48 protein-coding genes (2 of these 48 cut by a window edge) are annotated in these 57,671 nt (G+C 45.2%); 17 read left to right on the forward strand and 31 right to left on the reverse strand.

Features of this window, described 5'->3' with window-relative positions; all coding sequences use genetic code 11:
- Together AC1DXC_RS20200 and AC1DXC_RS20205 are read left to right on the forward strand one after the other, a co-directional pair.
- Positions 1-522, forward strand: the 3' portion of a protein-coding gene (locus tag AC1DXC_RS20200) for a porin family protein (RefSeq protein ID WP_477460992.1). 78 nt of this gene lie to the left of the window's left edge; 522 of the gene's 600 nt are visible here — the last part of the coding sequence; its start codon lies beyond the left edge, outside the window; it ends in the stop codon at positions 520-522.
- Between the two features lie 368 nt (positions 523-890).
- On the forward strand, positions 891-2,648 hold the full coding sequence (locus AC1DXC_RS20205; RefSeq protein WP_477460993.1) for a glycoside hydrolase family 9 protein: 1,758 nt from the start codon (positions 891-893) through the stop codon (positions 2,646-2,648).
- A gap of 74 nt (positions 2,649-2,722) precedes the next feature.
- Here the strand turns inward: AC1DXC_RS20205 and AC1DXC_RS20210 are convergent, their stop codons facing one another.
- Positions 2,723-3,844, reverse strand: a complete 1,122-nt coding sequence (locus AC1DXC_RS20210) for a DUF3667 domain-containing protein (RefSeq protein WP_477460994.1) — start codon at positions 3,842-3,844, stop codon at positions 2,723-2,725.
- A gap of 84 nt (positions 3,845-3,928) precedes the next feature.
- On the reverse strand, positions 3,929-5,188 hold the full coding sequence (locus AC1DXC_RS20215; protein ID WP_477460995.1) for a nucleoside permease: 1,260 nt from the start codon (positions 5,186-5,188) through the stop codon (positions 3,929-3,931).
- A gap of 157 nt (positions 5,189-5,345) precedes the next feature.
- Here AC1DXC_RS20215 and AC1DXC_RS20220 point away from each other — a divergent pair, with 157 nt between their 5' ends.
- Positions 5,346-5,951, forward strand: a complete 606-nt coding sequence (locus tag AC1DXC_RS20220) for a porin family protein (protein WP_477460996.1) — start codon at positions 5,346-5,348, stop codon at positions 5,949-5,951.
- Between the two features lie 64 nt (positions 5,952-6,015).
- On the opposite strand, the gene AC1DXC_RS20225 is transcribed toward AC1DXC_RS20220, so the two are convergent.
- Genes AC1DXC_RS20225 through AC1DXC_RS20235 form a run of 3 tightly spaced genes read right to left on the reverse strand, consistent with a single transcriptional unit; the run spans position 6,016 to position 8,394 of the window.
- Positions 6,016-6,615 carry a bifunctional nuclease family protein gene (locus AC1DXC_RS20225; protein WP_477460997.1) on the reverse strand — a complete coding sequence of 200 codons (600 nt, stop codon included), beginning with the start codon at positions 6,613-6,615 and terminating at the stop codon, positions 6,016-6,018.
- Positions 6,616-6,643: 28 nt separating this feature from the next.
- Positions 6,644-7,621: an electron transfer flavoprotein subunit alpha/FixB family protein gene (locus tag AC1DXC_RS20230; RefSeq protein ID WP_477460998.1), complete on the reverse strand. Its 978-nt coding sequence runs from the start codon at positions 7,619-7,621 to the stop codon at positions 6,644-6,646.
- A 35-nt stretch (positions 7,622-7,656) separates the two neighbouring features.
- Entirely contained in the window at positions 7,657-8,394 is a 738-nt protein-coding gene (locus AC1DXC_RS20235) for an electron transfer flavoprotein subunit beta/FixA family protein (RefSeq protein ID WP_477461055.1), read from the reverse strand.
- A gap of 67 nt (positions 8,395-8,461) precedes the next feature.
- Here AC1DXC_RS20235 and AC1DXC_RS20240 point away from each other — a divergent pair, with 67 nt between their 5' ends.
- Complete coding sequence (locus AC1DXC_RS20240; RefSeq protein ID WP_477460999.1) at positions 8,462-8,806, forward strand: tetratricopeptide repeat protein; 345 nt, start codon at positions 8,462-8,464, stop codon at positions 8,804-8,806.
- An 11-nt stretch (positions 8,807-8,817) separates the two neighbouring features.
- Positions 8,818-10,044 (forward strand): chromate efflux transporter, encoded by a 1,227-nt coding sequence (chrA, locus tag AC1DXC_RS20245; RefSeq protein ID WP_477461000.1) that lies wholly within the window; start codon positions 8,818-8,820, stop codon positions 10,042-10,044.
- 358 nt (positions 10,045-10,402) lie between these two features.
- Here the strand turns inward: chrA and dnaB are convergent, their stop codons facing one another.
- Complete coding sequence (dnaB, locus tag AC1DXC_RS20250) at positions 10,403-11,956, reverse strand: replicative DNA helicase (protein ID WP_477461001.1); 1,554 nt, start codon at positions 11,954-11,956, stop codon at positions 10,403-10,405.
- A gap of 305 nt (positions 11,957-12,261) precedes the next feature.
- On the opposite strand from dnaB, the gene rlmB reads away from it, so the two are divergent.
- Positions 12,262-13,023 (forward strand): 23S rRNA (guanosine(2251)-2'-O)-methyltransferase RlmB, encoded by a 762-nt coding sequence (gene rlmB, locus AC1DXC_RS20255; protein ID WP_477461002.1) that lies wholly within the window; start codon positions 12,262-12,264, stop codon positions 13,021-13,023.
- A gap of 93 nt (positions 13,024-13,116) precedes the next feature.
- Here rlmB and AC1DXC_RS20260 read toward each other — a convergent pair whose 3' ends face one another.
- Entirely contained in the window at positions 13,117-14,202 is a 1,086-nt protein-coding gene (locus AC1DXC_RS20260) for a mannose-1-phosphate guanylyltransferase (RefSeq protein WP_477461003.1), read from the reverse strand.
- 245 nt (positions 14,203-14,447) lie between these two features.
- Between AC1DXC_RS20260 and recQ the strand changes: the two genes are divergently transcribed.
- Complete coding sequence (gene recQ / locus AC1DXC_RS20265) at positions 14,448-16,643, forward strand: DNA helicase RecQ (protein ID WP_477461056.1); 2,196 nt, start codon at positions 14,448-14,450, stop codon at positions 16,641-16,643.
- A 644-nt stretch (positions 16,644-17,287) separates the two neighbouring features.
- Here recQ and AC1DXC_RS20270 read toward each other — a convergent pair.
- Complete coding sequence (locus AC1DXC_RS20270) at positions 17,288-17,431, reverse strand: hypothetical protein (RefSeq protein ID WP_477461004.1); 144 nt, start codon at positions 17,429-17,431, stop codon at positions 17,288-17,290.
- Positions 17,432-17,563: 132 nt separating this feature from the next.
- Between AC1DXC_RS20270 and AC1DXC_RS20275 the strand changes: the two genes are divergently transcribed.
- The 4 genes from AC1DXC_RS20275 to AC1DXC_RS20290 all read left to right on the forward strand — a co-directional run bounded on the left by AC1DXC_RS20275 (position 17,564) and on the right by AC1DXC_RS20290 (position 24,796).
- Positions 17,564-18,304, forward strand: a complete 741-nt coding sequence (locus AC1DXC_RS20275) for a hypothetical protein (RefSeq protein ID WP_477461005.1) — start codon at positions 17,564-17,566, stop codon at positions 18,302-18,304.
- Between the two features lie 88 nt (positions 18,305-18,392).
- Positions 18,393-21,074 carry a TonB-dependent receptor gene (locus AC1DXC_RS20280; protein WP_477461006.1) on the forward strand — a complete coding sequence of 894 codons (2,682 nt, stop codon included), beginning with the start codon at positions 18,393-18,395 and terminating at the stop codon, positions 21,072-21,074.
- Positions 21,075-21,118: 44 nt separating this feature from the next.
- On the forward strand, positions 21,119-22,306 hold the full coding sequence (locus AC1DXC_RS20285; protein ID WP_477461007.1) for a DUF4249 domain-containing protein: 1,188 nt from the start codon (positions 21,119-21,121) through the stop codon (positions 22,304-22,306).
- A gap of 111 nt (positions 22,307-22,417) precedes the next feature.
- Complete coding sequence (locus AC1DXC_RS20290) at positions 22,418-24,796, forward strand: MG2 domain-containing protein (RefSeq protein ID WP_477461008.1); 2,379 nt, start codon at positions 22,418-22,420, stop codon at positions 24,794-24,796.
- Between the two features lie 29 nt (positions 24,797-24,825).
- On the opposite strand, the gene AC1DXC_RS20295 is transcribed toward AC1DXC_RS20290, so the two are convergent.
- Together AC1DXC_RS20295 and AC1DXC_RS20300 are read right to left on the reverse strand one after the other, a co-directional pair.
- A complete protein-coding gene (locus AC1DXC_RS20295; protein ID WP_477461009.1) occupies positions 24,826-26,730 on the reverse strand; it encodes an OmpA family protein in 1,905 nt (634 codons plus the stop codon).
- Between the two features lie 39 nt (positions 26,731-26,769).
- Entirely contained in the window at positions 26,770-27,393 is a 624-nt protein-coding gene (locus AC1DXC_RS20300; RefSeq protein WP_477461010.1) for a 7-carboxy-7-deazaguanine synthase QueE, read from the reverse strand.
- A gap of 171 nt (positions 27,394-27,564) precedes the next feature.
- On the opposite strand from AC1DXC_RS20300, the gene AC1DXC_RS20305 reads away from it, so the two are divergent.
- The 3 genes from AC1DXC_RS20305 to AC1DXC_RS20315 are packed head-to-tail and all read left to right on the forward strand — an operon-like array spanning position 27,565 to position 29,037.
- The gene (locus AC1DXC_RS20305) at positions 27,565-28,326 is read left to right on the forward strand and encodes a hypothetical protein (protein ID WP_477461011.1); all 762 of its coding nucleotides are present in this window, start codon (positions 27,565-27,567) and stop codon (positions 28,324-28,326) included.
- Positions 28,327-28,332: 6 nt separating this feature from the next.
- A complete protein-coding gene (locus AC1DXC_RS20310) occupies positions 28,333-28,671 on the forward strand; it encodes a Rieske (2Fe-2S) protein (protein WP_477461012.1) in 339 nt (112 codons plus the stop codon).
- Positions 28,672-29,037: a hypothetical protein gene (locus AC1DXC_RS20315; RefSeq protein WP_477461013.1), complete on the forward strand. Its 366-nt coding sequence runs from the start codon at positions 28,672-28,674 to the stop codon at positions 29,035-29,037.
- 136 nt (positions 29,038-29,173) lie between these two features.
- Here the strand turns inward: AC1DXC_RS20315 and AC1DXC_RS20320 are convergent, their stop codons facing one another.
- Both AC1DXC_RS20320 and lepA read right to left on the reverse strand, forming a co-directional pair.
- Positions 29,174-30,055 (reverse strand): bifunctional 5,10-methylenetetrahydrofolate dehydrogenase/5,10-methenyltetrahydrofolate cyclohydrolase, encoded by an 882-nt coding sequence (locus AC1DXC_RS20320; protein WP_477461014.1) that lies wholly within the window; start codon positions 30,053-30,055, stop codon positions 29,174-29,176.
- Positions 30,056-30,143: 88 nt separating this feature from the next.
- Positions 30,144-31,931 carry a translation elongation factor 4 gene (gene lepA, locus AC1DXC_RS20325; RefSeq protein ID WP_477461015.1) on the reverse strand — a complete coding sequence of 596 codons (1,788 nt, stop codon included), beginning with the start codon at positions 31,929-31,931 and terminating at the stop codon, positions 30,144-30,146.
- A gap of 86 nt (positions 31,932-32,017) precedes the next feature.
- Between lepA and AC1DXC_RS20330 the strand changes: the two genes are divergently transcribed.
- Positions 32,018-32,881 (forward strand): fructosamine kinase family protein, encoded by an 864-nt coding sequence (locus tag AC1DXC_RS20330; protein ID WP_477461016.1) that lies wholly within the window; start codon positions 32,018-32,020, stop codon positions 32,879-32,881.
- A gap of 4 nt (positions 32,882-32,885) precedes the next feature.
- Here the strand turns inward: AC1DXC_RS20330 and AC1DXC_RS20335 are convergent, their stop codons facing one another.
- The 13 genes from AC1DXC_RS20335 to AC1DXC_RS20395 all read right to left on the reverse strand — a co-directional run bounded on the left by AC1DXC_RS20335 (position 32,886) and on the right by AC1DXC_RS20395 (position 49,150).
- A complete protein-coding gene (locus AC1DXC_RS20335; protein WP_477461017.1) occupies positions 32,886-33,659 on the reverse strand; it encodes a lysostaphin resistance A-like protein in 774 nt (257 codons plus the stop codon).
- A gap of 2 nt (positions 33,660-33,661) precedes the next feature.
- The gene (locus AC1DXC_RS20340; protein ID WP_477461018.1) at positions 33,662-34,204 is read right to left on the reverse strand and encodes a hypothetical protein; all 543 of its coding nucleotides are present in this window, start codon (positions 34,202-34,204) and stop codon (positions 33,662-33,664) included.
- 89 nt (positions 34,205-34,293) lie between these two features.
- The gene (locus AC1DXC_RS20345) at positions 34,294-35,934 is read right to left on the reverse strand and encodes a hypothetical protein (protein ID WP_477461019.1); all 1,641 of its coding nucleotides are present in this window, start codon (positions 35,932-35,934) and stop codon (positions 34,294-34,296) included.
- Positions 35,935-35,994: 60 nt separating this feature from the next.
- Entirely contained in the window at positions 35,995-38,634 is a 2,640-nt protein-coding gene (locus AC1DXC_RS20350) for a non-ribosomal peptide synthetase (RefSeq protein ID WP_477461020.1), read from the reverse strand.
- Positions 38,635-38,720: 86 nt separating this feature from the next.
- A complete protein-coding gene (locus tag AC1DXC_RS20355; RefSeq protein ID WP_477461021.1) occupies positions 38,721-39,908 on the reverse strand; it encodes a glycosyltransferase family 2 protein in 1,188 nt (395 codons plus the stop codon).
- 20 nt (positions 39,909-39,928) lie between these two features.
- A complete protein-coding gene (locus AC1DXC_RS20360) occupies positions 39,929-41,158 on the reverse strand; it encodes a glycosyltransferase (protein WP_477461022.1) in 1,230 nt (409 codons plus the stop codon).
- Positions 41,155-42,498, reverse strand: coding sequence for a lipopolysaccharide biosynthesis protein (locus tag AC1DXC_RS20365; RefSeq protein ID WP_477461023.1), 1,344 nt, complete (start codon positions 42,496-42,498; stop codon positions 41,155-41,157). Before AC1DXC_RS20365 ends, AC1DXC_RS20360 begins: the two co-directional genes overlap by 4 nt.
- Positions 42,499-42,512: 14 nt before the next feature.
- On the reverse strand, positions 42,513-43,127 hold the full coding sequence (locus AC1DXC_RS20370; protein ID WP_477461024.1) for an acyltransferase: 615 nt from the start codon (positions 43,125-43,127) through the stop codon (positions 42,513-42,515).
- A gap of 10 nt (positions 43,128-43,137) precedes the next feature.
- Positions 43,138-44,646 carry an O-antigen ligase family protein gene (locus AC1DXC_RS20375; protein ID WP_477461025.1) on the reverse strand — a complete coding sequence of 503 codons (1,509 nt, stop codon included), beginning with the start codon at positions 44,644-44,646 and terminating at the stop codon, positions 43,138-43,140.
- Between the two features lie 205 nt (positions 44,647-44,851).
- Positions 44,852-46,999 (reverse strand): exopolysaccharide transport family protein, encoded by a 2,148-nt coding sequence (locus AC1DXC_RS20380; RefSeq protein ID WP_477461026.1) that lies wholly within the window; start codon positions 46,997-46,999, stop codon positions 44,852-44,854.
- 3 nt (positions 47,000-47,002) lie between these two features.
- Positions 47,003-47,683, reverse strand: coding sequence for a TolC family protein (locus AC1DXC_RS20385; protein ID WP_477461027.1), 681 nt, complete (start codon positions 47,681-47,683; stop codon positions 47,003-47,005).
- 5 nt (positions 47,684-47,688) lie between these two features.
- Entirely contained in the window at positions 47,689-48,783 is a 1,095-nt protein-coding gene (locus tag AC1DXC_RS20390) for a sugar transferase (protein ID WP_477461028.1), read from the reverse strand.
- Positions 48,761-49,150 (reverse strand): response regulator, encoded by a 390-nt coding sequence (locus tag AC1DXC_RS20395; protein ID WP_477461029.1) that lies wholly within the window; start codon positions 49,148-49,150, stop codon positions 48,761-48,763. Before AC1DXC_RS20395 ends, AC1DXC_RS20390 begins: the two co-directional genes overlap by 23 nt.
- A gap of 292 nt (positions 49,151-49,442) precedes the next feature.
- Here AC1DXC_RS20395 and AC1DXC_RS20400 point away from each other — a divergent pair, with 292 nt between their 5' ends.
- On the forward strand, positions 49,443-50,939 hold the full coding sequence (locus AC1DXC_RS20400) for a gluconokinase (protein WP_477461030.1): 1,497 nt from the start codon (positions 49,443-49,445) through the stop codon (positions 50,937-50,939).
- On the opposite strand, the gene AC1DXC_RS20405 is transcribed toward AC1DXC_RS20400, so the two are convergent.
- The 5 genes from AC1DXC_RS20405 to AC1DXC_RS20425 all read right to left on the reverse strand — a co-directional run bounded on the left by AC1DXC_RS20405 (position 50,934) and on the right by AC1DXC_RS20425 (position 56,823).
- Positions 50,934-51,338, reverse strand: a complete 405-nt coding sequence (locus tag AC1DXC_RS20405; RefSeq protein ID WP_477461031.1) for a hypothetical protein — start codon at positions 51,336-51,338, stop codon at positions 50,934-50,936. The two genes, AC1DXC_RS20400 and AC1DXC_RS20405, sit on opposite strands and share 6 nt — an antisense overlap.
- A gap of 94 nt (positions 51,339-51,432) precedes the next feature.
- Positions 51,433-53,865 (reverse strand): type I DNA topoisomerase, encoded by a 2,433-nt coding sequence (topA, locus tag AC1DXC_RS20410; protein WP_477461032.1) that lies wholly within the window; start codon positions 53,863-53,865, stop codon positions 51,433-51,435.
- A 223-nt stretch (positions 53,866-54,088) separates the two neighbouring features.
- Complete coding sequence (mnmA, locus tag AC1DXC_RS20415; protein WP_477461033.1) at positions 54,089-55,177, reverse strand: tRNA 2-thiouridine(34) synthase MnmA; 1,089 nt, start codon at positions 55,175-55,177, stop codon at positions 54,089-54,091.
- A gap of 69 nt (positions 55,178-55,246) precedes the next feature.
- A complete protein-coding gene (locus tag AC1DXC_RS20420) occupies positions 55,247-56,341 on the reverse strand; it encodes a TFIIB-type zinc ribbon-containing protein (protein WP_477461034.1) in 1,095 nt (364 codons plus the stop codon).
- Positions 56,342-56,442: 101 nt separating this feature from the next.
- Positions 56,443-56,823: a winged helix-turn-helix transcriptional regulator gene (locus tag AC1DXC_RS20425; protein ID WP_477461035.1), complete on the reverse strand. Its 381-nt coding sequence runs from the start codon at positions 56,821-56,823 to the stop codon at positions 56,443-56,445.
- Positions 56,824-56,931: 108 nt separating this feature from the next.
- Between AC1DXC_RS20425 and AC1DXC_RS20430 the strand changes: the two genes are divergently transcribed.
- On the forward strand, positions 56,932-57,528 hold the full coding sequence (locus tag AC1DXC_RS20430; protein WP_477461036.1) for an FMN-dependent NADH-azoreductase: 597 nt from the start codon (positions 56,932-56,934) through the stop codon (positions 57,526-57,528).
- 134 nt (positions 57,529-57,662) lie between these two features.
- On the opposite strand, the gene AC1DXC_RS20435 is transcribed toward AC1DXC_RS20430, so the two are convergent.
- Positions 57,663-57,671: the end of a TIGR02117 family protein gene (locus tag AC1DXC_RS20435; RefSeq protein ID WP_477461037.1), read on the reverse strand. 666 nt of this gene lie beyond the right edge of the window; only the last 9 of its 675 coding nucleotides appear in the window; its start codon lies beyond the right edge, outside the window; it ends in the stop codon at positions 57,663-57,665.

The raw sequence follows: 57,671 nt of genomic DNA on the forward strand, positions 1-57,671 counted from the left end.
CAGTTTGGTGTTAAAGCCGGTGCTAACCTTACCAGCCTATCGGGCAGCAGTTCGTTAAGCAGCGATAACCGCGCTGGCTACCTCGGCGGTTTCTTTGCCCGTTTTGGCGCCCTCGGGTTCAATTTTCAGCCCGAACTTTACCTTACCAGCAAAAACGTGGATATAAATACCAGCACCAGCGCATCAACCAAAGCAAAATTCACCAGTATAGATGTTCCCTTACTTTTCGGCGGTAAAGTTGGCGCCTTTGGGTTTGGCGGCCGTTTTTATACCGGCCCGCTATTATCTTTTGCCATCAATAAAGACAAGAGTTTTTTCAACGCTGCCGGTCAGGCAGTTACTTTCGACTACAAGGACTCTAACTTTGCCTGGACGGTAGGCGCCGGGGTCGACATTCGAAAAATATCGATAGATCTGCGCTACGAGGCTGGTTTAAGCAAACAAACCTACGTAGATGGCTCTACTAATATTAAAACCCGTGTAAGCCTTTTTAATTTAAGCCTGGGCTACAGCTTTTTATAATTTAAAATGACATCAGAAAGGTCTGTGCAAATTTTGTACAGGCCTTTTTTTGTGGGATACGCCTTGCGTGTTTGAAAGTTTCTAACTCATTACTTGTCGCTCGCATATTGACTCACCCCGACGGCCCGCATGCGCGGGCATCGACCCTCTCTAACTTCGTTAAAGAGGGTGTGGAAAAAAAGTAGCTTCACCCTCTTTGCGGAGCAGAGAGGGTCGGCCAGTCCCCACAGCTGTGGGGAGGGTGAGTCCACTCGCCACGCGGTTGCCGCCATGACTCGAACACTCCTCCCCAAAAATAGCCCGATTAATTAACAAAGTATTATAATTGGTTATCTGTAGGGCACTATCTTTATAAAAAATATTGCAGCATGCTACACCGAAGAATAGGCGCTTTAATTATAGCTTTATGCCTGTCCAATTTATGTCTTAAAGCACAAACAATAACCGGCGATGCGAAAAGCCTTATCCGTTTAAATCAGGTTGGCTTTTACCCGGTATCACCTAAGGTGGCCATTGTTGTTGCGACAAAAAAGATGGAATTCCGGATTAGGGATGCGAAAGGGAAAACCTTTTTTACAGGGCAGTTGACTACTGCTGCACAGCCTGCTTTTTCTGGTGCATACACTTTTATTGCCGATTTTTCTACGTTCGACAAGCCTGGTAAATATTTTATAGAGGTTGAGGGCCTCGGTAGTTCATATGAATTTCAAATTAAGCCAAATGTGCTTAAGCCCGTGGCTGATGGCAGTCTTAAGGCTTTTTATTACCAGCGCGCATCTATCCGGTTAGAAGAAAAGTATGCCGGCAAATGGCAAAGGGCGGCGGGCCATCCCGATGATAAGGTGTTGATTCATGCATCTGCGGCATCGGATAAACGACCTGCAGGCTTCGTGATTTCCTCGCCCCGGGGCTGGTACGACGCGGGCGACTACAATAAATACATTGTGAACAGTGGTATAACTATGGCTACGCTGCTTTCTTTGTACGAGGATTTTCCGGAATATATGAAAACCGTGAAACTCAATATCCCGGAAAGCACAAACCAACTGCCCGATGTGCTTGACGAGGTATTATGGAACCTCCGCTGGATGCTGACTATGCAGGACCCGAACGATGGCGGCGTTTATCATAAATTGACCAACGCCCGTTTCGATGGCATGATTATGCCCGATAAGGCAGACTCTACGCGCTACGTAGTACAAAAAAGCACTGCCGCTTCGCTGGATTTTGCTGCGGTGATGGCGCAGGCTTCGCGTATCTTCAAAAAATTCCCGAAGCAACTGCCGGGGCTTGCAGATTCCTGCATAAAGGCTTCGGAATATGCCTGGGCCTGGGCAGAGAAAAATCCGGCGGTGATTTACAACCAGGATGCGATGAACCGGGAATTTAAGCCGGCGGTGGTTACAGGTACTTATGGCGATAGGCGCGTTACTGATGAATTTATTTGGGCGGCTGCGGAGTTGTATGTAACAACGGAAAAGGCAGCTTACCTGGATAAATTTCCAATAACCAGCAAGCGATTGTTCCAGGTACCAACATGGAGTTCGGTTAGCATGCTGGGGTATTATACGTTGCTACAAAATTCAAAAAAATATGCTGATTCGATCAGTCTAAAAACCAATATTTTAGCTTTAGCGGATATGATAACAAATGGTGTTGACAAAAACGCCTATGAAACGCCAATGACCAATTTGAACGCAAACTTTAATTGGGGCAGCAACAGCATTGCCGCTAACCAAGGGATACTTTTGATAAAAGCATACAAGCTTTCTGGCGATAAACGATATTTGAATTTCGCTCTCGCCAACCTCGATTATATTTTGGGCCGGAATGGTACAGGCTATTGTTATGTGACAGGCTTCGGCAGCAAGCCAACCATGCACCCGCATCACCGGCCATCGGTGGCAGATGGGGTGGTGGACCCGGTGCCTGGCTTATTGGCAGGCGGGCCAAATCCGGGCATGCAGGATAAAATAAAGCTGCCCTCACTTTTCCCCGACGAAGCTTATATTGATGACGACGGGGCCTATGCCTCTAACGAAATTGCCATTAATTGGAACGCGCCGCTGGCTTATCTGGCGAATGCCTTACAGGCCTTGCAAACGGGATGGAAAGCCCCCAAATAAGCAAGAAAAAGGCGATAAAAACATCCCTTTTTTGTGCCCATTTTGGTAAAAACACGGAAGTTTTAGCAGGTGTTTTATACCGATGTGAGCGCTATGATGAAAAGAAACACAAAAAAACAGGCAATTGAAGTAAGAAGGTACATCAGGGATACACCTATCATTTTGCTTACGGTACGCCAGCGACTGCGTTGGTACACCACCCTTAACGATCGGTAAACATACCACACAATGCCAACAAATGTAATCAGTTGCACCCAATCCATAACCGGTTTTTCCCAACTATTCGGCAGTATCAACTGCAGGAGTAAAGATGCCGTAAGAAACAGAAACACAAAGCAGTGCAGATGTATGGAATAGATGATATGCTCTACATACAGCTTATGATTTTTTCTGAAAGCTATCTTCAATATCAGGGCAAACAGCGGCAATATCACAAACATAATTTTTGGCGAATTATGCGTAACCGCTTCTTTAACAATTTCCTGCGGGTGCCCCTGTTTATTCCAATCGAAGCCTTTTTTAGTAATATACCGCATTAAAATACCGTTGCGTTTTTCTTCCGGCAGTTTAGCCTGTTCTGCTAAATATTCCTCATATGTTTTGGCTTTGGTATCATTGTTTATAACGAAGTTGCCGCGTTCTTCACTTTCCTCACCTCCTGCGTTTTCATGACCGGGCTTGTCTTTTACGCTGGAGTCCTGAACGGTTTTTTTTACTGCACCCGGCAAGTAGGTGCTTACAAGTCCTTTTATCTTCTTCTTCTCTTCAGGGCTTAGGCTGCCATCGTTGTTAATATCGGTAAGCAGGTTGTGTTGAATGGTATCTTTCAATTTAACCCCCTGTTCGGCTTTCTTTTTATTCTCACTCACCTTTACCACATTGTTGCCGTTCACTTTAAAAAACAGTACGAAGAAAATCAAACTGATAAAAATGTACATCTTTACCGGGTGCAGGTACTGCATCCGCCGGCCGGCCAGGTAATCAACCGTGAGCTTGCCGGGTTTGGCAAACAAAGGTTTCAGGGTATGGAAAAACTGGTAATCAAAGTGAAAGTAATCGCTTACCGCATGGTTAAGCATGTGGCCAAAACTTTCCTTCATCTGTAGGTTTTCCTGCCCGCAAACATGGCAAAAGTGGCCCTGCAAGTCGGCTCCGCAATTAAGGCAATCCGTTTCGTGCCGGTAATGCTTTTTCATAGCTTGTTGTGATTGAGGTTATTAGTAAGCTATTGTAAGATTTTTTTTTCTTGAATCTTGTTGCCTTTGTTCCCGTGTCTGAAATTAAGCATGTTCTATAGCGTGCTTTAAAGCGGCATTGTGCTTATACCTGAAAACGAATGGGAAAACGATGGCGATTACCAACGCATAGCCAGCGAAAGACAGCCAGATGTTGTGCCAGTCTTTCTCGCCATTAGGTAAAATAAAATAGTGTTGAATTAACCAACCGCTTAGGTTGCTCCCAAAAAATGCACCAAACCCGTTTACCATCATCATGAATAATCCTTGTGCGCTGCCCCGTATTTCAGGCGACGCTTGTGTTTCCACAAATAAAGAACCAGAGATATTGAAGAAATCGAAGGCCATACCGTAAACGATGCACGATAGGATGATCATCCAAAAACCCTCGGCCGGGTTGCCGAAAGCGAACAATCCGAAACGCAGCACCCAGGCTATCATACTGAAAAGCATTACGTATTTGATACCGAACCTCCTCAGGAAAAATGGGATTGCCAAAATAAATAACGTTTCCGAAAATTGAGAGATTGACATAACAACCTCAGAGTGCGTCACCGCGATCGTGTCTTTATAAGCAGGGATTTTGCTGAAATCGCCGAGGAAAGTATCGCCGTAAGCATTGGTAAGTTGCAAGGCGGCCCCCAATAACATCGAAAAAGCAAAGAATATAGCAAAGCGAGGGCTTTTAAATAGTTTAAACGCATCCAGCCCCATCAACTCTACCCACGATTTTTTTTGATTTTTTGCTGCCAGCGGCGGGCACTGCGGCAATGTGAAGGCATACACACCCAATACTAACGCTACAAAAGAAGCGATATAAAACTGATTGGCCGATTCTCCGTTATGCGTGAAGTTTATCGTCCATAGTGCGGCAATGAAACCCACAGTTCCCCATGTGCGAATAGGAGGGAATACCTTTACAACGTCTTCGCCCGATTTTTTTAATGCCGAATAGGAAACCGCTATGGATAACGACAGCGTTGGCATATAGAAAAACATATTCAACAACATCACCCAAAAAAATGTTATGGGGTTGGTAACACGTGCTATAGTAAATAGCGTAAGTGCACCTAAAATGTGTAGTAACCCGTATAATCTTTCTGCATTGATGTATTTGTCGGAGATAATGCCCGCAATTGTGGGGGAAAAGATGGAAGCTATCCCCATAGTAGAAAATATCGCTCCAAATTGAATATTACTACCCAGGTTATTAGAAAACCAATATTTGCCTATAGAAATAAGCCAGGCTCCCCAAATAAAGAATTGCAGGAAATTCATTAGTATTAAGCGGAACTTAATATTCATATAGCACAGTTTAAGATCAGTATGAGTAAAACGTTAAATTCAAAAGCGGAAATTACTGAAATAAGGCGAGATGGGAAAACGGACTCGCATAGTTTATCCAAAATAACTGAAAAGAATGGCAAAAAACCTTACCTTTAATCAACTTAAATTACAATTCATGTTAAAGTTTTTTACCCTCTTGCTGGCTTCAGCAATTCTTTCGCTAACGGCAGTTGCACAAACTAAAAATACCAACCAATTTGGCGTTAGTGCCGGATTAAACTTTGCAACCGTTACAACCAGCGCTTACACCAATAGCGATTACAGAACAGGGTTTAACTTCGGTATATCGCTTGATCATTTTTTCTCGGAAAGCTGGAGCATTAAGGGTAAATTGGCTTACGACCAAAAAGGCTGGAAAGGTTATCTTGAAACACCTACCGATCAATTTAATACTACTTACAATTTAGACTATTTAACTATCCCGGTTATGGCTAACTGGCACTTTGGCCGCACTAAAAATTGGTACCTTAATTTTGGCCCGTACGTTGGTATTTTATTGAATGCCAAAGAAACGACCGGCGGCAGCGATGTGAAAAATATTTTTAACACAACCGATGCCGGCCTTGACGTTGGCATCGGCGTTAAATTCCCTGTATCAGAAAAGGCAAAGTTCTTTATAGAAGTTAATGGGCAAGGCGGTATTGCTGACATTTTGAAGGATAATACTTATTCAGCATTAAGGAATAGTGTAAGCAATTTGAATATTGGCTTAAATTTTTAAAGATCGGTTGCCTATATATAATGGTAAGGGTATGCCGGGACCGGCAATTTTCCTTTACCATTCTTTAGGATGCTTTCCGCTTATTTAGCTCATCGCGTATTTTTGCGGCCTTTTCGTAGGCTTCCTCGGCGAGGGCCTGCTGCAGGCGGGTTTTTAGCTCGTCGTCGCTAACGGAGGTAAATGAACCCGCAGGTGTGGCCGGTGTTTTTTCTTCGGAGGTTTCGTTAATGTTCTCAAGGTACACGAAATCGTTGCCCTCTATCACGATACCCGCTGTAGAGAGGATAAACTCATAGGTGTAAATAGGGCAATCGAACCGTACCGATACCGCAATGGCATCGGAGGTACGGGCATCAATCTCTACCGTTTTTTTGCCATCGAAACAAACCAGCTTGGCATAAAATATACCATCTACCAGGTTGTAGATGATGATTTCCTGTACCGAGATGTTGAACGCCTGCCCCAGGCTCTTGAATAAGTCGTGGGTGAGGGGACGGCTCGGCGTCATTTTTTCTATTTCTATCGCAATAGCCTGTGCCTCAAAGCTGCCTATGATGATAGGTAACCTGCGGCGGCCGTTCATTTCGCCCAAAACCAACGCATACGCGCCGGATTGTGTTTGGCTATAAGAAAGCCCAACGATATCCAGCTCAATTTTTTTCATATCATTACCCATCGCAACAAAACAGTTTTTAAGCCGAAGCTTTATATTCCTTAACCGCAGCAATCAATTTTGGCAATACCTCAAAGGCATCGCCAACTATGCCGTAATCCGCAACCTTAAAAAACGGGGCCTCGGCATCTTTATTGATTACCACGATAACCTTTGACGAGCTTACACCCGCCAGGTGCTGTATGGCCCCCGAAATTCCAATGGCAATATACAAATTTGGGCTGACAGCTATGCCTGTTTGGCCAACATGTTCGCTATGTGGGCGCCAGCCGGCATCAGATACTGGTTTTGAGCAAGCCGTAGCAGCCCCAAGCAGTTCAGCCAGTTCTTCAACCATACCCCAGTTTTCGGGGCCTTTCAGTCCGCGCCCGCCTGATACCACAATCTCGGCATCGGGCAAGGAAACCTTATCCGTAGAGCGCACGATATCTTTTATCATCGCCTTAAAGTCGGACTCTTTATTTTCTATGGCAAAATCTTCCACCGGCGCATCCGCCCCGTTCGCTACTACTTTATAAGCATTAGGCGTAAGCGAAATTACCTTTATAGCAGAGGTAAACTCCACCGTGGCAAACGCCTTGCCGGAGAAGGCTGTTTTCTTCACCGTAAATTTGCCGCTATCCTGAGTTGGCAGTTCAACTGCGCCATCGGCCAGGCCGGCTTGCAGTTTTACAGCAATGCGTGGGGCAAGTCCGCGCCCGCTGAACGAGTTGGATAGCACAACAATATCCGCGCCCTGTGCTTTGGCAGCTTCGGCAATTACCGAGGCGTAGGCCTGGTTCACAAAGTTTTTCAGTTTAGCGTTGCTTACGTTCAGCACCTTTTCGGCGCCGTATTGGCCAAGGGCGGCTAACTCGCCAGCAGCCACATCGCCAATGGAAATGGCTACGACGCTGGTTTTATTCTGGTCGGCAATGGCTTTGGCGTAGCTTACCGCTTCGAAAGTTGATTTCTTGAACTTCCCGCCTGCATTTTCCGCATATATTAAAACTGACATATATCGTTTTTCTTCTTGAGGTAAAATAGGAATGATTATATAACCCTTGCTTGCGTATGCAACAATTCAACCAGTTCGGCGGGATCACCTGCATCAACCAGCGTTACCTTGCCGCGCGGGGCCGGCGTTTCATAACCGATGATGTTTGAAAAGGTTTCAACTGTTACAGGTTCAACCACCGTAAGTGGTTTGGTACGTGCGCTCATGATGCCGCGCATGTTGGGTATTTTAGGTTCGGCAACCCCCTCGGCAGTACCGGCCACAAAGGGTAGGGGAATAGTCAATACTTCCTTGCCGCCTTCTATTTCGCGCTCTACCGTTGCGGTACCATTGTCAACATCCAGTTTCTTGATGATAGAAACCGATGGGATATCGAGCAATTCACCCAGCATGCCGGCAACTTTAGAGCCGTTGTAATCGATAGATTCGCGGCCGGTAAGTATCAAATCGAAAGGGTTTGCCTTTACGTATTGGGCTATCTGGTAAGCCACGTACCAGGCATCCTGCGGTTTGGCGTTTATGCGCACGGCATCGGTAGCGCCAATGGCCAGTGCTTTGCGTATGGTGGTATCCGTTGCGGCATCGCCTACGTTAATAACGGTAACGGTGCCTTGGCCGCCGTCGGTAAGTTCTATGGCGCGGGCCAGGGCAATCTCGTCGTATGGGTTTAAGATGAACTGAACGCCGTTGGTATTAAATTGGGTGTTGTTATCTGTAAAGGTTATTTTTGTAGTGGTATCCGGAACGTTGCTGATACATACCAGTATTTTCATCATAATTGGTTTGTTTTACGGGTATTTGTTGGTGATGCAAATTTAGTTAAAAAAGAGAGAGTAAAAAATGGAGATAAGCAGATTAGATAAGCTGTTGGCATTTATACAGAACGAGCCTGAAGACGAATTTTTGAAATATGCCTTAGCCACAGAGTACCTGCGCCTTAACGATACCGAAAAAGCCCTGGGCTATTATGAGGACCTGGTGAACAACCACCCCGGTTATACAGGCACTTATTATCATCTGGGTAAATTGTACGAAGCCCTTGGCCGTAAAGATGATGCCATACGCATCTACGAAACAGGCATGAAGATAACCAAAGAGAAGCGCGATAACCATGCCTACAGCGAATTGCAGGGCGTGTATTTGGCCGCCAAAGGTTACGACGATGATGATGACGACGACTATTAACCGATAGTACATTGAGGCGCAGGGAGCTTTTATTCATCAGGGATGTATCGCTGTACACCTTTACTGCATTTGGTGGTCCGCAGGCGCATATTGCCGTTTTGCTGCGCGAATTTGTGCAGAAACGCGGTTATATTACCGAGGAGGAACTGCTGGAACTAAACGCTCTCTCGCAGATTATGCCGGGCCCATCGTCTACCCAAACGCTGGTGGGCATAGCCTGGAAAGTAGGGGGGCTGCGATTAGCCATCATAACCTTCCTGATTTGGATATTGCCCTCATCGGCCATTATGTGCATGGCCGCCATTAGCTATAAAATGTTTGCCGATAAGGAGAGATTGACCGCCATACTGCGGTTTGTTCAACCAATGGCGGTAGGCATAGTAGGATACGCCACTTATACGTTTGCCTCTAAGTTCCTGCGCACCAAAGTTACTGTGATGCTTGCGGCCGCCTCCTTGATTGCCACACTGATATTGCAGAACCCTTACGCTTTCCCCTTGTTGATTTTGATGGGGGGCATCATTTCCTCTGCATTGGAAACGCAGCCTCAGGAAAACGAGTTGCGGGTAAAGCTGTTCAGTAACGTAAACCCAAATAAGGTTGCTTACTTTATAGGAATATTGCTGTTTTTTGCCACTTTGGGTGCTGTGGTGAGCCGTAATTCGGCCTTCAGTTTACCCATACGTCTGTTCGAGAATTTTTACCGCAATGGGATATTGATATTCGGCGGTGGGCAGGTACTGGTGCCGCTGATGTACACCGAATTTGTGGAGCTGAAGCACTATCTCACCAATTCGGAATTCTTAAGCGGATATGCTTTGCAGCAGGCATTGCCGGGGCCAACATTCTCATTTACGTCATTTGTTGGCGGCATTGCCATGGGCGATAGAGGCTACGGTATTGCAGGGCAGATAGTGGGCAGCGCGGTAGCGGTTATCGGCATCAACCTGCCGGGGCTGATACTCATCCTGTTCATCGTGCCGTTTTGGAACGATCTGAAAAAGATAACCCGCATCAAAAACTCCTTGAGCGGCATCAATGCCGTAGCGGTAGGTTTTATGGCCACGGCGTTTATTATGTTGATGAAGCCCTTCCACCTCAATTTATTGGCCTACGGGTTAATGGCAGCTACCTTTCTTTTGTTGCAGTTTACAAAGATTAAGGCACCAATCATCATCCTAATAGGCGTAGCCCTTGGATTGACAGTGTCGAATCACCCAATCAAATGTCATTTTTAAGTTGGAAATTCCTGGAAAATCATAGCTAAAATCCGCGCAAAAGTTGGAAAAAGCTGGAAATGTTTTGCTTCGCTGTAATGCACATTTAGCTATAAATTACCGTTTACGCGTAAATCCGGGAGTTTTTTATGCTTGCTCAAAAAATACCCTAAAACGCCCAAAAAGGTTAGAAAAACACCGAAAAATTGAAGAAAAGCGACGATTTTTGAAGGTGTTTTTGACGAATTTAAGCTTTCGCGAGGCAAAAAATCAGCGTAGGAATATTATCTCGATCCGACTCAAATCTCCCGCGTTTGTTAATATTCTATAAAATAAAACCTGGACAGAAGTTCCCGCTTAAGAAGCTCACCGCCCGACTTTAAAACGGTGGCTCGTCTTCCATATCGTCCATCCTTGAGGGACGGATGATGAAGTTGCTTTGCTTCTCGAAATCCTGTGACGGAGCTAAACCTGCAAAGGCGTTGCCGGCAGGAGGGAAGCCGTCCATATTGGTTTCCAAATCGGTAAATTTCACGTACTTGCCAACGAACTTAAGCCTTACGCGGCCGGTTTCGCCGTTACGGTGCTTGGCAATAATTACCTCGCCCACGCCCTGTGTTGGGTTGTTATCCTCATCCACATCCAGGCCGTAATACTCGGGGCGGTAAAGGAATAATACCATATCCGCATCCTGCTCAATAGAGCCCGATTCACGTAAATCTGATAGCATGGGCCTCTTAGAACCACCGGGGCGGCTCTCTACCGCACGACTCAACTGCGAGAGCGCAATTACCGGCACATTCAACTCCTTTGCTACCGTTTTTAAAGCGCGGGAAATACTACCGATTTCTTGCTCGCGGTTGCCACCCTTGCCATCGGCTTTGCCGTGCATCAGCTGCAGGTAATCGATGATAATCAGCTGTATATCGTGCTGAGATTTTAAACGGCGGCATTTAGCGCGGAACTCGAATATATTTAAGGATGGGGTATCGTCTATAATCAAAGGAGCCTGCTCCAGGCGGCCAACTTTCGAGTGTATCTGTTGCCATTCCCACTCTTCCAAAGTTCCCTTACGTATCTTTTCCTGCTCAATCTCAGTTTCGCCGGATATTAAACGATTCACCAACTGAACCGAGGACATCTCCAGCGAGAACACTACCACCGGCTTGTTGAAATCTACTGCGGCGTTACGCGCGCAGGTAAGTACAAAGGCGGTTTTACCCATTGCCGGGCGCGCAGCGATGATCACCAAATCGGATTTTTGCCATCCTGAGGTCATACGATCAAGCTCGGTAAAGCCGGAGGCAACGCCTGTTAGGCCGTCCTTTTTGTCCTTCAGCGCTTCCATGTCCTTTAATGCTTCATGCACAAGGTCGTCCATCATGCGCGAATCGCGGCGGAGGTTGTTCTGGGCTATCTCGAAAAGGTTCTTTTCGGCTTTATCCAGCAGGTCGAAAACGTCGCTGGTATCTTCATAAGCGGAGCTGATTACTTCGGTAGAGATGCGTATCAATTCGCGCTGTATGTATTTTTGGATGATGATGCGCGAGTGGTACTCGATGTTGGCGGCAGAGGCTACGCGGTTGGTAAGCTCGGTAACGTAGTACGCGCCGCCAATCATTTCCAGTTCGCCCTGCTGGCGCAACTGGGCAACCACAGTAAGGATATCTACCGGTGATGTTTTCTCGAACAGCACCGCAATGGCATTGAATATTTTTTGGTGGCGGATTTCGTAAAAAACCTCTGGTTTCAATACATCGATAACTGAAGAAAGGGCATCTTTTTCCAGCATCAGCGCACCCAATACAGCTTCCTCCAGGTCTAGCGCCTGGGGAGGTAATTTGCCCAGCAACCCGTTTGGTGTAGGGTTGCTGAAACGGCTTTTACGGTCGGTGTTGGTCTTATTATTGGTAGAATCGTTCTCGAAAATCATAACGAACAAAAATATACAAAATAACATGGAGGATGTTCGATATTTCGTCCACATACCAATTTAAAACTTAATGAAAACGGTATCAGCGATATAAATTTGGGGCATTGTTATCAAGGCCCGATGTTAATAACTTGTTGGGTATTTTATAATTGGCTTAACATCAGCATAATATAACAATGTGGATAAAAGTTGGCAATTGTTAACTACGGCAATGGCGTATTTGGCGAATACCAAAATGCTGTTTAGTTCAATAACCGTAAAATGAGTTTATATAGCTACTTTTGCCCCTATCCAACATACAAGAAATGAGTTATAATTCTAAGCCGGTGCGCGAAGGCAACCAAATGGTTTTTGGCATACGTGCGGTTATCGAGGCGATACTTGCCGGGAAAGAAATTGAAGCGCTTTACACGCAGCGCGGACTGGGCGGCGGCCTGCTAAATGAGCTACGCGATGTGATGAATGAGTACCAGATTACCGCGCAACAGGTGCCGGTAGAGAAGCTGAACCGCATCACCATGAAAAATCACCAGGGCGTTATCGCGTTTATATCGCCCATTACTTACCATAAGGTAGAGAACATTATCCCGGAGATTTTTGAAAAAGGGGAGGTGCCTTTGATTTTGGTTTTGGATAGCATTACCGATGTGCGCAATATGGGGGCCATAGCCCGCACGGCCGAATGTGCAGGCGTGCACGCCATCGTTATCCCGGCAAAAGGCTCGGCACAAATAAACCCCGATGCAATTAAGACGTCGGCAGGTGCGCTGTATAAGATACCGGTTTGCCGCCATGATAATTTTATGCAAACCGTTAAGTTTTTGCAAGAATCGGGCCTGCAATTGGTTTGCTGCACCGAGAAAACCAACGAGTTTATCTACACGCCAGATTATACCGCACCAACGGCTATCATTATGGGTTCGGAAGAAGATGGTATCCGCAACGAAATCATCCGTATATCAGACCATCTGGCCAAAATACCCATGTTCGGCGAGATAGAATCATTGAACGTATCGGTATCCACAGCGGTGATATTGTATGAAGCTATAAGGCAGCGAAATATTTAAAAAGAATCAAGAGACAAGAAAGCCCAGCTAGTACTTTTAGTTGGGCTTTCTTATTTTAGTCTTGTATCTTGATTCTTATGTCTTGAATCTCTTCTATATGTATTTCGCCCCGAACTTGCTCTTTACGTCGGCAACTACTTGTTTAATGTTCTGTTCCTGGTCGCGCGGGCAAATGAGCAGGGAATTGTTGCTCTCTACTACGATGAAATCGTGCAGTCCTTGCAATATCACCAGCTTTTCGCCGGGTACGTTTACCATGCAGTTGCTGCTATCGTACATAATCACCTTTTCTGATGGGATAACGGCGTTGCCCACATAGTCCTTATCGGCCAGTTGATAGATGGATGCCCAGGTACCTAAATCGCTCCAGCCAAATTCTGATGGCAGTACGTAAACGTTGGATGCCTTTTCCATAATGCCATAATCGATAGAGATATTGATACAGCGCTGGTATATCTTGTGTACGAAAGCCTTTTCCTCGTCGGTATTGTAAACGGAGCGGGCTTCGGCAAATATCTCATGCATTTCGGGCAGGTAGCTGTTAAAGGCTTTTACAATAGCCTTTGCCGACCATACGAAAATCCCTGCGTTCCACAAAAAGTCGCCGCTTTGGATAAAGGTTTTGGCAATATCCACGGTTGGCTTCTCGGTAAAGGTTTTCACTTTATGAAAATCGTCGTTGACTACCTCATCAGTGTATTGGATATAGCCGTAGCCGGTATCCGGGCGCGATGGTTTTATACCCAGCGTTACCAGGCATTGCTTTTCGATAGCTGCCTGCAACGATTTTTCTATAGCAGTAACAAAGGCAGCCTCGTCTAGTATCAGGTGGTCAGACGGGGCCACTACGATAGCAGCGTTAGGGTTAAGGCTTTCAATTTTAAAACAGCCGTAGGCCACGCAAGGCGCGGTGTTGCGCATAACAGGCTCGGTGAGTATCTGGTCGTCTGCCATATCTGGCAGTTGCTTTTTTACCAGGCCGGTATAAATTTCGTTGGTGACTACATAAATATTCTCTTTAGGGCAAATTTTAAGGAAACGATCATAGGTGTTTTGGATGAGTGTTTTCCCGGTACCCAGTATATCGATGAATTGTTTTGGATGAGAAGTCCTGCTTATTGGCCAAAAACGGCTGCCAATACCGCCTGCCATAATAATGGCATAGTAGTTTTTGTTCATGCTCGGGTCGATGAATTTTTATTTGTTAAATACTGGTTAAAAGTGTGCATTAATTTGTAAATTTAGTATTAAATAGAACTAAATATTTCAACGCAAAAAATACACTCTTTTAAATGTTTAAATAAACAAATTGTTTTCAGAAGAATAATCATTTTTATATAAAATTTTACACAAAACCCATCGTTTATTTATAAATTTTTGTTATTTTGAACCATATTTTTAAAACGTATTAAAGTACATAGATGATAGAAGCTAAAAAATCGCTTTTTGATAACCTGCAGAATTTCTTCGGGTTTGATAACTTTAAAGGGGAGCAGGAAGCGATAATTACGAACATTTTAGCAGGTAACGATACATTTGTGATAATGCCTACCGGTGGTGGCAAATCCATGTGTTATCAACTACCTGCATTGATGAGCGAAGGCACAGCGATTGTGATTTCCCCGCTCATTGCACTGATGAAAAACCAGGTAGACCAGCTAAGGGCCTTCGGTGGCTCAGACAGCATAGCGCATTTCCTCAATTCCTCGCTTACCAAAGCCGATATTCTGAGAGTAAAAGACGATGTATTGAGCGGCAAAACAAAGCTGCTTTACGTTGCGCCCGAATCATTGACTAAGCAAGAGAACGTCGATTTTTTGAGGCTGAACCAGGTATCCTTTGTGGCGGTAGATGAAGCACACTGTATTTCAGAGTGGGGGCATGATTTTCGGCCCGAATACCGCAAGATACGCCAGGTGATAAGCAATATAGGTGACGATATCCCTATCATAGCCTTAACCGCAACCGCAACACCCAAAGTACAGCAGGATATCCAGAAGAACCTGCAAATGAACAACGCTACGGTTTACAAGTCGTCGTTCAACCGCTCAAACCTGTTTTACGAGGTAAGGGCTAAGCGCACGGCTATTAAGGAAATCGTAAAGTTCGTAAAGCAAAACCAGGGCAAATCGGGCATTATTTATTGCCTCAGCCGTAAAAAGGTTGAGGAAGTGGCCGAGGCGCTTAATCTAAACGGTGTAAAGGCATTGCCATACCACGCCGGTTTAGACCCTAAGGTGCGTGCCGATACACAAGACAAGTTTCTGATGGAAGATGTAGACGTTATTGTGGCTACCATCGCCTTTGGGATGGGTATAGATAAGCCTGATGTACGCTACGTGATACACCACGATATGCCTAAAAGCATGGAGGGGTACTATCAAGAAACCGGCCGCGCCGGCCGCGATGGCGGTGAAGGTGTTTGCGTTGCCTTCTACAGCGGCAAGGATATCGATAAGCTGCAGAAGTTTATGAAAGATAAGCCTGTGGCCGAGCGCGAGATAGGCACCCAGATACTGAAAGAGGTTATCGATTATGCTGAATCGTCGGTTTGCCGACGCAAGCAGTTGCTGCATTACTTTGGCGAGAACTTTAATGAAGCCGGTTGCAATTGCATGTGCGATAACTGCTCGGCACCGAAAACCCATTTTGATGGCGAAGCGCAGCTGCATAAAGCCCTTAGCCTGATTAAACTAATCGGAGAGAAATTCGACGATTGCCATATCATCAATATCCTGATGGGCAAAGATGATGCCCAGGTGAAGAACTATGAGCACGATAAATTGGAAGATTACTTCGGCACCGGTATAGAAGACGGCGATAACCTTTGGAACTCGCTCATGCGTCAGGCTTTGCTGAACAATTTCCTTTCGAAAGATATTGATCATTACGGCCTGTTGCATTTAACCAAAGCCGGCAATTCGTTCATAGAGAACCCCTACAGCATTCGTTTCGTGTTGAACAGGGACATGGGCCCGACAGACGATGACGAGGCCGAGGACGGCCCTAAACAGGGTGGTGGTGCATTAGATACGGCACTGCTGCAGATGCTGAAAGACCTGCGCAAGAAAATAGCCAAGCAAAAAGCCTTGCCACCGTTCGTTATCTTCCAGGACCCTTCTTTGGAAGAAATGTGCACGCATTATCCGATAAATACAGAGGAACTTAAGCAAATATCCGGCGTGGGAGCAGGCAAGGCGCTGAAATTCGGCAAGCCGTTTACCGATCTGATAGAGAAATACGTGGACGATAACGATATAGACCGCCCGGTGGATATGGTTATTAAAAGCGCCGCCAATAAATCGGCTTTGAAAGTATTCATCATCCAGAATATCGACCGCCATTTGAATCTGGATGATATAGCCGCCTCTAAAGGCCTCACCTACGAGGAGATATTGAAAGAGGTAGAAACAATCGTAAACTCGGGTACCAAACTCAACCTCAATTACTATATCGACGAGGTTATTGATGAGGACAAACAAGAAGAGGTTTACGACTACTTCAAGACAGCCGAGATAGACTCCATAGATGATGCCCTGGTAGACCTGGGCCCGGATGATTATACCCGCGAAGAGGTACAGCTTATGCGTATCAAATTCATGTCGGAAGTAGGGAATTAAGTTTTACGCCGAGAGTACACTTAGATAAGCCCTTTATTTTATAAAAGCCTGGAGTTCCCCTCCGGGCTTTTTTTTGTTAGCGAGACTCAAATAAAATGGATATGTTAATAATATAATTTATGAAGGGCCTGCGGCAGTAATTTCGCGGGCCCTTTAATTATATAACTAATACCCTATTCAAGAAATTGTTTTCAGATCATTCGTTTAAGAAAACGGACCAAGTTGAACCACCGCAATCAGGTGCTCTTCTTCAAATTGTGGATGCCCGCCCCAAGCGTTAGGCTGTAGTATTGAGGAACACATCTGACAGCATGGGCCGCGCAAAGTTTCGTCAATTTGAACATTTTGTGCCCTATTTATTTACTTTTGTACCCGTTCATCCATCTTTCCCATCTATACTTTTGGCCCAGCCCAATCAATAACCTGATAGCTTTAAAAAAGAGATAATAGTTTCTTTGTTTCCGGATGGGAAGTGGGGAACACCGACATTCAATGCGGAGACGACTTTGTTAGCTATCATTTTATCTACCAATAAACCTATGATAAACCTATATTCATGTTGAACAAGACGCAAGTATTGAAGCAGGTCTGCTGCAAACCGATAATTCCCCTGATTTTGCTTTGCATAAGCATATCTGCTAACGTCACTGGTATATCTTATAAAAAGATGCCAGGGGATTGCTACTTAAGCCGGATAAAGGCTTAATGTACATCGCCGTTTGTAAGGATGATATCATAGAAGTCAAATACACTACGTTCGCCGGTTTCAGCACCAAATCCTCACTCATTGTTAATAAAAAATTGGGACAGGCCATTTTTGATGTGCGTGAAAATAAAAATCAGGTTATAATCACAGCTGCCAGGTTAAAAGTTAAGTCCATTTCTAAAATATGAGTCAGTTTTACCTATATACGCCCTCAATGAGAAAAATTGTTTACCTGTCCGTGATTTTATGCCTTATCAATATAGTAATCAGCAAAAAAACTTTAGCGCAAGTTGTTAATCGTGATAGTAGTTCACAGCAAAATGCCTTTGATAAGGCGGTAACGTTTTATCATTCGTCGGTTGGCAAGCAGGCCGATATATTTAATGGAATTGAATACCATTTACACGACCCACTAGCAAAGGGCAACGCCTATTTTTTGGATGTAAACTCGTTTACTCCCGGATCGGTTTATTACGATGACGTTTATTACGATGACGTACCTATGCTTTACGACTTAAATACCGACCAAGTGGTAGCGCTTCTATATAATCATTATTCTATGTATTCATTAGTTAAAGAAAAAGTAAAAAGTTTTAATTTCTTAAACCATCATTTCGTCAATGTAAAAAGTGATGCCCCTGGCGAAAAGGAAGGTTTAAAGCCGGGTTTTTATGATCAATTATATCTCGGTAAAACTGAAATTTTGGTAAAACGAGAAAAAACAATTCAAACAAACAACTGGGCCGAAAGCTATTTCTCGGAGTCCACAAAGTGGTTCCTCCAAAAAAACAACGTTTTTTATAGCTTCAATAATCAGGGCGAACTGTTGGAGCTTTTAAAGGATAAAAAAAAGGAATTAAAGCAATATATTAAAACCAATCACATTCAGTTTCGGGCTAAACCAGAAGAGGCAATGGTCAAAATTGTATCTTTTTATGACCATTTAAGCAATTAATATGAAAAGCCTTTATCTTGTTATTTTTTGTTTGGTCTTTCTAGTCCGGGTAGGTTTCGCGCAGCAAAAAGATGTAAAGTTGATTAGCGTGAATTTCGAAAAGGCAACAATTGAGCAATTTGTGACTGATTTGGAATCGAAATCAGATTACCATTTTTTTTACGATGCTACGCAGTTCGACAGTTTAAAAATCACCCTGCAGGTAACCTATAAACCGGTAACAAACATTTTAGACATAGCGTTCAGCAATACCGATTATCACTATGCTATTGTCAACCAGCAAATTTTTTTAGCTAAAGGTAGAGACATTAAAAGCGAATTAGCGTCTGATTTTTTGGAAACACCGACAAATAATCAGCAGGTGACACAGCCCCCGGCAATAGCATACTACACCGACGATCGTGATAAAAAAATACCCGAGGCCACAACCGAAAACAAGGTTTACGAAGTCGGCTTAAAAACAAACGTCATAGCACCGGGCAATGCAGTTTTATCAGGTTACGTACGCAATATTAAAACGGGCGAAGCGGTGGCTGGTGCAAGTATTTATGTTGAAAGCACTAAAGCTGGTGTAGCTACTGATCAATTCGGATATTTTGCCCTTACAATGCCTCGCGGACGGCATTTGTTAAATATTAGAGGGATGGGAATGCGCGATACCCGCCGGCAGATAATACTTTATGCCGATGGCAAATTAAATATCGAAATGCAGGAGCAGGTAAACAGGTTGAAGGAGGTTAAAATTTCGGCCGATAAGGTGGCAAATGTACGCGGTGTAGCCCTTGGTGTAACGCGGATCGATATTAAAAACATTAAACAAATACCAACCGTTTTTGGCGAGGCCGATGTACTGCGGGCAGTGCTTACACTCCCAGGGGTTACATCGGTTGGCGAAGCTACCACCGGTTTTAACGTTCGCGGGGGGGCTGCCGACCAAAACTTGATTTTATCTAATGGTGCTACTATTTATAATCCGGCGCACTTTTTTGGCTTTTTTGCAGCATTTAACCCGGATGTAGTAAAGGGTATTGAACTTTATAAAAATAGTATCCCCGAAAGATTTGGCGGGCGTTTATCGTCGGTATTGGAAATCACCAACCGCGAAGGCAATAAAAAAGTCTTCACTGGTTCGGCAGGGATTGGCTTGTTAACCAGTAGGTTTAGCATTGAAGGGCCGATTGTTAAAGATAAAACCTCATTTATATTTGGCGCACGTACAACCTATTCCGATTGGTTGCTGAGTTTTTTGCCCGCTGCGTACAAAAGCAGTTCAGCTTCTTTTTATGATGTGAATTTTGATGTGAGCCATCAAATAAATGATAAAAACAACCTTTACCTATCAAGCTACATCAGTGGCGATAAATTCCGGCTCAACAGTGACACTGCTTATTCGTATAGCAACAAGAGTATTGTTTTAAAATGGAAACATAATTTTAACAATAAACTATATAGCGTTTTGTCTGCCGGGGTGGACAGGTACCAATATGAAATAAGAGCCAGTGCCAATCCGGTTAACGCGTTTAAATTGGGCTTTAATATTAACCAAAGCAATTTTAAGGGCGTTTTTACTTACTACCTCAGCAATAAACACACCATTAATTTCGGGCTAAGCTCTATTTTATATAAGGCCAACCCCGGCGGTTTCGAACCCTACGGCAGTAGTTCGCTCGCAGCGCCCGATGTTGTAGCACCCGAGCATGCCTTGGAAAGCGCATTATATTTAGGTGATAAATACGATATAACATCTAAATTATCGGTTAGCGCGGGTGTAAGGTTTAATATATATAACTACCTCGGTGCGCAAACGATAAATTATTATGCCGCCAATTTGCCAAAAGATGCAACAAATGTAATTGACAGCACCATTTACAAAGGCGGGCAGATTATTAATACTTATGCCGCGCCCGACATCAGACTATCGGCCAGGTATTTGATTAACGACGATTTATCGTTAAAAGTGGGTTACAATACCATGCACCAATATCTCCATTTGCTTTCAAACTCTACCTCTATTTCGCCAACCGATGTTTATAAATTAAGCGACCCTAATATTAAACCTCAATCTGGCGACCAGGTTTCGCTTGGTATTTTTAAAAACGTAAAATCTAATACCATCGAATTGTCGGCCGAGGTGTATTATAAACGCATCAATAATTATCTCGATTACAAAAGCGGCGCAAACCTTTTGTTAAACCACCATATTGAACAGGACGTAATTAATACGCGGGGAAAAGCCTACGGTGTTGAGTTTTTATTAAAGAAAACCGAAGGGAAATTAAACGGATGGCTGAGCTATACCTATTCGCGCACGCTTTTACGGCAGGATGACCCCAACGCAGGAGAGTTAATAAACGGCGGAAAGTACTACCCGGCTAATTACGATAAACCACATTCCTTTAATTTTACGGGGAATTACAGATTCACTCACCGCTATAGCGTTTCGCTCAATATAATTTACAGTACCGGCAGACCAATTACTTTGCCAGTATCCGAATTTGAATATTCGGGCTCCGAAAGGGTATTTTATTCGGACAGAAATGCCTATAGAATACCTGATTATTTCAGGTCCGATTTTTCGATAAACATCGAAGGTAACCATAGGGTACATCAACGCTTCCATGGTTCATGGTCTGCAGGAGTTTACAATTTAACGGGCCAGCAAAATGCATATTCCACCTATTTTGCCGAACAGGGCGGCGTAATCAGTGGGTATAAATTATCCATATTCGCGGCCGCCATCCCATTTATAAACTATAATATACGATTTTAAGCAATATGAATAATCAATCTGCTTTTTTGAAAACGGAAAAAAAAATGATAGTAAAAGTTTTTACCTGGAGTTGCATTTTATTTTTCATAGTGGTATCACAGGGCTGCAAGTTGCCCTATGACCCGCCGGCGATTGCTTCGCCAGGCAGTTACCTGGTGGTTGAGGGAATGATAAATAGTGGTACCGACTCTACATTTATAAAACTTAGCCGCACGGTTCCCCTTTCGTCGGGTAATACTCATAAGCCGGAGTTGGGAGCGCAAGTAGTTGTAGAAGGCGATGATAGTTCGAAATATCTTTTAATGGATTTTGGTAAAGGCATGTATGCTACACCGGCGCTATCACTTGATAAAACACATAAATATCGTTTAAGGATAACAACATCCAACAATGAATCATATCTTTCGTCGTATGAGGCAGTATTAAATAACCCGCCTATCGACAGTATCGGATTTACTGTACCCGATTACAATACCGTACAGATTCATGTAAATACGCACGATCCGGCTAATGTGGTAAATTACTATCGTTGGGATTACGCCGAAACATGGAAGTTCCACAGCCCCTATGAGTCGGCGTTTGTTACCAACGGACGGGAAATAGTTCGAAGGACCCCCGCCCAGCAGGTCTATTACTGCTTTGGCCGCGATTCATCAAGTACCATTATTTTAGGCTCATCGGCCTCGCTAACACAGCGTGTAATTCATCAAAAACCAATTGTGCACGTGTTGGCAAATACTGAAAAACTCCAGGATAAATATAGTATTGAGGTAAACCAATACGCGCTATCGAAAGATGCTTATAATTTTTGGGTTAACATGAAAAAGAATACCGAACAATTGGGGAGTATATTTGATGCCCAGCCATCAACTATCAATGGAAATATACAATGCCTGAGCACACCATCGAAACCAGTTATTGGGTTTATCGGTGTTTCAAACGTTCAGCGAAAGAGGATATTTATTACCCGGTATCAATTACCCCGTGACCTTAACTACTTCACCTTTCCGTACACCTGCAAACTAGATACGGTATTGTTTGATTACCAGTCGCCAAATGGAGGGCCGACTGTTAATCAGGTAGCCGGTCGTTTAATACCCCTCGGCTCGCAATCTATACCATTGGACCAATTATTAGACAGTTCCGGGATTATTGGATATACGGCTTCGAGCCAGGTATGTGCGTCTTGTACCGAACGTGGCACCACAAAACAACCACCATTTTGGCAATAATATTTTGAGGGTTTAAGTTTCGAAGTGTAAAAAATAGAAAAACACTGAAAAAAAGTTGAAAAGTTTGTATCCCAATTAGTGAAGGGCCATACAACGAATAAATATTTGATCATGAGAAATATAATGAAAGTCATCAGGTTGACCGTTTTTACGATGGCTCTATTTGCCTGTTACTTCAATAGTAGCGCCCAAACTATTAACGAGGTTCAAAACAGTTTTAACTTATATAAGCAAACCACTTTGCTCGAAAAGGTTTTCGTACACACCGATAAAACCGTTTATGTGCCAGGCGAAATAGTTTGGTTTAAGGTTTATTGTGTAGACGGTAACGATCATAAACCGCTCAATTTAAGTAAAGTGGTTTATGTTGAAGTGTTGGACGACAGGCAAAACCCTATAGCCCAGGTAAAGGTTGCAATGAAAAATGGTTTTGGCGATGGCTCTGTTTATGTGCCGGTGACTACAGCAAATGGCAATTATAAATTGAGGGCCTACACCAACTGGATGAAAAATTATAGTCCCGATTTTTATTTTGAAAAAGCAATAACACTCACTAATCACCCCTTAAAGTCTCCTGGTCCGCTTAAAGAAACAGCTTTAAAATACGATGTGCAGTTTTTCCCCGAGGGAGGAAATCTGGTAAGTGGCCTTGAAAGTAAAGTTGCTTTCAAAATAACCGCATCAGATGGTAAGGGTGTTTCCGCAAAAGGAGTAATCGTAAACCAACATAACGATACGCTGACAAAATTTCAAACACTAAAATTTGGGATGGGGTCTTTTTCGTTTACACCCAATGTAAATGACACCTATAAAGCCATAATTTATATAAAAAACAATGCACCACTAATTAAGGCCATATCCGAAATTAAGGCGCACGGTTACGCTATGAAGCTAACAAAAACCGAAAACGGTCAGTTGGATATTACAGTACATAGCGACAACATAACAGGCGAATCTATTTATCTGTTTGCGCATACAAGGCAGGAAATAAAAGCCGCCGCAACGGCAGTAAGCACTGATGGTATTGCCCACTTTTTTATTGATCCCAGTGTTTTGGGAGATGGCATTTCACATTTAACTGTTTTTAATGGCCTAAAACAAGCGGTTTGTGAAAGACTATATTTCAAAAGCCCCGAGCGGCAATTATTTATTGATGCGGCAGCCGATCAGCAACTATATGGGCGGCGTAAAAAGGTTAGTATAAACGTTGCCACGAAAGACAAAGGAGGCAAATTGCAAAATGCAGAATTATCTATGGCGATCTATCAAGTCGATTCTCTGCAAGCGGTTGACAAAACTGATATTTTTAATTACCTGTGGCTTAATTCGGATTTGAAAGGCTTTATTGAATCGCCCGACTATTATTTTAAAAACAAAGATGCCGAAACATCCGAAGCTTTAGATAACCTGATGTTAACCCAGGGTTGGCGCAGGTTTGAATGGCAACAGGTGCTGGCCAATAAACCCGCCAGCTTTACTTTCGTGCCCGAGTATAACGGACATATTATTTCGGCCAAAATAGTTAACACTCAAACTGAAGCGCCTGCCAAAAACATCATAACGTATTTGGGTGTGCCCGGGAAGAGGGTGCAATTATATTGTTCGCAAAGTGATTCACTGGGCCATTTAATTTATAACACCAAAGATTTTTTTGGTCCGAATGAAGTTATCGTGCAAACAAATTCACTTAAAGATAGCATCTATCGTATTGAGGTATTGAGCCCATTCTCCGAACAATTTTCGAAAACAATATTCCCAACGTTAGATTTTAATTCAACAACGGCCAAAGCGCTTCAGCAGCGCAGCGTTAGTATGAAGATATTGAATATTTATTTTGGTAGTAAATTGCGGAATTATTATGAAGCAAAGACCGATAGCCTCCCCTTTTATGGCAGGCCGTATAAAACCTATAAGCTCGACGACTTTACGCGTTTTACAACGATGGAAGAGGACTTAAGAGAATATGTATCCGAGGATTATATTGTGAAAAAGAAGGGACATTTTCATATCGTCGTATTAAGCGGTAATGGATTTTTAGATGACGATCCGTTGGTATTGCTTGATGGTATCCCTGTTTTTGATATCGACAAAATATTTGCTATCGATCCCTTAAAAGTAAAAAAACTCGAAGTTATCCCGTTCCGGTACTTCCATGGCGTAGTTGAACATGAAGGTATATTTAGTTTCACAACTTATAAAGGCGATTTGGGCGGTATCGACATCGATCCTAAATCGGTGGTGCTTGATTATGAAGGATTGCAATTGCGCCGCGAATTTTATTCGCCGGTTTATGACTCCGACACTAAAACAGCCACTCGCTTACCCGATTTCCGTAACGTATTGTATTGGACACCTTCGGTGAACAACAAAGGCAATGATATTGTATCATTTTATACATCCGATCAACCAGGAAAATATGCGGGCGTTATACAAGGAATCAACACTAAAGGCGATGCCGGAAGTCAGTATTTTTCGTTTGAGGTTAAATAACAAATGATTATATACTTTTCAAGGAGCGGCTATTTAGCAATTATCTTAAACTCCGTCCTTCTGTTTTTGGCGCGGTTATCTTCTGACGTGTTGGGCGCTATCGGTTCGGTTTTGCCGTAGCCTTTGTAAACCAAACGGGCCGGGTTTATATTGCTGGAGGTAAGGTAAGTATATACAGATTTTGCCCGGTTTTCTGATAGTAACTGGTTCGTTGCGTCGTTGCCCACATCATCGGTATAACCGGATATTTCGATACGGACGGTAGGATTAAGCGTTAAAAACTCAATGAGCTTCTGGAGTTCTGCTTTCGATTCTACCTTCAGGTCGAACTTATTGGTGTCGAAAAAGATGTTCTTCAATATTACTTTGCCCCCAACTTCTATTGGCGATAGCAATACCGATATATTGAAGGCTGTTTTTGGCGCATGGCCTATCAATGAAAAATTATCCGAATAGAACAAATAACCTTGCCGCGAAATATTGAGGCCATAGTTTTTGCCAGCGGCCAGCGTGGCTAAAAACTCGCCCGAATCCTCGCTGCTATAATCCTGGTACACTGGCATATTCTTCTCCAAATCCACAATTTCGATGATGGCCTCTAAGGGTGCCCGGGTTTTAATGTCTTTTATATTGCCCTTTACGTAAGTAACGATATTTGGTCTCAGGTTTAGCGGCAGCTCGAAGGTGTAAATATCATAGCCGCCAAAGCCGTTTAAGTTATTGGATGAGAAAAAGGCGTAAGCACCGTTTGCTGTGAGGGTGAGGCCATTCTCGTCGCCGCTGGAGTTGATGGGCGAACCCAGGTTTACCGGCTTTTGCCATTTACCGTCTTTAGCCATCCGGCTGATGAAGAGGTCCCTGCCACCCATGCCCGGCCAGCCGTTGCTGCAGAAGTAAAAGGTGCTGTCATCCGGGTGTATAAAAGGCGACTGCTCGTCGTAAACGGTGTTTACGTTTGGCCCCATGTTCTCGGGGTTGCCCCAGCCTTTATCGGTAAGGGTAGATTTCCAAATGTCGTAACCGCCGTAACCGCCTTTGCGATTGCTTACGAAATAAATAGTGCGCCCATCGGCACTGATGCTTGGCTGGGCTTCCCAGCCGGAGGTGTTCAAGGGCGAACTCAGGCTAAAAGGCTTGCCCCAGTCGTCGCCTTTGCGTTGCGCTATATAAATATCGCAGCGGCCCTGGCCATCGGGCCGGTTGCAGCCTGTAAAAAACAGGTATTTGCCATCTTGCGATATCGATTGCGCCCCCTCGTTATAAATAGGCGTATTGATGGCATCGCTTAAGTAAACCGATGTTTTCCATTTGCCGTTGAGCTTATCGCTCTTATAAAAATCTTCGTTGCTGTTTATTTTTCGGGTAAATATCAGCGTGCCTTCGTCGGCCGTAGCTACGGGCAGATATTCGTCGGCAGCGGTATTTATCTCTGGGCCCATGTTTATGGGTAAAAAAGGCACGGGGTGTTTAAGTGCATCTATGGCAAAATCGCAATCGCGCAGCAATTTGCGGGCGTAAGCTTCGTCTCTACTAACCAGGTTTGGATAGGTGATGTATTTTTCCAGGTGCTGCTTGGCCGAAATGTATTGCGCCTCGCTAACTTCGGCATCGCCCACGCGTAAATATACCGAACGCGAATACTCAGGCGAAAGTGCTATCGCCTTTAAATAGTGTGGTATTGCGGCCTTGTTTTGCAAGCGAGAGTGCAACACGTCTCCCAACAGGGCCTGGGCCTCTATAAACTTGCTATCGTTATCTATAGCTTTTTGCAATTGGGCAATGGCATCGTCGTACAAGTGTTCGTCCAGGCTTTGGTTGGCCAGCGCAAAGTTTTTAATAGCCTCCTTATCCGTAGTAGAATATTGCCTTTGCTGGGCAAACACATACACGGGGGATAGTAACACGAAGACGGCAAACAGGTAAAAAATGCGCATCGCTTGTTGATTCGTTAATCAATAAGCTAAGTTACACAATTAAGGGATATTTAAGTATTTGTGCGTTTGCAACGAAACCTCCCATTGAGGGTTATTCATCACATATTCTACAATTAGCGGTGCCATCTCCTTGTTTTTGCTCCACTCGGGCTGTAGGTACAGTTTGCAATCGGGCGCAACCAGTTTGGCGTTGTGTTCGGCAAACTCAAAATCCGATTTATTGAAGATAATCACCTTTAGCTCGTGCGCCTTATCGGCCACGTTTTGCATGGGGGCCTTGAATTTTTTTGGCGATAGGCATATCCAGTCCCAATCGCCCGATAGGGGATACGCGCCCGATGTTTCAATGAACGTACGGATGCCCTCGTTATGCAGTTGGGCGGTGAGGTAATCTAAATTGTAGATGAGCGGTTCGCCGCCGGTTACCACCACAGCTTTGGAGGGGTGCACTTTGGCGTTGGCCACAATAGTATCGGCAGAGGTAAGGGGGTGCAGTTCGGCATCCCAGCTTTCTTTAACGTCGCACCAGTGGCAGCCCACATCGCAGCCGCCCAGGCGGATAAAGTAAGCGGCTTTGCCGGTGTTGTATCCCTCTCCCTGTATCGTGTAAAATTCTTCCATCAAAGGAAGCAATGTGCCGTCGTCCGGAACCTGGTGTGCCATAATAGGGCGCAAAGGTAGGCTTTTATGGGCAAAGCTTAAAGCGCGAAGGCAAAAGGTGATATTACAGTGATATGGTGTGTTATCAAAATATGCTATTTAATTGGTTGATGCTCTTTTATATATCATTATTTGGCGTTAGCTTTATAGGGTAAACTTTACCTGTCCCAGGGCATGAAGAAATTATACCTCCCGTTTATATTCTTCCTTTTGTTTTGCCTAAGCTCCTGCGTAGACATCGAAGAACGTTATGATTTCAAGGCAGATGGATCCTGCAACGTGCTTTACGGCTTTGATATGGGTAAAGCGGTTTCGGTTTTGGCCAATTTGATGACCGATTCGGTACGTGAAACGCCGCAATTCAATCTGGTGAAAGATACTACACTCAACTTTTACAACGCCCTGCCCGATAGCATTGCCAATAAAATGAATGCCGAAGAGATAAAGATGGCCCAGGGCAGCGACCTGGCCGTAAAAATGGACCTGAAGCATAACATTATGAAAGTGAGCATAAAGCATGAGGCTAAAAACGCGGCCGACCTGCAATATTACCTGCAGCACCTCAATAATATATCAATGAACGGCGACCTGAGCCAGATGACCAAAAACAAGCAAGTAGGCGGTTTTGACCCGCAGCCGCTTATAAACGGACAAAGCTACTACAACTATGAGATAACGCCTCATCGGTTTTACCGCATTATAGACAAGGTGAAATTTGCCGCGTTCTTAAAAAAGACGGGAGCCAAGTTTGCTATGGCGAAGGCTATGCTGATAGATATGCCTTACAAAGTAGTGCTGAAATTTGCCAGGCCCGTGAAGAAGATGAACGGGTCTAAAGCCGTGCTTTCTGCCGACAGGCATACCGTTACCCTGGTTACCAGCATGGATGAGGTGATGAAGAACCCCTCGCTGATGAATTTGAAGATTGATTTTTAGGTTATAATGAAGTGGTACCCTGTTGAAGGCGTTGCGCTTAACGGCGAGCCATTCATCAAGAAAATAAAACTAGCCGGAAAAAGCATATGCCTGGTAGGATATGAGGGCAATTTGTTTGCCCTTGGCGCCACCTGCCCGCATGCCCGGGAAGATTTAAGCCGTGGTTGGTGCGCCAATGGTAAGCTGGTTTGCCCTTACCACCGTTTCAGCTACGATTTGCAGACCGGCAAGGGCAGCTCCGGCCAAAACGATTATGTGGATAGCTATCCGGTTAAAGTGAAAGGTGAGGAGGTTTATGTGGGGATAGAATCCTTTTTTGATAAACTAAAACAAGCCTTCAAATAAATGGAAACCAATGCTATCGACCTGCTTACCTATGAATTGTACCATACGCTCAGCTTCCGTAATTCTAAACTGCCTAAAACGGCCGAGTTGCGTAAGTTTTTTTACGAAGGCGGCGTACTGATAAACAACACTTTTGACGAGCCTATAGCGTTTAGCACGGCGAGTTACCTTAAGGCGCTCGAATCGCAGATTGCTATTGGCAACCTGAAGCAATTTTTGCAGCGGGAAATAAGTTCCAAAACCGAAGTATTTGGCAAGATAGCCCAGCGCACCAGTGTTTACGAGTACAGCTTTGCCGAGATACCGTCCCGCAAAATGCCACGGGGAATTAACTACATGCAATTCGTAAAAGATGGCGACACCTAGCGCGTAAGCTCTATGGCCTGGAACGACGAGAACGAAAATCACCGGATACCGATGGAGTTGGTGGCTTGATAGCAGGTGAGTGGTTGATTAGGTGAGTAGTGAATGGTTTACAAACTATACAACCACTCACCACTCACTAAGAATAAACTTCCTTATTGGCAGAACTCAAAGTATTCTTCAGCAAGCCGATAATGGTCATCAATCCAACGCCGCCTGGTACGGGGGTTATCCATGATGATTTTGGGGCAACATTTTCAAAATCCACGTCGCCGAAAAGTTTATAGCCTGATTTGGTCACAGTTGAGATTTCGCGGTTCATGCCCACGTCAACTACAACAACGCCTTCTTTCACCATATCGGCAGTGATGAAATTCTTTTTGCCGATGGCTACGATAAGGATATCGGCATCCAGCGTGAATTTTTTAATGTCGGGTGTTTTGCTGTGGCAAATGGTAACGGTGCAGTTGCCCGGCTGCGTGTTGCGCGCCATCAGGATGCTCATTGGCGAGCCTACGATATTGCTACGGCCCACCACCACGCAATGCTTGCCTGCTGTTTCAATGCCGTATTCTTTCAGCATCAGCGTGATGCCGTAAGGGGTAGCAGGGATAAATGACGGCAGGTTGCGCTGCATGCGCCCCAGGTTCACGGGGTGGAAGCCATCCACATCCTTGCGGTAGTCTATGCGCTCGGTAACTTTTTCCGGGTCGATATGTTTTGGGAGGGGTAACTGTACGATGATGCCATCTATGTCCGCATCGGCATTCAGCTCGGCTACTTTGGCAAGCAATTCTTCTTCGGTAACATCATCCTCGTAGCGCACCAGAGAAGATTTAAAACCCACCTTTTCGCAGTTCTTCATCTTGCTGGCCACGTAGGTTTCGCTGCCGCCATCGTGCCCAACCAAAACAGCAACCAAATGCGGTTTGCGGCCGGTGCGCTCCAATATCTTAGCCGCTTCTTCGGCTATTTCTACCTTAAGTTTTTCTGATACGTATTTTCCGTCGAGTAATTGCATTTGAGAGTCAAGATATAAGAGGCAAGAATTAAGAAAGCTGCAGGACAATTCCTCTCTTGCATCTTGATTCTTGCCTCTTGATTCTAAATTAATCTAATTTCAGCACCGCCATAAACGCGCTTTGTGGTATCTCTACGTTGCCTACCTGGCGCATGCGTTTTTTACCGGCTTTTTGTTTTTCTAACAGTTTACGCTTACGCGAGATATCGCCACCGTAACATTTGGCGGTAACATCCTTACGCATAGCTTTAACAGTTTCGCGCGCTATAATTTTAGCGCCGATAGATGCCTGTATGATAATCTCGAACTGTTGGCGTGGTAATAGTTCCTTCAGTTTTTCGCAGATTTTTTTACCGAAATCGTAAGAATTGCCACGGAATATCAATGATGACAATGCATCAACCGGTTCCGCATTTAGTTTAATATCCAAACGAACAAGATCCGACCTGCGGTAACCTATCTGGTGGTAATCGAACGATGCGTAACCTTTTGAAATGGTTTTCAGCTTATCGTAAAAATCGAATACAATCTCGCCCATTGGCATCTCAAAGGTAAGCTCGACCCTGTCGGATGTTAAGTACGACTGGTTCATGATCATCCCGCGTTTCTGGATACAGAGCGACATTACCGGCCCCACAAAATCAGATTTGGTGATGATGGTGGCTTTAATATATGGCTCCTCCACAAAATCTATCTTGCTTGGATCTGGTAGATCTGATGGATTGTTTACGATGATAGATTCACCACGCGTGTTGTAAGCAATGTATGATACGTTCGGAACGGTGGTAATCACCGTCATATTGAACTCACGCTCCAAACGTTCCTGGATAATCTCCATATGCAGCATCCCCAGGAAACCGCAACGGAAACCGAAGCCTAAGGCAGCAGATGATTCCGGCTCGAAAACCAGCGAAGCATCGTTCAGTTGCAGTTTCGCCATCGATTCACGTAGCTCTTCGTAATCCTCAGTATCCACCGGGTAAATGCCCGCAAATACCATAGGTTTTACTTCTTCAAAGCCTTGGATACCGCCTTCGCAAGGGCGGGCAATGGTGGTGATGGTATCGCCAACTTTTACCTCGCGCGATTCTTTTATACCCGAGATGATGTAACCAACATCCCCGGTTTTAATAACATCTTTTGGTGCCTGTTTCAGTTTCAGCGTGCCAACTTCTTCAGCAATGTACTGCTTTTCGGTAGCGAAGAACTTTACTTTATCGCCTTTGCGTATCTCCCCGTTAACTACTTTGAAGTATGCTACGATACCACGGAAGGAATTATAAACGGAGTCGAATATCAATGCCTGCAACGGTGCATCCGGGTCGCCTACAGGGGCGGGGACACGCTCGATAATGGCACGTAAAATATCGAAAACGCCCATGCCGGTTTTGCCGGATGCTGCTAAAATCTCTTCGCGTTTGCAGCCGATCAGGTCTACTATCTGGTCTTTCACTTCCTCGGGCATAGCGCCGGGGAGGTCCATTTTATTGAGGACGGGAATAATCTCCAGGTCGTTCTCCAGTGCCAGGTACAGGTTAGATATGGTTTGTGCCTGTATACCCTGTGCCGCATCTACTATAAGCAATGCGCCTTCGCAGGCAGCTATAGAGCGCGAAACTTCGTAAGAGAAATCTACGTGGCCCGGGGTATCAATCAGGTTGAGTACGTATTTCTGCCCATCGAGTTCGTATTCCATCTGTATGGCGTGGCTCTTGATGGTGATGCCGCGCTCGCGCTCCAGGTCCATATCGTCAAGCAATTGGGCCTGGCTTTCGCGCTGGGTGATGGTGTTGGTGTATTCTAACAACCTATCGGCAAGGGTACTTTTGCCGTGGTCGATATGCGCTATGATACAAAAATTACGTATGTGCTTCATTCAACCGCAAAAATAACTTTTTGCGCGGATAATTTGGCATGCTTTGGGCGATTTGCTAACTTACTGATGGTTAATACACATACCTGATGATACATCAAGCGATTGCCGCATCAGCGGAAACGATATTGTCCGAAAAAATAATATGCGCAGAACCCGTACCTGGCGGGGATATTAACGAGGTGTACCGCTTGCAAACCAGTGGCGGGCAGTTCCTCATCAAAATCAATTCTGCGGCGCGTTTCCCGGATATGTTTATCAGGGAAGCAGACGGATTGGCGATCATTGCCAACACCGGCGCCATCAATGTACCGCAAGCGATTGCTGTAGGCGAGGCAGCAGGGTTTAGCTTTTTGCTGATGGACTGGGTAGAGGCCGGGCAATCAGGCAATACAGGCATGGCAAAGCTGGGAGAGGGGCTGGCAAACCTTCACCGTAATACGATGGTCTTGTTTGGTTTTGGTGAGGACAATTACATCGGCTCTCTGCACCAAAGCAATAGGATACACGGAGAATGGAGCGATTTTTATAGAGAGGAACGGTTGCAGCCGTTAATGAAAATGGCAGTAGATAGCAGCAAGCTGGAACAGGCAGACACACTACAATTTGAAAGATTGTACACCAAATTGCCCGACCTTTTCGAACCCGAACCACCGGCTTTACTGCACGGCGATTTATGGAGCGGGAATTTCATCGTCGATAGAAACAACCGACCATATTTAATCGACCCGGCAGTGTATTACGGCCACCGCGAAATGGATATAGCCATGACGATGCTCTTCGGCGGTTTCGGGGCGGCGTTTTACGATGCTTACCAATATCATTATCCCTTAGAGAAAGGCTTTGAGCAAAGGCTGAAGCTATGGAGCCTTTACCCGCTGCTGGTACACGTTAACCTGTTCGGCGGAGGGTATGTACAGCAACTGCGGAATTACGTTAAAAGCTACCTATAACGTGCTAAAGCAATTCGAAAAGGCAGGCGGTTAAGTTAAAGCAAAAGTGGAAGAATATGCCGTACCAAAGGGTATGCTCTTTCACACGCATGTAGCCAATGAAAAGGGCAAAAGGTATGAGCCAGAAAAGAGAAAGGAAACTCAGGTGAATTATGGCAAACAGGAAAGCAGATATGTAAACAGCTTGTTGTTCGTCGGCAACCTTTAGCAGTATTTGCAGCAGGTATCCTCTAAAACCTAATTCCTCGAAGAGGGCCGGGGTTACGGCCGTGAAAAATATCAACAGAACTTTAGCGTAAGGATATCCAATAAACCCCCATATATAACTTTCCTCTTTTGAAAAAATGGTGGTGTTTAGCCATGTAACCGAGTAATGTACCAAAAATGCACCGCCCATAGCTATACCGCAATAGAGGGACAGCTTTTGGATAGAAAAATTAGGCCAGTGTAAAAGTCTTTTATTCTCTTGCCAGCCCGTGGCGAAAAATGCCACCGTGCCGATCGCCAAAAAGGCGTCTATTATAATGAATGACGTTAAATTCTGAAGGGCATCTACAAACTTAGCTAAACAACAAACTATTAAAGTTAACCCGAAGAATACGCCTCCTTGTTGCAAAAGCTGCCATTTTTCCGCAGTATTGAACCCTTGGACCTGGGTTTGCCTTGCGCCGCAACTGTTGCAAAATTTGCAGTCATCATCAATAAGCACGGTGCAGCTGATACAGGCTTTTTTACCCAGCAGCGGTACTGGCTCGATAACTGTTTCCTCGGCAAGCACAGCTATTCGATATTATGTTCTTTTTTAAACTGCTCATAATCGAGCGCAGATTTTATCCCTTTTATAAGGTAACCGATAATGATGATCTTAAAGATAATCCCGCTTACGATATTGATAGGGTTATCAATGGCAAGCAAAACTTGCACAATAATATATAGCACCAACCCGGAGACAAGGCATACAAGCGGCTTTTTAGAGCTATAAGCGCCAAGGCCAAGGAATAAGAATGCCAGAATGAGTATAATGATCACTTCTGATATCGTATCGGGATTGTCTTGAAATCTAAAATAATTGATAATTGCGCTGAGGGTGAATATACCCGCCAGGTAATATAGGCTATTACCGGCTTTTTTTATTTGCTGGTTAAAATCGGCATAGTCGAGGTTGGTAACCTCCTGATGAGCAATAAAGCTGCGTTGTTCGCTTTCGGTACCCTTTAACGGGTAGCCACAACTGGTGCAAAATACATCTTCGGTGGCAACTTTGGTAAAGCACGACGCACATTTAGCGTCGGTTTCGGCTGTGATAGCGGCTGAATTTTCCATTTGATAATCTAAGGTTCAAGATAGTCTAAGATAATCACTTTATATGATATACACAAAGCACTCAAAAAATATATCGGGAGTAAACGCAATTAATGACCTAACTGCAAGAATAGTGGTGTTTCACTTATCTGCAGGGTTAGCTTTCCGTTTATAGCTTTAACAATGCTTTGCGCCATGTTCTCGGCACCGACTTTAGGTTTGTAAACTCCAATCGTTGTTTCGGTGCCGAAATTCAGCGTATAGGTGCGCACCTGCCCGGATTGCTCGGGAATGGTAACAGCGTAAATTACTTTACCATTTTGTTCAAATTTATCTATTAGCGGGTTTTGGCCGATAGTACCCGTATATACATAGCCATCTAACAGTTTTCGGGTTTGTAAAATATAGTCGGCGGCAGGGCGGCGTTTGGGGCTTTGCGCAAGGCCCGAGGTTGCATACTGCTCTGCCTTATCCGGAAAGGCATCGAATAATTGATAAAAGAAAAGCCTTTTTACGCCATGCCTGGCGTAGAGCAGCGAGCTGCGCAATATCCAGTCGGCCTGTGTTTGGAGTGCCGATTTATTGCCGATGGCGGGCGCACGCTGGTAGCTGCCGGGGTTAATGTCGTATCCTGTTTCGGTTACCCAAACTTCGGGTTTGCCGGGCAGACTATCGGCATATTTAACAAAGCTATCGGCAACACGGCCGGCATCAGATAGTTCCGGCGCAATGCCCGTAGTAGCCTTGGTATGCGTAAACACGCTGCCATCATTGGCATAAAGGTGATAGTTGATGATATCGAAGCACAGGTTTATGCTGCCATCAGGTTTATAGCCGCGATTGGTTTTGCACCAGGCTACCATCCGTTTTACATAGTTCACATCTGCGGTGGCTAAGCCGGTCATTACTACCTGCATAATAGGGTCGGCGGTTTTAACCCCCGCGTTATTGCCCAACGTGCCTTTGTGGCCATCGTAAAAGGCGGATAGGTTTGCAGCATATTGCTCAGGTGTTTGGGTGGCTTTGTCTCCTTTCCACCAGCGGTCGTTCTCGTTGCCGCATTCGATGTATTTGATAAGGCCGAGGCCAATTTTAACCTCATTGGGTTTATCGCCTGTCAATCGCGGGCGTGTATCTACCTTAACCAGTTTTGGGTCAATAGCCTTATTATAGCCGTACCGGGCCGCAAACTGGAACGCTGTGCGTGCCTGCACAACATAGGAGGCGGGCTTGCTAAGGTCGGCACCATAAAAAACGGGTACGTTTTCGTCATCGCGCTGGTCGGTAGGGTAGGTGTCCATCATCCATACGGGTAGGTTTTTCATATCGGCTAAAACCAGTATACTGTCTTGCTTGCAGCGTGTGTATATCACGTCGTAATCCCAGCTGTCATTATTGGTGGGATTGAAGGTGTAATCGCCCTGCGTATTTTCCAGCTTGTTCCAGTTCATGTAATGCCGCAGCGCACTGAAGCATTTGATGAGAGCCATGTTGTCCTTGTAGATGTGGTCCCGCTCATTCGGCGCGGCCGGGTTTTCGAGGAAATTCCACTCGTAACCGTTGATGCCGAACATGTTGCGCAGGGGCACGCCCTCAACTTCGGCAAGGGAATCCTGTAGAGTTATGGTGGTACCTTCCGGAGTAACCGCAACCGCCGGGGCAACTTTTGCAGGCCCGGTACCGCAACGAGAAAACCCCATCATCAATATGAGGATGGGGATTAGCGCTTTGTTTTGAAATGATAAGTTCATGCCGATAGCAGCGGGTTACGTGGTTTGGTTTACGTTATGTACCGCGAAAACGGCTGGTCTTTATTTTTCATTGGCCGCTTTGTCCAGACATTCTTGCAATACGCGGGCAAACTGCTTGTCATTCGGCGGTGCAAACATGGTGTTGTGCTCGCCGGGCATATCGTGTACATTAACTCCTTTAAGTGCATAGGGAGTCCAGCCAAGGTTTTTAAAATCGTCCATGTAAAACGTTTTTTTTTTGGCACGGAACAGCTCAATTTTTATATCAACCGGGGTTAGCTTGTAGTTGCGTTGCGCAGTTTCACTTTTCTCGTGGATATCATCTGTATAAGCGGCAAAACCCACTTTCTTTTTTACCATGTGCGGAAATGCCTTTTTATAAGCTTTAGCAATACGGCGGCCAATTTCGCGGCTTTTGTATTCAACGGCACGTTTTGGGCCTTCTATGAACAGGATAGGGGTGTAAGCTACCTGCTTTACAAAGAACCAGGCACCGCTCAAAAAGCGTTTTAAAGGCGGGATGTGTATTTTAGTTTGGTTGGCGTAGGTATCAAACATGGCCAGCATTTTAACATCCTTACCCATGGCCAGCATTTGTTTTGCCATTTCGTAAGCTATAAGCCCACCAAGTGAATAACCCGCCACCGCATAGGGCCCAACCGGGTTGTGGTTGATGATCTCTTCCACGTAGTTGGTGGCAATTTCTTCCATCACATCAAGCGGTTCATCAATACCATTAATGCCTTTCGCCTGTAAACCGTAAACGGGTTGTTCATCATCCAAACCCATGGCCAGGGCATTGAACAGCAATACGTTTAAGCCTGCACCGTGTACGATGTATAAAGGCATTTTGCTGCCCATCGGCTTAATTGGCACTAAGGAATCCCAGGTTATTAATTCGGGATTTATATTCAGCCTTGCAGCCAATTTCTCTACGGTAGAATGCTCGAACAAGGTAGCCAACGGCAAACGTTTGCCTGTTTTCTCCTCCAGCTTGGCCATTATCTTTACGGCCACTAAGGAACGCCCGCCCAATTGAAAGAAGTTATCTACCATGCTTATCTTGTCCAGCCCCATCATTTCCTGCCAGATGCCGGCCACCAACTTTTCGTTGCTGGTTCGTGGTGCTACGTAAGCTTCAGCGCGTACAATGTGGCTGTAATCCGGTTTCGGCAGGGCCTTACGGTCAATTTTGCCATTGGGGGTTGACGGTATTACGTCAAGCAGCACGAAATCATCGGGCACCATATATTCCGGCAATTCGGCAAGCAGGGCGTTTTGCCATGCATCCTGCTGTTGTGCAGACGGGTACCCCGTTTCGCCCGAATGCAATAGCAGGTAAGCCACCAGGCGCGGGTAGCCGGCTGTATCTTCGCGGGCTATTACCACCGCTTCTTTCACATCTTCCTGTTTACCCAGGTGAAACTCTATTTCGCCAAGCTCTATACGGTAGCCGCGCACCTTTACCTGGTGGTCTATACGGCCAAGGCAAACTAATTCGCCATTGGGCCTTAGCTTCCCCAGATCGCCGGTGCGGTATATCTTATCGCCTGGGATGTTAGAGAAAGGATTATCTATGAATTTTTCGGTAGTAAGTTCTTCGCGGTTCAGGTATCCCCATGATACGCCGTCGCCGCCGACGAGTATTTCGCCTATTTCGCCATCGGTAAGGTCGTTCATAGCCTCATCTACGATATATATCTGCGTATTGTCTATCGGCCAGCCAATAGTAACATCCTCGGCATCGGTTACATGCTTTATAACCGAATAAATCGTGGTTTCGGTAGGGCCGTAAAGGTTCCAAACCTCGCTGCTGCGCTCAATCAGTTTTGCCGCAAGGTCTTTAGCCAGCGCCTCGCCGCCGGTGAATACCTTTATGGGTAGTTTCTCGTTCCAGTCTACCTCCAGCATCATGCGCCAGGTATAAGGTGTGGCTTGTAGTATGGTGATACCCTGCGTGCGCACAATATCCAGCACGGCACGGCCATCTTTGGCGGTGAGCGAATCGGCAATAACCAGTTCTGCGCCAACGCTTAGCGGCAGGTATATATCCAAGCCGGCAATATCGAACGATATGGTGGCAACAGCCAGGGTTTTATCAGCAGAAGTAATGCCCGGTTTCTTTTGAAAACTCAGGACAAAATTCACCAGGCTGTGGTGGGCAATCTGCACGCCTTTTGGTTTGCCCGTAGAACCTGAGGTATAAAGAATGTAGGCTAAGTTGCTGCCTATAACGCCCGCCGGTGGTTGCTCGGGTATCATGGGTGCAGAATCTGCCAGCGCTTGCTCTATCAGTATTTCGGTTGTATTTGCCGGATAGTGGCCCGCGTATTTTGCCGATGTGATCAATATTTTTGCGCCGGAATCTTCCAGCATGAATTCTATGCGATGTTTCGGGTATTCCGGATCGAGCGGTACATACGCGGCACCCGATTTCATGATGGCCAATAAGGAAATAACCATCTCGGGCGAGCGATCTAAAGCCAACCCGATAACATCGCCTTTTTTTACGCCTTTTTGAAATAACAGAGTAGCTATCCGGTTGGCTGTATTGCTCAACTCCAGGTAAGTTAAAGTACGGTGGTGAAAGCTGATAGCAATTTTTTGTGGGAATGCCCCGGCGCTCTCGTTAAAAAGGCCAAACAACGTTTTCTCTTTCGGGTAATCTACCTGGGTGTTGTTTACCAATGTTGCTTCCATATTATCGCTTGGCTAAGCAGGGGGGGCTTTTGCTAAACCTAATTCTTTTAGTATTAATGTGAGCTATAAACAATATAGGTGCGTATTTAATTGCCGGATGGACTATGTGGCGTGTGAATAAATTTCTTATTGGCGCCCTTTAATTTAAATAATAATGTCAGCATGGTAAAAAATATCAGTGGTATTTTTAAAACCGCGCCCAATAATTTACCATTGAAAAACTGCCCGGGCACAGCCACCAAAATGCCAATGTAGCAAAGCGCTGTTGCCGTTAGCCACATTTGCCATGACGGGCCAACACCCGGTGTTAAAAGCGATACGATGAACATAAAAGGCATTAGCCCTAACATTAGTATGCGCGGCAGTATGGCGGTTTGGTATATCTCGTTAAAATAATCAAAGTTGCCGCGTGCAAACAATTCTTTAAAACCCGTCATTCCGTAGGTTTTCAGCAGGTTAAATTGTGCCGATAACCAGCGGCGGCGCTGTTTTTTAAATACCTCGGGGTTGCTTACTTTTTCGTCGTAAATTAAGGCAGCATCTGCGTAGGCCACGTGGATGTTTTGGCGGGTAAGCACAAGCCCCATCTCTTTATCAAAGCCGCCAACCGCATCTATCTGCGCCATGGTATCCTTAAACAGCCTGTACTCGAGCGCCATGCCAGAACCAATTATAGCTGCCGAAAGGTTGAAAACACGTTGTGCCTTGCGAAAAATGTGGTTATTTATTTCCTCGCTTATGGCATCCAATATTGCAACGGGGGTCTCTGTGTTTTTGGCTACGCGATGGCCCTGTATCACCCTGTCGCCGGCATGGATGTAGTTATTAATATGGTGCAGGTAATCGGGCGCGGCAATGTTATCAATGTCAAATACCACAGCAGCATCAACATCATCATACGTAGCGGCAATGGCGGCGTGCAGCGCCTTTGATTTTGTGCTGCTCTCAAACACTACCTCCACCACCTGTAAAGGCATTTCCTTTAGTTTTGCGATGGTTTCCGGCTGCATCGAATCGGCTATAACGCAAACATGGAATTTATCCTTAGGATAATCTATCGTAAGGGCCTGCGCGGCGGAGTTGAGGATGATAGCATCCTCTTTATAAGCACAAATGTATATTACAAATTTGCTGTATGCCGATGCGGCGGGGGGCGCCTTTTTAATAATGAGTTTGCCTACAACCGAAAATACAAACAGGTAGAGGCTATAAATGCCCAGGTAAATAAATACCACGGTGAAAATCACTGAGAAAATAAATTTTATAAATTCCATTTTAAGCCTTTAATTAAAAGTTAACTACCCGTTTTGTTTTTTTGTGCCAATGCCGACGATAATAATTCTTTGATATCGGCAATTCTATGCTCCCATGTATTGTTTGCTGCAATACTTATACGTTGCTCAACTTTTTCGGTTGCTTGTGCATCTATCAATGCATCATTTAATGCCTCTGTAAATTCATCCGCGGTAGCGCAATAGGGTATAAGCCCGCTGGTAAAATCCTGCAGGTCATCATTAAAATCGGTTGATACCACCGGCTTGCCGGCCCCTAAATACTCAAAAAGTTTTAGCGGGAAAATATTATTGCTCACTTCGTCTTTTTTAAAGGGGATAATGCAAACATCAAATCCTTTTAAAACAGAGGGCATCTCCCCGTACGGCACAGGGCCGGGCAGGTAAAGGTTGGTCGCTGTAAAATCGCCTTCGCTGATGTAATCCTTATTAACCGGGCCTACAAATACAAAGCTTTTATCGGGGTTGGCGGCAATCACCTTTTTTATAAGTGTATAATCTATACGGCGTTCTATCGCCCCAAAGTAGCCCACCACCGGTTTTTTTATGCCCGATAGCACATCAGCTACCGGCAGCGCAGGGTCCAATGCTTTTTGGCTATGCGTTATATTGGCCGCATTGGCCACAAAGTACGAGTTGCGGTTTAGGAACGATTTTTTGTTACGCAGTTCGCGGCTGGTACAGATGATCATATCCACACTTTTGGCCAGTATTTCCTCGTTATGTACGCCGTGTTTTAGCTGGTAAGCCTCAATAATAGGGTCAACACAGTGGTAAACGGTTAGTGCCGGCTTGGGCTCTAATATTTTATGCAACTGCGGGTACGAAAAACAGTACGAGTTGATGTAAATATAATCGGTAATGCCCTGTTGCTTAAATACTTTTTTTAAGCGCGTTGCTACCATCCACTCGTTAAACCTTACTGCAAGGCGGTAAGCTTTCCCTTCGGGGATTGTGTTGATCGATGGCACGGGCGGGCAAATGATGATCTTAAAGTTGGGAAGGCCGGTTTGAATGATGCTGTTCTTCCCATCGAAAAAATGCGGCTTTCGTACACGGTATGCTTCGGTATCCCTAAACTTAAAGTAATCCTTCCAGGTAAAGGGCCTATCAACAAAATACACATAGTTGTCCTGTGCCAGCAGGCGCGACATGGTGTATATGGTAGATTCCAGGCGCCCGTCGAATTGCATCTGCGAAAAAACAACGATATGTTTACCGGTTAAGTTCATTCGTTTTGTTTTTCGGGGTTCTTATGCAACATATGATTTATCACCCCTTTTACCCCTCCAATGCCCACGGTGAACAAATCGCGTAAACTGAAGCGGAGATGCTTTTTTAGTTGTATGTAACCGAAGATGAGGCCGGAGTAATAAGTAAACAGCGATGCTATGGCCACGCCATATAAGTTATGGAAAATTGCAATGCCGGCAAAATCGGCAATAACGTTCACCGTCAGCATCAGGAAAACCTTCAGCATATTGAGGTGTGGTTTGTTAAGGATGTCTAAGGTGATCCCGAAGAACCTGTCCATAGGCATAATGATCGCATAGCAAAGAAAGATGCGGAAGATATCGAACGACTCGCCACCAGCGTATTTTTCGCCCGAAAGGAGTTTAATTACCAACCCGCCCAGCAAAAAAGCGACTGTAGCTATTGGGATCAATAGTACGGTGAGTAGCGATCCATATTTTTTCATGATATGGGCAACGGCGGGTTTGTCGCCGCGTTGTGCAGCTGCCGAAAGTTCGGGCAGGGCGGTTGACACAAAACTCCGCATCGGGATCTCGAAGAACTCCATTAGGCGTTGCGGGATATAATAAACACCAACCAAATCTTTAGGGAACATGGCAGCTATGATGAAAATATCAGAACTGCGCAGCAGGGTAGAGCCTATAGATGTGCCCACGCCGTATTTACCAAAATTGGCCAGTTCCTTCATCGACTCAATAGTCTTATGCTTAATGGCATGCACCTGCGACCAGCCCATAAAAATGCAAAGCAGGCTAGTAAAAATATTTGTGGCCAGGTAGCAATAGATAACAGTTTGGAAATGGATAACCTTGAAAAAAACTATAGTAAGTACAAGTAAAAGAAAACCACCCTGATTGATGATCTGGATGATGAACATTTTATCGAAACGTTGTTCTGCCTGTAAAATCCAGCCTGCAATAGCTGATGGCAGTGTACAGATGTAAATGATGCCGAACCATTTAATTGTGGCTTGCACATCGGGATTTCCACTTTTGAAGAAGAGGTAGAGCAAAAGATCGATGAAAGCAAGCCCGAAAGTTAAAATAAAACCAACACTCCAGGCCGACCCAGCAACCGTTACAGCACGGTCTTTAGTAGCACCTGCATAAAATTTTATCAGCGAGGTTTGTAAAAAGCCGGTGCGAAACATATCGGCCAGCAAAAAAATGTTCAGAAAGAAGATGTAATTACCAAATTCGGCCTTGGTAGGAAAATGCCTGGTTAATTGCGATATCACCAATAACCCGATAACAGGCATTGCTGCGCTGCTGGCCAAATTGATAGTATGTTTGTTTACGATTTTTTTTAAAAACGACATAATATCCTTTGGCGTTAAAGTTTTTCCCAGATACCGGACTCGAAATTATACTTCTTGATCACTTTAGCGGGGTTACCAACGGCTACACTATATTCGGGGATATCTTTTGTTACCACACTGCCCGCGCCAATAACAGCGTGCTTTCCAATGGTAACGCCTGCAGTAATTACGCTGTTTGCGCCTATCCAAACGTTATCCATTACAGTAATTTGTTTAGTTACCACTTTCTGTACACGAGGCGGCAGGGTAACATCCTCGTACCCGTGGTTTAAGCCCGATAACACAATGTTTTGCGCCATCATTACGTAGTTCCCCAGCGTTACCGGGCCAATAATGGTATTAGACAGTCCCACCCCTACATGGTGTCCTATCAGTACATCGCCCACGCCGTTGTTTATGGCTGCAAAATCCTCTACAATGCTATTTTCGCCAAGGGTAAAGTTATTAAAAGGGAATACATCCATCCGTGCGTAAGTGCCTACTATCGAGCTCCATGCCCGTTTATGGCAAAACGGGTTTACAAACCAGCGTACCCAATACCGTGGCCTGGAATGGCCCGACCTTACTATAAGCCAATGCACAAATTTTTTTATACGGGGATGAGATTTGATTACCGAAAGTAACGACATCTATAAAAAATTAATTATGCTTTAATTCAGCCATGCCTATATCCCCCTGTGCTTTTCGCTCTGCAACATCTAACCTGTAGGTTACGTTGAGCAATGCAGTTGCAAGATAAAATAAAATGTTAGAAGGATACTGTACCAATGCCTGTTGCGGATAATTGCCAATATTAAATATAAATATGGTCAATAACATCGCTAAACAATAAACCTTCAGTTCGGGGTTCTTGATCAGGAAATAATAGTTGATCCCCGTATATAAAATTACGAACATTAAAGTACAAAACAATAAGAGACCTATCCAGCCCATTTCTACTGCAACACGCACGTACCCGCTATCGGGCGGAAATTTGGCCAGCATGGAGTTGGGCGCAAACCGGCGCCCCCAAATACCTACCGAGCCAAGCCCGCCACCAATAGGGTGCGATAGTATATACGGTTTTATTTTATGCTGGTTTTCTGCGCGTACGTTAAATGATGCATCGGCCGACGGATTGAAGGCCGATTGGAAGCGTTTGATAGTGGCGTTGGATGTTGGCATAAATATTACTACGACAAGCATAAACCCTGCCGTAAGTACCGAGAAAAGTATCTTGCGGTTGAATTTAAGTATAGCTAAAAGCACTAAAGCGCCGGGCAGCAGCACATATGCGCCCCTGGTGCCGCTGTAGAGCATGGTAAGCAGGTAAAATGGTATTAAACACCCCAGTATTATTTTTTTTGTTTTGCTGATATCGAGCATGAAAAAACAAATGCACATGGCCGATGCCACAACCATATTGTAGGAAAAAGTAACCGGATCTGGGAAAATTGCCACCTTACGCAAATGCCCGTTGATGAAAAGGAAGCTTAGCCTGAGCGGGTCTGATGCGTACCAGGCTTTCTCGAAACCAAACAAGCCGATATTCTCTTGCTGGAAACCCGACAAGGCCGCCAGCAGGCACAAAAAAAGCCACAGCTTAAATAAAAACCTGATGTACTCTATAGTGCGTATTTGATAAAGGAATATGAAATACATTAGCATAATAAAGCCAACAGTGCGTACGGTGTACACCCAGGCTAATATGGATGGCGATGCCGGATTTACGGCCTCTAAAAAATTATACCCAAGCCATGCGAGTACTAAATAGGTGATAGGGTTTTTAAAATCATCCCAACTGGCGTCATATTTCTTTTTTACGAAGAAGCCGAAGATGAGCAGGTACGTAATGGCATCGAGTAAAATGCCTGTAGGCTGATCGCTGGGGAAGATGGACGAGAAATAATTGAGAATGAAAGACACCACCACCAGTGCGGCAATGCCGAATTTGGGGTAAGCAATGATGCCATAAACAACAGGCAGGCCAACAACAATGGCCATAATGCCTGCGGCACCCATAATGCCCGTTTTTGCGACTACCACGCTTACAAATACAGCGGCAGGCAGCATCATCACTATCATTCTGTTAGTTGATAAGTTGTTAAGCTGCAGCTTATTGCGCAGGTAGGCTTTTAAGCCGATATTTCTTACTTGTTTATCAGGCATACGCGGGGCCCGGTTTTATGCCAGGATCAATATTTTAACAGCCCACACAAAAACTCCGGCAAATACAAATGCTATGGCAACCTTGCGTGTTTTATTTTCAAGTGGGCTAAGGCCTGCATAAGGGTCTGCCTTTATTTTGGTGTTTGGCGTTATTTTCATGTCAGGGAATCAAAGTGCGTAAAAAATTAAAGACACAGGGCCGTGGTTAGTCTTCGGGGATGCTGGCCTTGTTCAATACCCAACCTGCAAATTTCCCGTTCATGGCGCGCAAATACTCTAAATCGGCCTTTTGGGTTTTCTTGATGCCTTTGTTAGCTTCAAAAACACCCACCACCTTATTGGCAAACAACATCCACTCCTTCGATTTATTTAGGGTAGATAGTGCCGGGGTTTCTATGATAATGATATCGTACTTCGTTTTCAGTTCGTTAAAACGGCTGCGGATAAAGTTTTCGTCGCTTACTTCCAGTAGCGTAACATCGCCGCCGTGGTTGCCCAAAACTGTGGTAGCGCCCGAGAAAGCCTCGTAATTATCGGGATTGTTTTTAAAATAATCCTCGATATATGAACGGGGCTTTGCGGTTTCGGTGATGGTAGGGTTGGTAAAGTTACCATCTATCAACAGCACCTTTTTGTTTATCATGGAGTAGGAGTATGCCAGGCTGATGGCCAGCACGGTTTTACCCTCATGGTGGGCAAGGCTGGTGATGGCCAGTACTTTTTCGCCCTTCATTTCCTGGTCAATCTCGAAGCGAATGGAGCGTATAAGCTCTTTAAAGTGCCGCATTTTTTCGCGGTGCTCCACATCCCAAAGCTTCCTTAAATCCAGCGAACCACCAGCTATGGTGTTTAAATACCCAAGCGACGGCAGGCCGGTTTGGGTAACCAGTTCGGCAGGCTGTTTTATGGTATCATCAAAAAAGTATATGGCAAACAGAAAAACAACACAAACCGCAAAAGACCCCATACCGGCAAGTATGATGAGCAGCATTTTCTTAGATGGTTCGGCAACATCTGGCGTAGCATAATCAACCTGCCGCAGTTTGATAGCGAGGGTAGATTTAATGTTGGTTTCGTTATATCTTGTCAGAACCTCCAGGTATTCTTTACTGGCAATATCCAGCTCGAAATTGTAAGTTTTTACGGTAGCATCAAAAGGTACCAGGCGGTTAAACTTAGCATTTAGTTCTCCCAATGTCCTGTCTATAGCCCGCAGGCTGTACTTGGCAATGTCGCGCGATACTTCAAGCGCTAGCTTTTGCGTAACTAACGCATCCTTACCCACCAACGGGTTGGTAATGTATTTATCTGATGTGAGGTTTAATTGCTGCGTAAGTTGTTTGGTAAGGGAATCTATTTGCCCTTTATACTGCGGCGAAAAATTGCTTCGCACGTACTTGTCGGTGAGCGCGTGCAACTGCTCCTGTGTGTTTACAATGGCGACATTGTATTTGTTTGTCGTAGCTTCCAGGTAGATGCGGTCTTTAGGGTCAAACCTATTGTTGATACTGGCAATTGCACCATCGTAAGAGGCTACATCCTTTTGAGCCTGCTGTTTATGGTCGCCGTAAATCATTATTTGGCCGTAAATAGATTTTGATTGTTCTTCCAGGTTTATAACACCGTTGCGTATTTTGTAATCCTGCAGCTGCGCTGTTTTTTTATTGAGGGCCTCGCGCTTTTCGTTCAGCAGTTTCGCCAAAAAAGCAACCGCATCGGTTTCATTTTGTCTTATGGTATAGGTATAATAGTTAATAAATTGGCGGCACAATTCATTAACTACAAATGCCGAAAGCTGCGGATTGTCCGACTTGTAGTACACCGAAATAAAATCGCTGTCCTCATTGCGATATATCGCCAATTCCTGGTGCAGGCTACGTTCGTCGTACCCCATCGATCGCATCAAGTCGTTCAGCCCGTTCTCATCCTTGTTGTAGTAATCCATGGGCTCCATGCGCTTTAGCTTCTCCGTAAACAATTCAACGGCATGTTTTCTGGCCGCGGCGTTCATGCTTAAAAATAGCTTGCTGTGCGGTTTATAGGGCCAAGCGCTGGTAAGATCGTGCAGGATGAGTTGGTACGATACCTGGTTAACGAGCTTTTTAAGCTTCATTATCTCTATCAGGTTGCTAAAACTTTGGTTTATTTGTTGCTGCTGTACGGAGCCATATTTATCCTGATCAAGCAAATGGCTCGATTCATCAACGATACCCGTTGCTATCTGCGATTGGGATACGTATTTATCGGCGAGGTTTTTTACGAGAAAATAGGAGATAATTATAGTAACCAGCGGAATAATGATCAGCAGGTTTTTATGTTTCCATAAAACTTTCAGAAAATTTACTAACTCCATTATTTATTTAACCTCTTCTAATTTAACGCCTAAAACCTCCTCAAGGTTGGTTTTTGCTGTTAACATCGCCAACTCGGCCGACACCTGATACCCACCTTGTTGATAAAGGCTTGTTAGTGCCTCATTATAAACCTGAAATGTTGTTTCGCCTTTTTGAAACGAATACTTTAACTGCTTAACCGCGGTTTGCCCGTCGATAACGGCACCCGAACGTAAACGCAGATCTGCCTGTGCCGCCAAATACTGGAAGTATAGGCGTTTTACGTTTGCCTCAAGGCTGAGGTTGTATTCCTGCTGCTGAAATTCGGCTATGCGTACGTTTTCTCTGGCGCCACGCGATACAAAAGGCTTCGCCAAAAACCGGCCAATGTTTATAGAGATGCTTAGCTGGTAGCCATTAAAAATGGTTGGCTGTATGAGGTCGATGGAACTTTTTGGGCTATAGATATAAGACGCAGTAAATGCATCCAGCCACGATACATTGGCCTGGTGGTATGCAGCTTTGGCAAGGTTTACCTGTGCCTGGCGCAGCTTTATCTCCGGGTAGTTCTTCTTAGCGGTAGCGATGAGTTTTTCTAAAAAAGGGTAGGAGATATCCGGTATTAACGATTCTTGCGCACGTAAGCCCTGCGTATATAATAAGGCAAGCAACAAAAGGCCCAATAATTTGAATCTGATAGCCATAGTGATTAAACTTTCTCTTTTTGAAACATAGCAGGTATCGTACCCAGGATGATTTTAACATCCAGCCAAAATGAGTACTTCTGCGCATAAAAATTATCCAGTTTTTTTCGTTCGCGTTCGCTCATATCTTCTTTTCCGCGTTTGCTTATCTGCCAAAGGCCGGTTAAGCCTGCCGGGCCCAAAAAACGCATCGACCACTCGTTGGAGGTTAGCATCTCAGCCTCATAAACCGGCAAGGGCCGGTTACCCACTACAGACATATCTCCACGCAGGATGTTGAACAACTGCGGTAACTCATCTAAACTGCTGTTACGCAGAAAATTGCCCAGCTTGGTTACGCGCGGATCATTCTTTATTTTCACGAAGGCCGACTTTGTAGTGCCCGCTTCTTCGGCAGCGTACTGGTTGTTAGTAACAGCCATTTGCGCCAAAAGTTGGTCGGCATCGGTGCGCATCGAGCGGAATTTATAAAAATCGAACACTTTATAGCCCGTGCCTACGCGCTTGCTCTTGTAAAATATGGGCCCTTTCGAATCGAATTTTATAGCAATGGCTACCAGCAACATCACCGGCGACAGGCAAATAAGCATGCATATCGAGATGAATAAATCCAGAAAGCGCTTGCCCGGAGGCATCTTGTAGGTGGTATCTACTTCCTTAGATAGCTCCAGCAGCTTTGGTTTTATAAGCTTAAATCTCACCAAAAAGTTGAGGCGTTCGCGCAAATCTGATGTAGAGAAAGGATAGGTGTAAAAATCATGCAGCTTCAGCTTCATGGCCAATTGTACCAATTTTTTATCGGCACGGGTAGATAGCATCACGATGATGAGCCCGTTCAACAAGAAGTTATCCCTTAACTGCTCTACCATTTCGAAGCATTTCTCATCCTTATCTACCTCTACCAAAATAATTTCGGGGACGGTGAGGATAGATTGGTCGCCCAGGTAATCGTCCAGGTCTTTAAGTGTGTCGCTGAACGAAATCCGGAAGTTACCGCTTAGGTCGTTAACAATAAGGTCCTTCAGTTCCAGCCCTGCGTAGGCTATCCTGATTTGCGAACCCGAATTTTCGTTCCAATCAGTTGCTGTCTGACGCGTCATAAACTTGTAGGGCTTGGTTAATGGCTGTTTTTAAGGTTGTTGGATTGAATGGCTTGTGGATGTAGGCTTCTACCTTGAAGGGCATATTGGCTACCTGCTCTTCCAGGTCGTAAGCTGCCGATAACATGATAACCGGTATATTGCGGTAAAAGCCACTTATTTTTACGTTTTTGATAAAAGATTGACCATCGAAATACGGCATCTGCAAGTCAGATATGATCAGTTTGGGCAGGTTGCCGTCTTCCAGCCAGCTAAAGGCCTCTATACCATTGTTCTTAACAACTATTTCGTAGTCTTTGCTTAAGATAAAGCTGAGCAGTTTCAATATACTCAAATCGTCATCAACAATTAATAGTGTTTTCTTCATGCCGATATTATCGTGTTTCTGCTATAAATATGGTGCTTTTAAATCAAAAAACGGTAAAAAAATATCTTACTAACGAATTTTGGGTAATTAAATTCATTCTCAAATATTTATAAAACTGGCCAATACACTAATTACCCTACGGGGTGTTTTTTTAAATGTAGAGTAATTAATTTGTAAGTGTGCCCGCGTTTTACCGTTAATTCTCAAAATGTTGACAAATAATGCTAATGTGGAATACTTAATGCAATAACTTAGCCAGTATTTACTTTAGGCCATTATCTGTTTGCAACTTATGCAAAAATACTTCATAGGGATTGATTTAGGTACAGGAAGTACCAAAGCCGTGGCTGTGGATGAGGCGGGCAAAACCCTTTGCACTGCACAAAAGCATTACTCCGCTTATAGCCCTCAACCCGGCATCAGCGAGCAGGATGCCACACAAATATGGGACGCATTTCTGCTATGCCTCAAGGATATAACCGGCCAAATGGGCGCGGCACCTGCAGCGGTTAGCTTCAGCGCGGCTATGCACAGCATTATGCCGGTAGACAGCAAGGGCAAGCCCTTAGCTAACGCAATGCTTTGGGCCGATACCCGTAGCGGCGATATTGCCCGGGCCATTCGGGGTAGTGCCGATGGTGAGATAATTTACCGCAATACGGGGACGGCAATCTACGCTATGTCGCCACTGTGCAAGCTAATATGGCTGCGCCAAAACCAACCCGCGTTGTTTGCAGAGGCCCATAAGTTCATCTCCATCAAAGAATATATATGGTACAGGCTTTTCGGCGTATTCGAGGTGGATCACTCTATTGCCTCGGCTACGGGCTTGCTGGATATATTGCTGTTAGATTGGTACGAGGGTTCGCTAAGCCTTGCTGGGGTTGATCGCGACCGGTTGTCGCAACCGGTAAGTACCGGGCATGTCCGTTATATAGATGCAGCGAACGTTTTGGCACAGGGCGTTGATGCGCAAACTGCCTTTGTTATTGGTGCCAGCGATGGCTGCTGCGCCAATTTAGGCGGTAATGCCGTGCGCCCGGGCGTAGCGGCGCTTACTATTGGTACCAGCGGCGCGGTTAGGGTAGGGAGTATCCAACCTGCGTATAATTATCAAGCCATGACCTTCAATTACCTGCTGAACGCCAATACATTTATCTGTGGCGGGGCAGTAAATAACGGCGGCGCGGCGGTTGATTGGCTCATCAAAAGTTTTTTGAAACTAAGTATTACCGACGAAAATTACGCGATGCTATTCGATAAGATAGATACCGTGAACGCCGGCAGCGACGGGCTTATCTTTTTACCCTACCTGTACGCCGAACGAGCCCCGGTTTGGGATGCCAAAAGCTCCGCGGCGTTTTTGGGCATTAATTTCAAGCACCAGCAGCAACACTTTATGCGCGCCGCCTTAGAGGGCATCTGCTTTGCCCTGTACGACGTGCTGAACGCCGTTGAAGCATCGTCTGCCGAGCCGGTGAAAGAGATAGTGGTGAGCGGAGGCTTTATCAATTCGCCGGTATGGGTGCAGATACTGGCCGATATTACCGGCAAGAAACTGGTACTACTGCAAGGCGGCGATTCATCTGCCATGGGAGCCATATACCTGGCCATGCAAGCACTTGGGATAGATGTACAGGATATCCTCGACACAGAAACCTCCAAAAGCGCCACGGTTGAGCCCGATGCGCAAAGGCACCATACCTACGGGCAAATATTCCCCATCTATAAAAAACTTTATGGCGATTTAAAGGATAGCATGCAGTTGATGCGCGATCTTAACTTATAGAATCATCACCCCCGGCTTATTTACCAAGGGTAGCTTGATGAAGTTACCATCTACGATACTTTCCGGCAGGAAGATGAATTTTTTATCGAAAATATCCTTGCCGATGTAGAAGCTGAGCCAGTACTCGTTGCTGAGGCCGAATGTGGCTTCGTCTATCGGTTCAATCAGCTTATAGGACTGCGGAGGTATCAGTGGGAATGCATGGCGTAAAATAGAAGTTTTTACCTGCTCGCCATTTTTTTCGCCATAGCCTTTAGAGGTAATCAGCACGGTCTCCAGCGGCACATCTTTCTTGTTGATGAGGTAAACGTACCATATTTTGCTCTCGGGCGTTTCGCTCTCGAGGGCAACAGCAATGCCTATATCTTTTACTACGTTTTGGGGGAGGTCTTTTATCATGTCTATTGTTGTAAAGTTGGAACGTTGTAAGGTTGAAAAGTTGCTTTTCGTTATTTAACCTTTCAACTTTCCAACTTTAAAACTTTAAAACAAATTACTTTTTCTTCGCCGCTGCTTTCTTCGCCGCTGCTTTCTTCGCCGCTGCTTTCTTTGCCGGGGCTTTCTTTTTTGCCGGTGCCGCCTTTGCTGCAGGTGCCGCGGCCTTGCCAAAGCGCCCTTTCTTGGCATCCTTAGGCATAGCATCAGCCAGGGCCTTACATTCTTCAAACGTTAAAGATAGTGGCTCTTTGTCCTTAGGTATCTTAACGTTCAGCTTGCCGAATTCTATATAAGGCCCCCAGCGGCCGTTCAAAACCTTTACGGTTTCGTCCTCTGGGAATGATTTTATCAATTTTTCAGCGTCTTTTTTGCGCTTGGCTTCGATTAATTCTATCGCTTGCTCCTCGGTAACGTCCAGCGGATCTATCTCCTTAGGCAACGATACGAACGCGCTGTTGTGGCTGATGTATGGGCCGAAACGGCCAATGGCAACCTTCATCGGTTTGCCTTCAAATTCGCCAACTACCTTAGGTAGCTTAAATAATTCGAGCGCTTCCTCCAGCGATATGGTTTCGATGCTTTGGCCAGTGCGCAGGCTTGCGTATAGCGGTTTTTCTTCGTTTTCGTCGCTTGCGTTTTCGCCCACTTGTACAAATGGGCCGTAGCGGCCTATGCGTACCGACATTTTTTTTCCGCTCTCGGGGTGTACGCCCAATTCGCGCTCGCCGGTGGCTTTGTCGGCCGTTTCTATGGTGCTTTGTACGTCTTTATGGAAAGGGTCGTAAAAAGAGCGGATCATCTTGGTCCAGTCCTGCAGGCCCTGCGCAATCTCGTCAAACTGTTTCTCTACGCTGGCCGTAAAGTTAAAATCTACAATACCCTGGAAATGCTGCACCAAAAAATCGTTCACCACGGCGCCAATATCGGTAGGGAACAGCTTGCCGCGCTCGGCACCGGTGTTCTCGCTTTTCTCTTCTTTGGTAATGTTTTCGTTCTTCAGCGTAAGCACTCTGAAGTTGCGTACGCGGCCGTCGCGTTCTTCCTTCACCACGTAGCCGCGGTTCTGGATGGTGGAGATGGTAGGGGCGTAGGTAGATGGCCGGCCTATGCCCAGCTCTTCCAATTTCTTTACCAAACTCGCCTCGGTGTAGCGGGCAGGGGGGCGACTGAAACGTTCGGTAGCCGTCATTTCCTGCAAGTCCAGTACCTGGCCTTTGGTCAACGGTGGCAGTATGGCGTTTTCGCCGTCGGCGGTTTGATTATCGTCTTCATCGTCGTTGCTTTCCAGGTAAACCTTCAAAAAGCCGTCGAATTTCATCACCTCGCCATTGGCTGTCAAATCTTCTTTGCGGGTAGAGATGCCTATTTTGGCAACCGTTTTCTCAAACTGCGCTTCGCTCATCTGCGATGCGATGGCGCGTTTCCATATCAATTCGTAAAGGCGTTTCTCACCCGATTCGCCGTTAATGGTATGGTTGTTAAAGTACGTAGGGCGGATGGCTTCGTGGGCCTCCTGCGCGCTGGCGTTCTTGGTTTTGTACTTGCGGCTCTGGTGGTACTTATCGCCCCAGGCCGATACGATTTCGCTTGCTGCTGCTGCGATTGCGGTGTCTGACAGGTTAAGCGAGTCGGTACGCATATAAGTAATATGCCCCGCTTCGTACAGGCGCTGCGCCACCTGCATGGTACGCGCAACCGAATAACCCAGCTTACGGCTGGCTTCCTGCTGCAGTGTAGAGGTAGTAAACGGTGCCGCAGGCGAACGTTTTGTCGGCCTGGTCTCCAGCGATTTGATGTCGAAGATGGCCTTTGCGCAATCCTGCAAAAACTTTTCGGCGTCGCCTTGTTGGGTAAAGCGTTCTGCCAGTTCGGCTTTAAAGACATTTTTACCCTTGCCGAATATGGCTACTATCTTAAAAGCGGCTTCTGATTTGAATTTATTTACCTCGCGTTCGCGGTCTACAATCAGGCGCACGGCAACAGATTGCACGCGCCCGGCAGAAAGCGACGGTTTTACTTTTTTCCACAACACGGGCGATAGCTCGAAACCCACCAATCGGTCTAAAACGCGGCGTGCCTGCTGGGCATTCACCAAATTGTAGTCTATTTTGCGCGGATTATCAATGGCGCGTAAAATGGCGGGCTTGGTTATCTCGTGGAAAACAATGCGTTTAGTGGTGGCATCCTTCAAGTTCAGCGTATCGAACAGGTGCCAGGATATGGCTTCCCCCTCACGGTCCTCATCGGACGCTAGCCAAACCATGTCGGCCTCCTTGGCTAATTTCTTCAATTCGCTCACTACCTGCTTCTTATCAGCAGGTACTTCGTATTTTTGCTCGAAGTTGTTCTTAATATCGATGGCGTCTTCAGACTTCACCAGGTCGCGAATGTGGCCGTAGCTCGATTTTACGGTAAAATCCTTGCCCAGGTATCCTTCGATGGTTTTGGCTTTCGCCGGAGATTCAACTATGAGTAAATTTTTAGCCATTTAACAGGGTTGTTTTTGCAAAGAAAACATAAAATGCGGTAGAAACGCAAATTATTATATGGTTGGAAAGTTGGAACGTTGGTTTTTGTTGTTGAAAGGTTGGAAAGTTGAAAGGTTGAAACGTTAGTTTCTTCGGCCGAAAAGCCTTAAAGTTATAGTGAATTTAAGTCGCTTATTTCCTCAACTTTTCAACCTTCAAACCTTTCAACTTTACAACAACATCTTACAACAAAAATCCACCACCCAAAAGGTCATTCCCTTCGTAAAAGACTGCTGATTGGCCCGGGGCTATTCCCGATACCATATGATCGAACGATACTTTCATATGGTCGCCAATTTGAACGATCTTGCTTTCGGTACCCGCATCTTTGTAGCGTATTTTGGTGACAGCGTCAATCGGCTCGGGGATGCTTTCGTATTTCACCAGGTTAAGGTTGCGTACCCAGGCTTCTTTCTTTTCCAGTTCTTCTATGGTACCCAAAATTACGGTATTGGTAACCGGGTCTATTTTAGTAACGAACATAGGTTTGCCCAAAGCAATGCCCAGGCCCTTGCGCTGGCCGATGGTATAGAACGGATAACCCTGATGCTTGCCCACGATGCTGCCATCGGTCAACACGAAATTGCCGGGGCCTACGCGCTCGTCCAGGTCTTCCACCTTATGGCGCAGGAAAGCGCGGTAATCGTTATCGGGCACGAAGCATATTTCGTAGCTTTCGCTTTTGCCCGCCAGTTCCAGTTGGCCCATATCTACGGCCATCTGGCGTATTTCGGGCTTAGAGAAACTGCCTAAAGGGAATTGTGTACGCGCCAGGTTTTTTTGCGAAACGCCCCATAGTACGTACGATTGGTCCTTGTTTTCGTCTTTGCCTTTTGATATTACGTAACGCCCGCTATCCTGCTGGCGGATGTTGGCGTAATGGCCGGTTGCTATGAATTCGCAATCCAGTTTATCGGCACGTTTCAATAAAGCCTCCCATTTGATGTGGGTGTTGCATAGCACGCATGGGTTAGGGGTACGACCGGCCAGGTATTCGTCAACAAAGTTATCGATAACGAAATCACCGAACTCGTTGCGGATATCCAGTATATAATGCGGGAAACCGTAGCCAACGGCCAAAGCGCGGGCATCATTGATGCTATCCAAACTGCAGCAGCCGGTTTCTTTGGAACTGCCGCCGGAAGAGGCGTAATCCCATGTTTTCATGGTAAGGCCTATCACCTCGTAGCCCTGCTCGTGCAGCATTACTGCCGCTACCGAACTATCAACTCCGCCGCTCATCGCTACCAATATCCTTCCGTGCTTACTCATATTGGGCGCAAAGATAAGGCTTTACGGCGGATATTGGTGATAAGCCAGGTCAGGCAAGGGTAAAAACCATTAGGCGAATGGCGACGGCGCCCTGCCAGTCAATATCCTTTCGAGTATTTGCTTGCGGGTAAATAGCAACTTTTTGAAATACATATTTTTGAAATATGGGAAAAAAATGATAGCCATTGCCGATGGCAACACCAGTAGGAAAAAAGCCCCCCGTATTAGCCAATACAGTTCTGCGGGAGGGCTTATCAGTAAATTGTTGTATTGGGTATCGGGCCCAATTGTGGCACGAAAGGCTGCACGAAGTATAAGGAGGAAAAACCACAGGCCAAGGCCAATTAAAAGGTATTTAGTAAATATAGAAGTTCGGGTTGGCGGTGCTATCAATCTCGATACCGGTTTAGTCCCGAATAATTCGCCGGTTCTACCATTCATGAAAATCTCATACTCTTCTTTTTCATAGCTGTATTGGTAGGGCATGTATATAAATGGTATATACAGTAAACTCGATTTACGGTTTTGATAAGTTAGATAGTGCTTGTATTTTTTAGCGGCATCCTGAACAGTTAGTTTTTGATATACTTGTTGGGCTGCGCGCAAAACTCCTAATTCTTCCCACATGCTTTCGCTATCTCGCGTATGGCTAATCGGAATTTCATCGTCAGAAGACGGGATGGCATCTTTTAAATTAATTTGGGGTAAAAAATCTTCTAATATTTTTTGTTCAACCGCTGTTCCTAAACCGGCATATTGCACAAACTCATACTTACCACTTATCGGTATGTTTTCGGTAATGATGGTATCATCAAGAGCAAGCGTGGTGTATTTGCCGAAATATTCACCGGAAAAAAAACAAACAGGAATATATTTTTTTCTAAAATGGTACTTAACGCCGGAAGACAGCATATCCGTAGGGGTATAGTCGCCTTCGGTTAACCATTTTTGCACTTTTTCTTTAAATATATCTTCCGCGAAATAAAAGGGTATATAGCTTGTGGCTATTTCCACTTCGTGCTCGTTTTCTGTAGGTTGTGCAGTAATTACCGGGAATTCGTTGCCGCAATACTCACATTTATTACTATTGGTTTTAAAATCGAAGCTGAGTTTGCCACCGCAACTTATGCAGGTGTTTATTGAGGTTGTTTGTGAAGTTGGCATAGAAAAAAATAGCAGTACTAATCTGCTGTAATATAGGGTATCTTTTTATTTAAGAAAAACAGAGGGGCGTTTTTTTAAGTGTTATGTCGCACATTCTGCCTCTAATCTCTAATCACCAACTCTTCCTTGCGGTGCTTTACGATACGTTCGCGATGCTGCTCGCCCCATTCTTTCAATGCTTCTATAATAGGGCCTACCGAATCGCTGTAGGGCGTAAGCTCGTAAATTACGGTTACAGGGACGGTGTGGTACACCTTGCGCACCACAAATTCGTTCAACTCCATCTCGCGCAGTTCCTTGGAAAGTACCTTGGGGGTAATTTCGCCCAGTTCTTTCTGTATTTCGTTGAAACGGCGCGGTCCCTCGCGCAGGGCTATGATGAGCGGCAACTTCCATTTGCCGTTCAAAACATACAGGGCATCCTTAACCGAACCCATGGCCGATTTGCATGCCTCGTTGCTGAGTTTTCTTGTCTGTTGCATATTGCAAAGGTGCTAACTATCCCAAAGGATACCGCTATCCTTTGGGATAGTAGTATCTTTTTCATAGCGAATGTACATAGGTTTGCTTCACATTTAAAACATAAGCACATGAAAATATTACATTTGATTACCAGCCCACGCGGCACCGAATCTGTCAGCAAGAAACTTGGAGACGCTATCGCAGAAAAACTTCAAGCCGCAAACCCCGGCAGTACCCTGATCACGAAAGACCTTGCCCACAATCCCTTTCCACACCTGGAAGAGGTGCACGTCACCTCGTTCTTTACACCGGCAGAACAGCACTCGCCCGAGCTGGCGGAAGCCATCAAGCATTCCGACGAAGCCATTGCTGAATTGATGGATGCTGATGCTATCGTGATAGATGCACCTGTGTACAATTTCCAGATACCATCTACCCTTAAGACCTGGATAGACCATATTTGCCGCGCCAACAAAACCTTCAGCTACTCAGAAAACGGCCCGAAAGGACTAGTGAAAGGCAAAAAGGTGTATGTGGCCATATCATCCGGCGGTATCTATTCAGAGGGACCGATGAAAGCTTACGACTTTATAGAACCCTACCTCCGTGGCCTGCTGGGTTTCCTGGGCATGACGGACCTTACCGTTTACCGCGCAGAAGGCCTCAAAGTACCCGGCGTGGGTGAACACGCACTGGAAAACGCCATTGATAGTATTGCGGTGTAATAAGCTCCACAAAAAAAAGACAACGTCATGCCGAACTTGTTTCGGTACCCCACACGGCAGGTAACGAACTATGCAATCGCACACTTTTATGATGGGGTGCTGAAAAAATTTCAGCATGACGTTTTAATTATATCTTATTTATA

It is taken from the genome of Mucilaginibacter sp. P2_D11, from assembly GCF_056404435.1.

Coding starts and splice junctions, on each gene's coding strand:
- AC1DXC_RS20405 (WP_477461031.1), bottom strand. CDS start 51,338: ATGATAAAAGACCTCCCCCAAAACGTAGTAAAAGATATAGGCATTGCT.
- AC1DXC_RS20375 (WP_477461025.1), bottom strand. CDS start 44,646: ATGCCTGATAAACAAGTAAGAAATATCGGCTTAAAAGCCTACCTGCGC.
- AC1DXC_RS20320 (WP_477461014.1), bottom strand. CDS start 30,055: ATGCAATTACTCGACGGAAAATACGTATCAGAAAAACTTAAGGTAGAA.
- topA (WP_477461032.1), bottom strand. CDS start 53,865: ATGGCTAAAAATTTACTCATAGTTGAATCTCCGGCGAAAGCCAAAACC.
- AC1DXC_RS20230 (WP_477460998.1), bottom strand. CDS start 7,621: ATGTCAGTTTTAATATATGCGGAAAATGCAGGCGGGAAGTTCAAGAAA.
- AC1DXC_RS20295 (WP_477461009.1), bottom strand. CDS start 26,730: ATGCGCATTTTTTACCTGTTTGCCGTCTTCGTGTTACTATCCCCCGTG.
- AC1DXC_RS20420 (WP_477461034.1), bottom strand. CDS start 56,341: ATGCCAACTTCACAAACAACCTCAATAAACACCTGCATAAGTTGCGGT.
- AC1DXC_RS20275 (WP_477461005.1), top strand. CDS start 17,564: ATGAGAAAAATTGTTTACCTGTCCGTGATTTTATGCCTTATCAATATA.
- AC1DXC_RS20220 (WP_477460996.1), top strand. CDS start 5,346: ATGTTAAAGTTTTTTACCCTCTTGCTGGCTTCAGCAATTCTTTCGCTA.
- AC1DXC_RS20370 (WP_477461024.1), bottom strand. CDS start 43,127: ATGTCGTTACTTTCGGTAATCAAATCTCATCCCCGTATAAAAAAATTT.
- mnmA (WP_477461033.1), bottom strand. CDS start 55,177: ATGAGTAAGCACGGAAGGATATTGGTAGCGATGAGCGGCGGAGTTGAT.
- AC1DXC_RS20390 (WP_477461028.1), bottom strand. CDS start 48,783: ATGACGCGTCAGACAGCAACTGATTGGAACGAAAATTCGGGTTCGCAA.
- AC1DXC_RS20400 (WP_477461030.1), top strand. CDS start 49,443: ATGCAAAAATACTTCATAGGGATTGATTTAGGTACAGGAAGTACCAAA.
- rlmB (WP_477461002.1), top strand. CDS start 12,262: ATGAGTTATAATTCTAAGCCGGTGCGCGAAGGCAACCAAATGGTTTTT.
- lepA (WP_477461015.1), bottom strand. CDS start 31,931: ATGAAGCACATACGTAATTTTTGTATCATAGCGCATATCGACCACGGC.
- AC1DXC_RS20330 (WP_477461016.1), top strand. CDS start 32,018: ATGATACATCAAGCGATTGCCGCATCAGCGGAAACGATATTGTCCGAA.
- AC1DXC_RS20285 (WP_477461007.1), top strand. CDS start 21,119: ATGATAGTAAAAGTTTTTACCTGGAGTTGCATTTTATTTTTCATAGTG.
- AC1DXC_RS20205 (WP_477460993.1), top strand. CDS start 891: ATGCTACACCGAAGAATAGGCGCTTTAATTATAGCTTTATGCCTGTCC.
- AC1DXC_RS20270 (WP_477461004.1), bottom strand. CDS start 17,431: ATGAGTGAGGATTTGGTGCTGAAACCGGCGAACGTAGTGTATTTGACT.
- AC1DXC_RS20355 (WP_477461021.1), bottom strand. CDS start 39,908: ATGGAATTTATAAAATTTATTTTCTCAGTGATTTTCACCGTGGTATTT.
- AC1DXC_RS20310 (WP_477461012.1), top strand. CDS start 28,333: ATGAAGTGGTACCCTGTTGAAGGCGTTGCGCTTAACGGCGAGCCATTC.
- AC1DXC_RS20315 (WP_477461013.1), top strand. CDS start 28,672: ATGGAAACCAATGCTATCGACCTGCTTACCTATGAATTGTACCATACG.
- AC1DXC_RS20365 (WP_477461023.1), bottom strand. CDS start 42,498: ATGTCGTTTTTAAAAAAAATCGTAAACAAACATACTATCAATTTGGCC.
- AC1DXC_RS20225 (WP_477460997.1), bottom strand. CDS start 6,615: ATGAAAAAAATTGAGCTGGATATCGTTGGGCTTTCTTATAGCCAAACA.
- AC1DXC_RS20360 (WP_477461022.1), bottom strand. CDS start 41,158: ATGAACTTAACCGGTAAACATATCGTTGTTTTTTCGCAGATGCAATTC.
- AC1DXC_RS20210 (WP_477460994.1), bottom strand. CDS start 3,844: ATGAAAAAGCATTACCGGCACGAAACGGATTGCCTTAATTGCGGAGCC.
- AC1DXC_RS20215 (WP_477460995.1), bottom strand. CDS start 5,188: ATGAATATTAAGTTCCGCTTAATACTAATGAATTTCCTGCAATTCTTT.
- AC1DXC_RS20305 (WP_477461011.1), top strand. CDS start 27,565: ATGAAGAAATTATACCTCCCGTTTATATTCTTCCTTTTGTTTTGCCTA.
- AC1DXC_RS20290 (WP_477461008.1), top strand. CDS start 22,418: ATGAGAAATATAATGAAAGTCATCAGGTTGACCGTTTTTACGATGGCT.
- AC1DXC_RS20430 (WP_477461036.1), top strand. CDS start 56,932: ATGAAAATATTACATTTGATTACCAGCCCACGCGGCACCGAATCTGTC.
- AC1DXC_RS20260 (WP_477461003.1), bottom strand. CDS start 14,202: ATGAACAAAAACTACTATGCCATTATTATGGCAGGCGGTATTGGCAGC.
- AC1DXC_RS20345 (WP_477461019.1), bottom strand. CDS start 35,934: ATGAACTTATCATTTCAAAACAAAGCGCTAATCCCCATCCTCATATTG.
- dnaB (WP_477461001.1), bottom strand. CDS start 11,956: ATGATTTTCGAGAACGATTCTACCAATAATAAGACCAACACCGACCGT.
- AC1DXC_RS20240 (WP_477460999.1), top strand. CDS start 8,462: ATGGAGATAAGCAGATTAGATAAGCTGTTGGCATTTATACAGAACGAG.
- AC1DXC_RS20350 (WP_477461020.1), bottom strand. CDS start 38,634: ATGGAAGCAACATTGGTAAACAACACCCAGGTAGATTACCCGAAAGAG.
- AC1DXC_RS20395 (WP_477461029.1), bottom strand. CDS start 49,150: ATGAAGAAAACACTATTAATTGTTGATGACGATTTGAGTATATTGAAA.
- AC1DXC_RS20340 (WP_477461018.1), bottom strand. CDS start 34,204: ATGGAAAATTCAGCCGCTATCACAGCCGAAACCGACGCTAAATGTGCG.
- AC1DXC_RS20385 (WP_477461027.1), bottom strand. CDS start 47,683: ATGGCTATCAGATTCAAATTATTGGGCCTTTTGTTGCTTGCCTTATTA.
- AC1DXC_RS20425 (WP_477461035.1), bottom strand. CDS start 56,823: ATGCAACAGACAAGAAAACTCAGCAACGAGGCATGCAAATCGGCCATG.
- AC1DXC_RS20300 (WP_477461010.1), bottom strand. CDS start 27,393: ATGGCACACCAGGTTCCGGACGACGGCACATTGCTTCCTTTGATGGAA.
- AC1DXC_RS20235 (WP_477461055.1), bottom strand. CDS start 8,394: ATGAAAATACTGGTATGTATCAGCAACGTTCCGGATACCACTACAAAA.
- AC1DXC_RS20380 (WP_477461026.1), bottom strand. CDS start 46,999: ATGGAGTTAGTAAATTTTCTGAAAGTTTTATGGAAACATAAAAACCTG.